We start from the raw sequence: 57671 nt of genomic DNA, 5'->3' as shown, positions 1-57671 counted from the left end.
CTGGTTCTGCGTGTAGGTGGCGCCCTGGCTCAGGTCGGTCGCGGTTCCGGCGAAGCTCAGCGAGAAGTACAGCGAGGAGGTCGCGGTGTAGACGGGCGTGGCCAGCTGGGAGAGGCCGTACCCGGCGATGGCCCCGACGATCGTGGCGATCACGACGACGTACCAGAACCGCCGGAACGCCTGTCCGTACTTCTTGGAGTTCATCGGAACCCCTCCCGCCCGTTGCCGGGCACCGGCCCCCTGCAGCCGGCACACGGTGTGGAAGACATCCTAGGCTCGATCCCTTCCACCTCTGCCAGTCCTTTCGTGCGGGCGGGCGTCACTTGAAGACCACGAGCTGCGCGCCCGCCTGATCGCTGAGGGTGAGGGTGACGTCGCCGGAATCGGCGGCGGGCACCGTGAAGACGTAGACGGCGGTCGCCGTCGCGCCGGGCTTCAGGGTGCCGGTGAACGGCTTCGACGCGCTGTCGCCGGCGACCGAGGAGGCCGGGGTGGAGGCCGAGCCGTAGTACGCATTGACCGTCGCGGTCGAGACCGGGAAGTCCGAGCCGGTGTCGTTGACGAGCTTCAGGGTGACCTTGACGGCCGGTCCGCTGACCTCCCCGGGGCGCGTCGCGGTGGCCGTGTAGGCCTCCACCGATGTCACGTTGGCCGTCAGGCCGCCGGGCGTCTTGACGTTCTGCGAGACTTGGGCGGTGCTCGCGACGACGCCGCCGTAGCGCGTGTCGAGCTTGCCGGTGCCCGGCTTGGCCGGCGCTGCGGTGGACGGCGCTTGGGTGGACGGGCCGCCCGTCGCGCCGGGCGTCGGCGACGGGTTCGCGGCGTCCGAGGGCCGCGGGAGCTGCGACGCCACCGGGTCGAGCGCGTTCGCGACACCCTTGCCGGGCTGCGGGGTCGCACCGTGGATGGCCGCGACGACGATCGCCGCGACGATGGCCGCTGCGACGACACTGCCGCCGGCGATGAGCCAGCCCCGCCGTCGCTTCGAACCGGCTGCGTTCCGGGAGGGCTCGGTGGGGCCCGACGCGTCCTCCGGCTCGTGTCCCTGCGTCATGATGGACTCCCTTCGGTGCGGAGCTCGCGGAACCACCTGACCGCTGCGGCCAGGAGGAAGAGTGCGGTGGCGATCACGATGAGCGTGTACACCACGAGGAAGCCGGGCAGCCAGCCCAGCAGGACGAACGAGACGCACAGCACCCCGTAGTCCATCGGCAGCACCAGGACGGCGCGCAGCCACGACGGCCGGCCGGGCAGGTCCTCCGCCAGCGGCACGGCCCCGGAGCGGCGCCGCAGCTGCTCGGTCAGAATCATCCCGAAGAAGAGCACGGACGCCACAACGGCGGAGATCAGGGGCACGACGAGCCAGCCGACGGCGACCGTGTCGTGGAGGTAGAAGCCGACCAGCAGCGCGAGCGGCATGCTGACCACCTTGGTGGCGTCGACCATGTGGTCGAGCCACTCGCCCGCCGGGCTGCTGCGCCCGGTGAGCCGGGAGAGCTGACCGTCGGCGCTGTCGAAGGCGTAGCCGACGAGCAGGAGGACCGCGACGGCGATGCCGAGGCCCCACGAGGCCGGCAGCACGATCAGGAGGACGATGGCCGCGAACGTCCAGACCGCGCTGATCGCGGTGACGGCGTTCGGCGTCAGGTGCGCCAGGTACGCCCAGGCCGTGATGTACCGGCCGAGGCGGCGGTTGACGAAGCGCGAGTAGGCGGGCGCGCTGCGGGCGGCGGGCTTCTGCGCCGCGGAAAGCCTCCGGAGCACAGCGCCGTAGGACTCCCGGGGCGCGGGAGCGGAGCCGTCGATCGCCGAGCCGCTCATGGCCGGGCCGTCTCTGCGGGAGCGGTGCCGGCGGTGGAGGCGGTAGAGGCGGTAGAGGCGGTAGAGGCGCCGCTCGCGGCGTCCGCCTTGCGCGTCCGCGAGCGTTCCGCGCCGACGCGCTGCGTCGTGAAGGGCCGGTGCGCGCGCACCTGCACGTGGTCGGCCAGGTCGTGGCAGAGGGACTCGTAGCGGTCGGCGACGTCGTCCCAGTCGTAGGCGAGGGAGCGTGCCCGCGTCTCATCGCGCAGCGCGGTGTCGTCGGCGAGCGCCTCCGCGTCCTCCAGTCGCCGCGCGAGCTCGTCCTCCGTGCCGAAGTAGGCGCCAGCCGGCCCCAGCACCTCGCGGTTGAACACGACGTCGTAGGCGATCGTCGGCGTGCCGGCGCCGATCGCGCGCAGCAGGGACGGGTTGGTGCCGCCCACCGAGTGGCCGTGCAGGTAGGTGCGGGCATTGGCGTAGAGCTGGTCGAGCAGCTGCTGGTCCCAGACGCCGCCGAGGAACCGCACGCGCTCGTCGGCGAGCGCGTGCACCCGCGCCGTGTACTCGTCGGCGTACGGGGCGGACCCGACCACCACGAGCGGCAGGGTCGCGTTGCTGCGCCGGTACCCGTCGACGATCGTGTGCACGTGGTTCTCCGGCTCGAAGCGGGCGACGACGAGGTGGTAGCCGTGCGGGGCGAGGTCCGTCGTGGCGAGGAGGTCGTCGCCGCCGGCGATGCGCGGCGCCCCGTAGGCGATGAGCCGGGTGTCGGCGTGGAACTCGTCCCGGTAGTAGTCGGCGATGCCCTGCGCATCCGCGATGAGGGCGTCCGACCAGCGCACGGCGGCCGACTCGGCCATGCGGTAGTACCGGCGGCCGGCGCCCTTCCACTTGTCGCGCCTCCACTCGAGGCCGTCGACGTGGGTGGCGACCGGGATGCGCGCCGCGCGGATCAGCGGGAGGTACGGGGAGTTCGCCGCGTTGAAGACGATGGCGACGTCGGTGCGATGGGTCATCAGGTGCGCGACGGAGAGACCGCTGTGGCTGAGCGTCTCGAGGGAGCGCCGGTGCACCGCTCCGCGGTGGACGAGCTCCATGCCGTGGTACTCCGCCGGACGGTCGGCCTCCTGCGAGCGGCAGTAGACGCGGACACGATGGCCGCGTTCGGCGAGCCGGGTGCCGACTTCGTCGACGCAGGTCTCGAACCCGCCGTAGCGGGCCGGCACCCCGCGCGTTCCCACTAGCGCGATGCTGAGCTCAGTTCCCCCACTGTGCATCGGACTTCTCTCGTTCTCGTCGGTCGTCTCGGGTGGCCCGACGCGACGAGCGGGACAGCCGCCCGGACGGGGGCGAGTTCCTCGTCGGAGAGGCTGTCGGGTGCATCAGGGTCGGGTCTCTGTTGCCCGACCAGTCTATGACGAGAAATCCTCAATTGTTGCTCCCCCGTTAGGGGGGCGTTCACCTTCGCCGCGAGAGGCGCAGGCCGTCGCGCACCCCGCGGAACGCGGCCCGCAGCGGCACGACCGGCCGCAGGAACTGCCGGCGGCCGCCCTGCAGCAGCACCTCGTAGGCGATCGGGAGGCTCGCCCTGCGCCACCGCCGCACACTCGAGGAGTCGAGGTTGCGCGCGGCGAACACCAGCCGGTTGCGGATGTTGAAGTAGTAGTAGGTCTCCGACTTCGCCTCGCCGCTGCGCTCGTGCCCCGCGCCCTGGGTGCCGCCCTCGGCGTGCACCGCCGTCGCCGATGGCACCACGAGGACCCGCGCGCCCGCCCTCCGTGCCCGGTACGACAGCTCCACGTCCTCCCAATAGAGGAAGTACCCGTCGCCGAAGCCGCCCACGCGCTCCCAGAGCGCGGTCGACAGCAGCAGGCACGCGCCGCTCAACCAGAGCTCGGCGTCGCGCACGCCGAGTTCTGCGCGCTTGCGGGTCGCCGAGATCCGGCCGTCGCCGAGGTGGAGGTCGGAGCCGTCGAACCAGACGCTGCCGTCGGGGCGCAGGATGCGCGGGGCGACCAGCGCCTCCGGGTCGTCGCGCACGACGGCGAGCAGCGTCGCCACCTCGTCCGGTGCGATGGTGGCGTCCGGGTTGAGCAGCAGCAGTGCGTCGGCGCCGGCCTCCAGCGCCGCGGCCGCGCCGGCGTTCATCCCCGGGCCGAAGCCGAGATTGTCGTCGGGCTCGACGAGCACCCAGCCCTCGGCCGCGGCGAGCGCCCGCATCCGGCCGCGTTCGTCGTCGGTGGTCCGGTTGTCGACCACGACCGCGACGGCTCCGGGGAGGGCGCGGGTCAGCGGTGCCAGGTTGGCGCTCAGGAGGCCGGACGAGCCGTAGCCGACGACGACGACGGCGAGCCCGGCGAAGCGCCCGCGCCCCTCCCCGTCGCCGGCCCCCGCCATCGGCACTCCTCCCGCTCGCCACGCTGGCGTGAAGCCTATACCTGTGTGAGCATAGAGACCCACCGAAGCCCGTGAGGACCCTCCATGGCCGAGCAGCGCGTCCCCGTCACCATCGCCGTGCCGACGTTCCGCCGTCCGGAGAAGCTGGCGGCGCTGCTCCCCCTGCTCGTCGAGCAGGCGCGGGAGCTCGACGCGACCGGGGAGACGCGGACCGAGGTCGTGGCGATCGACAACGACCCGCACGGCAGCGCGCGCGAGGTCGTGGAGGCCGCCGCCGCGCAGGCCGGCGCCGACGGCGCTCCCATCACGCTCCGCTACGCGCACGAGCCGCAGCCCGGCATCGCGGCCGCGCGCAACCGCGCGCTCGACGAGGCCGCCCGCTCGCGGCTGCTCGCATTCATCGACGACGACGAGCGACCGCGGCCGGGCTGGCTGCGCGAGCTGGTCCGGGTGCAGCGCGACGCCGGCGCCGCTCTCGTCCAGGGCTGGGTCGACCCCGAGTACGAGGTGCCGCCCTCGTCGTGGATCCTGGCCGGGCGGTTCTTCGTGCGCCGCACTTGGCCGACCGGCACGGCGCTCACGGTGTCGGCCTCGAACAACGTGCTGCTGGACGTCGACCAGGTGCGCGAGAGCGGTCTCCGATTCGCGCTCGACCTCGGCCTGAGCGGCGGCGAGGACACCTTCTTCACGAGTCAGCTCGCGGCGCGCGGCTACCGGCTGGTCTGGTGCGCGGAGTCGGTGGTGACCGACCTCGTGCCGGCCTCCCGGATCACCCGGCGGTGGGTGCTGCGGCGAGCGCTGAGCCACGGCAACTCGGCGGCCGTGGTGCGCATCCGGCTCGCGGGCAGCCCGGCGCGCGCCGTCGCGGCGCGGGTGGCGTCGGCGATCGGCGGCGCCGTGCGCGTCGTCGGCGGCGTGCTCCGCTGCGGGCTCGGGGTCGTGACGCGGTCGGAGGTGCACCAGGCGCGGGGCTCTCGGGCCGCCTACCGCGGCGTCGGCATGATCGTGGCCGCGGTGGGCGGCCTGGTGCAGGAGTACGCGCGGCCGGCGGGCCCGGCCGCGCTCTCCTCCACCGAGGGGCACGAAAAAGCCCCGAAAACCACGGGATAAGGGCGCATACTCGCCCCTCGAGCACTTTCGATCCTCTCTCCCGGCGCGACGTGCTTCCCAGGGGCTGTCCGCTCGCTCCGGGTGTGTACCTCGAACCGCGGGGCGACCCGGTACCGAACGTTGACCCCGCCATTCCCAGCCTGCTCCCGGAGTTGTCGTGGCCGCGGTGGGCGGCGTGGTGCAGGAGTACGCGGCCGTCGGCTGCCCCGGCCGAACAGGATGCATGCACTCCCTGAGTGGTGGAAAGGGCGCTACCGAATGAACGGAGCGTCCTGGACCAATCGCCGAACTCGTGTCGGCATCAGAAACAGATCGATCAGTAGCATCCCCCCGAGAAGACCCACACACAGGTAGCTCATCAGACCGCCCCACGTTCCCGTCCCAAAGATCAACAGCCCGATATACAGAACGCTCGCCCAGCTCCGTTTCAGATAGAAGTTGTGAAGGCCCCATAACCCTCCAATCGCCCACAACAGGTAGCCAACGGTCAGGGATTGTCCGCGCCCACGGTGGTCCACAACCGTGAGCGCCGACCGGGACGACTTACGAGCAAGCAGGACGATGGCAAGTACAGCCAGCGTCGCTGAAATGACCGCCACCCAATATCCAAAGAACAACGCTGCGAGGGCAACTGCCAAATTGAGAACGGCGAACGTGATCGAACGTCGCCGGCGGGCTCTGACATCCGTCGCAGCGGCGATCGGTACGGCAATGAAAAGACCCGCACCAAAGCCCGCGCCGAGGACGAATCCCATGGTCGTCAGGCCGCGATTGACCGGCGAGTCATGGAGAAGGGTCTCCCACGGGGTAAGAACAGTCGAGGTGACCCCGACGATCGCGTGCAGGATCACCGACCCGACAAGGACCGCTGCGGCAACGGAGAGCGACGTCGCTTCCCGCTGTCTGCTCCCTTCGATGATCACGACGAAGCCTTCAATTGTGCGGGCCCTGATGAAGCGTCCGGTTGTTGACACGTGACCAGCAGCGACATCTAGGCCCCAAACGATTTCGCAATGATTGAAAGCCCAATCGGGATCAAGAGTGCCCCGACTACAGCCATCTTCAGCGGCGTCGACTTGGCCGCGAAGCCTGGATGTGTTTGGCCGAATCGGTCTTCAATGTTTCGACGGTTGCGCCGTGCGACCGCGTCCCGAAACACCACGATGAGAACTCCCGAGAAAATCACGCCCAGACCCGCAAGGAACATCACGAGTCGTTCAGTATCCAAGTTCCTCCTACCAGAACCACCGACGAGTCCGGAGCGGCCAGATCGACGCCGTGGCGTGAACGACAGCTCTATCAGAAGCCGTCATCCAACGGTGAACCCATCGAGTGCAATGCTCCTGGCCCTCAAACGCCTAACTGACGCCGAAGCCGAATCAGCAGCGAGTCTCGGTCCTGAGTCGATGCGGCGTAGCGGAACGGCGCATTCCACCGCACCGAACGAGGCACGATCGGCACGCTCCAGTTCTCATCTCCGCCGAGTTCGACGAGGATCGCCGGAACGCGTCTGCCCCCGTAGCCATCGCGCACCACGGCGGATGTCGGCTCCAGGTCCACGATGTCGCTCGCTGCGAAGAACACGCAGTCCGAGAGTTCGGGATCGCCCAGATACCAGTACAACCCGGTCGCATCGACGGCGATCACCGACCAGTAGGCCGGGCGACCTCGGGACGCGCTCAACCCGCGAACCACCGCGTCCGCCTGAGGACAGCGGGTCGCTTCGAACACGAAGGCATCCGGCCGGAGCGCTTGGACGCGCACAAAGCGTGAACCGATGAATGCCCGGTAGACGACCAGACCGCCGAACAACGCCGCGAGTATCCCCGCAGAAGCCATGGAAAGCGGCCAGAACGACCATTCCGGCACCCGGATCGTCGTGACGGCGGCCACGACGATGGAAGCAGGAACCACCCCAGCCAGAATCGGCCACTCACGCCACCACCGCGGGCGCGAATCGCGCATCGATGCCTCCCACGGGTCGTCAGACACCGCTGTCTCAGCAGAAATCACGACTGCTCTCCTGTGTTCTTCCGCGGCTTCACGCTTCCAACGGAGGCTTCGTACGCACGGACACGCGTCATCGCCGCCTCCCATTGCGGTTTCGTGAGATTCGGCTGACCGGCCTCCCGCATCACCACGCCCGTGCGCGAGTGCAACCGCACGACCTCATTGTTGCCCTGTGCACAGGTGGTGTAGCCGGCGGCAAGTTCTACGCGCTCCTTGCGGTCCGACATCCAGCTGCAGAACCACCCGACGCCGACGCCGCCAACTGTCATTGCAACGAAGGCTAGGGTAACCGGATCCAGCGCTTGTGTCCGAGCCACGATGGTCAACGCGCAAGCTACACCGCCGACCGCCCCGAACCCGCTTACCCCAATGCTCCAGATGCCTGCGCGCGCCCATTGCTTCGCGGTGGGCCCGGAGAGAACCTCGCGCCGTTCCCAGCTCTCTTGCGCCATCAGTTATTCCAGCCTCGCGCGACGCCGAAGGCATCTCCTGATAAGCCAAGAGCCTTCGACGCTTGGACGATTGCATCAGCAATCCAATCCTCCGCATCCTTCCGGATGACTTTGCCAATGATCTGACCTCCACCAGGTACCACCGTCGTGATTATCCCGATAATGCAGCTGGCCATCCTGTCTCCTCCCTTTATGCAGTTGTAGATCGTGCTGGCCAAGCTTGCGACGATGGCAATGGGCGCCAGCCATGGAAAGAGGAGTGATCCGATACCCGCGACCGCACCGATGAAGCCAAGGAAATCGAAAAGCCGGTCCATCATCTGAGCCTCGTTCGCCAGGGCGGCATTGCTTGAACACTGGACACTGATGAAGGCACTCGCGTGGATGCCCTGTCCGGCAGGGCAGTCGTGCCGTCCCGAGCTCTGGTCCTGCGAAGTCGGCCCGGTCGGTTTCGGTTTCGCCGGTTTCGTCGGGACGTACGGCGGCGCCGGGGGCGGCATATTGACGTCTTCGTACGCATGGTGAGGCGGGGCGCCGCAGCCCAGCGGGAGTGCGTCGCCGGGGCCGCGCTTGGCACAGACGTGTCCGTCGGGGTCCAGGTAGGTGGCCGGGTTGTTCCACACGTAGCCGTACCGGGCCAGGCTCCGTGGCTGCACAAGCAGACCCGCCCACGAGTCCGCCGCGGTCCACGACCCCGTCCCAGTGTCGTAGCTACGCGCCTGGTTGTGGACCATCCCCTGCGTGAGATCCTGCTGCTGCCCGGTGAACCCGGCAGGGGAGCTCCACCCGTCCGTCTCCGGGTTCAGATCACCCCAGTCCTCATACCAACCCAACTGCGTGATCGAAGCACCAGCGGCACCCGCGACGGCGGAACCGAGACCGTCCAGCAGATCCCAGGTCGCCTCACCCGACGCTGCCACATGCGCAGACAAGTTCCCCGCCGCATCCCGAAGCAGATTCGTCGAACCGTGCAACTCGTCCGATTGCTGCACCACAGCAGGTCCGTCGAACGTCGCCGCCGTCGTCTGCGTCCCGAAGCGGGTCTGATCCGTCACCGACGCCTGCCTGCCAAGTCCGTCGTAGGTGTACGACGTTGAGCGACCCTCGCGGGAGACCTGCGCTGTGCGACCGGTCGGGTCGTATTCGTAGGACGTACCAACGCCTTCCACGGACTGCGAGGTCCGCATCCCCGCGCCGTCGTACGAGTAGTTCGCGACCCCTCCGCCGACTCCACGGCCGGACCCTGTCGTCTCCGAACGCAGCAGCTGATTCGCATCCGAGAACGACGCCGCCTGCGAGAAGTTCCCGTCCTTCGCACCCGACCGCGTCCAGCCGGTACGGTTACCGGCCGGGTCGTACACGTATGCGTTCTTCTCGCCGGCCGACGTCGTGGAGGTCACCAACCGGTCCAACCCGTCATAGGTGTAACCGACCGAGCCATCACGAGCGCCCGGCTTCGAACCCTCACCACCGCTGATCGTCCTGGTCGCCTTCGTCACGTTGCCGTCCGCGTCGTACGCGTATGAGAACGCCAGTGACCCACCGTCCGCGACCGGGTTCGCCGGCACCGGAAGCGCACGATCCTTCAGGTACGTGTTCGCGTGCTTACACACGTCGCTCTCACCCGCGGAGGGAGCCGTTCGCGCGGTGAGGTACCCGGCCACCGTCGTGCACGCCTGCGCGACATCCGCGGCCCCGAACGGCACCGGCGTCGGGGTCGGCGACGCCACCGCAGGCTGAGTCGGCTCCGGAGTCCGATGAACGATCCCGGTAACCCGGTTGGCCGCATCATACGAATATGACGTCGTCACCCCCGTCGACCGGGACAGCCCGGTCAGGTTCCCCGCCGCATCCCACCGGTAACCCAGATCGCCCCAGGGCGAGCTCTGCGACGTCATACGGCCGCCCTTGTCGTACGTATAGCCGAGCTGCTCGCCGGTCGGGAGCGTGAGCGAATTCCGCTGACCCGCCGCGTCGAACTCGGCCACGAGACGGCCGCCACGCTGGTCGATCTGTGTCGTCGCCCGGCCGTTCTCGTCGTAGATCCAGCCCGAGACACCGGTCGGATCCGTCATCGCGATCAGCCTTTGCTCGGCGTCATACTCGTAGCGGGCGACAGCTCCCGCCTGATTCTGACGCACGAGGTCACCACGCTTGTCGTAGCTGTACCGGGTCGTCGCGCCGACGCCGTTGACGACGGCAGCGACACGGCCTGCCGCTGTGTACTCGGTGTGTGTCGTGTTCCCGACCGCGTTGACCTCCGCGGTCGTCCGGCCGACGGCGTTGACGGTATACCGGGTGGTGTGCCCGTTTGGGTCGCTGACCGACGCGAGGTTGCCGTCCACGTCGTAGGCGTACGCGGAGGTCGTGTTCGCATCGGCTGTCGCTTTGCCCGTCTTCGTGACGTTCTCGGCGACACTGGTCAGCTGCCCAGCGGGGTCGTACCCGTACCGGGTGAGGTGGCCTTCAGGGTCGGTCAACGACGTCTGGTTGCCGGCCAGATCCCAGCCGTACCGCGTCACACCGCCCGTGGGATCCGTCGACGTCGTCTGCGCGCCGCCCGTGTCATACGTGTAGGCGGTCGTGTGGCCGTTCGCGTCGGTCACCGTCAATGGGCGCCCATTGCCGTCATGCGTGAAGTAGGTCGCGGCCCCGGCCGCGTCCGTCACCGCCGACACGTGGCCGAGCGACGTGTACTCGTAGGTGGTCGCGCGGCCGAGCGGGTCGGTCACACTGGTCACCTGCCCAGCCGGGTCGTACCCGTAGCTGGTCCGCTCACCGAGCGGGGTCATCACAGCGATCACTCGGCCCGCCGCATCGTACTGATACGCGGTCACGGCACCTGCGCGGTCTGTCATCGAGGTGAGGTTGCCGTCGACGTCGTACCCGAGTGTGGTCCGCTTTCCGAGACCGTCGGTGACGCGGGTGATCCGATCGAGGAGGTCGTAACCGTACTTCGTCACCACGCCGTCGGGGTCGGTGCGTGCGACCAGACGGTTCACCGAGTCGTACGTGTACTTGGTCGACGCTCCGGTCGCATCGGTCTCCTTCACGAGGTTGCCCCGACTGTCATATCGATAGGTGGTCTTGGCGCCGGAGGGTGACGTCGTGCTGCGGAGGTTGCCGACGGCATCGTAGGTCGACCTCCACACGCCGCCGTTCGGGTCGGTGGTGGCGACCATACGGTCGCGATCGTCGGTCCGGTACGCGGTGCTGTTGCCGAGAGGATCCGTCATAGACGCAAGTGCGTCCTCAGCCGTATACGAGTACACCGTGACACCGCCCATGGGGCCTGTGCTGCTGGTGAGGTGGAACATCGCGTCCCACGAGAAGTTCGACACAGCCCCGGTCGGGTCGGTGATCGACGAGACGTGGTCGTTCGGCTCCCACCCGTAGGAGGTCTCACCTCCCGCCGGATCGGTCACCGTCACGAGGCGGTCGCCGGCATCCCACACGTAGGAGGTGGTGCGACCGTTCGGGTCGGTCTGCGAGACCATCCGTCCGGCCGCGTCGTACGCGAAGATCGTCACACCCCCGAGCGGATCGGTGCGGGAGGTCAGGTTGCCCACCGCGTCGTACGCGTACGTCGTCGTCGCGCCCGAGGGCTGCTCCGAGGCGACGAGGTTCCCGGCGTCGTCGTACCGCTGCGCGATCGTCGTGCCATCGGGCTGGTGGATTGCCACGAGATGGCCCGCCACGTCGTAGTCGTACGACCAGGTGCGCTCGGCCCCCTTCGCCCCGCCCTGATCCGTCTTGGTGGCGACATCACCGGCAGCGGTATACGTGTACCGGGTGATCTGGCCGCCCGGCGCCTCCTCTGTTACGAGGTTGCCGGCGGCGTCGTACTCGTACCGCGTCGTCTCGCCGTTCTCGTCGGTCGCCGACGTGACGTTGCTCTGGTCGTCGAAGGCGAACGATGCGGTCGTGCCGTCCGGATGAGTCACCTTCGTGATCCGGTTGCGGTCGTCGAAAGCGAACACACTCTCCCGGCCCAGGTTGTCGGTGTAGGTCGTCTGACCGGCTGTCGAGTAGTCGAAGGTGCGTTGGCTGCCCTCCACATCCCATTGCTTGGCGACGCGTCCCGCGCTGTCGTATTCGTTCGTCAGGTACACCGCTCCGGTCGGGTCCGTGGCAGTGAGCAGCCGGTGTTCACCGTCGTAGGTGAACGACTTCGTGCGGCCGTCCGGCAGCGTGATCGTGGTCAGGTTTCCGGCGTCGTCGTAGGCGAGCGTCCAGCGGTCCCCGCCGGGACGGGTGAACCCGGTGACACGCCCGAGCGCATCCGAGGATACGTCGACGGTCTGCCCGGAGGAGTCGGTGATCGACGTGAGCGGGACGAACTGGTTCACGTCCGGGTCGGCCGGCCCATAGCCGAGCGTGCTGGCGTTGCCGAAGGCGTCCCGGTGTTCGATGAGTTCACCGATACCCTCGATGTCCCCTGCTGCGAACATCCACGACTCGCCGGAGGCGGCCGTGAGAGTCAGGTTGCCGCCGCCCGACTCGGCGAGCGCCTGATGAAGCCCCGCCTCGCCGATATAGCCTCCGTGGCCGTCGGACGCGAACACGTAGCTCGCCCCATCGCCGCGGACGACCAGCACGCTCCCGTCGCTGAACCGCTGCGCCCGCGAACCGAGTCCGAAGGACCAGCCGGCGCCGACCCGGGAGAGCCGCCCGTCCTGCGAGTTGTACGTCAGGGTGAGGTCGGTGGACTGGCCACCGCGGCCCGGGAGGGCGAACAGCTTCTCGTCCTCCACCAGGTTGCCTGTCGAGAACGAGACGGGGTCACCGCCGTAGGTCAGGTAGTTCTGGTGGCCCAGATCCCGCCAGCGCTGAAGCTCGGCCTGGGTGGGCGGGCTCGGCCAGCCGCCCGTCACCGGATCGGAGCAGTCGAAACCCTGGGATTCCAGGTAGAGGCCGAGACCCGTCAGCACGCCGTCGGCGATGTGGGCCATGCCGCCGTCGATGACCGGCCGGTCGTAGTTGTGGTCCATGAACAACGCTTCGAGGTGCGTGAATGCGTTCGGGAGGCCGGCGAACTCGTCACCCGGGAAGTTGCCGTTGTTCCCCATGTTCCTGGCCGGTCGCCCCGTGTACGACGGCAGGACGCCTACCAGCGACCCGGACACGGCATTGTCGAGGGCACTTCCTCGGGAGTAGACCTGGGAGCCGCCGTTGGTCGGGTCGCCCCATGCTGTGCCCTGGTTCGTGTTGAAACCTATTCCGAGAGTCAGATCGGGGTTGCGAGCTGCCGCAATCCCGGCGCGCAGTTCGCGGGAGACCATCGGGTTCGAAGCGTCGCGGGTGATGACGACGTCGGCCCGACAGTCGTTCTGAAGCAGAGTCTGCAGCCGCGTCGCCAGGTCGAGATTGTATCCGAGTTCGGTCACCGGCGGCGCCGGCGTCGAGACGCGCCCTTCGTCGTTGTCCGGATCGAGCACGACGACCGGACCCGGCGGAACCGGGAACGGGATGCCGATGACCACGAACTGCGACAGATGCGACGATTCCGCTCGTACGACGCCGGCTCGTGCGTCGAAGTACGACGGGAGCGCGGTCCACTGCTCGCCGGCGCTTTCACGCGTGAACACCCGGAGGGTCGCAGGATCCAACCCGTTGGCCTCGACGAGCGCCATGTCGGGCTCGAGCGCCAGCGTCACGCCCGGGACGACATCCGAGACGATCGGGCCTTCGTCCCCACCGCCTCGCGTATTGACAGCTTTCGCCGGGAACTTCGTGACTGCCTTCCCGTCGCCATCGGTCGCGGTGATCTCCACCGGGTCGGACACGACGGTCCCGCGCCCCGACACCTCGCTGCGGGCCGCACGGAGAGCCGTCGAAGCGGCTGCGCCAACCGTGACGCGGAGTTCCGACATCACGTCGTTGCCGGAGAAGGTGGCAGCGGCGCCGAGCTCCTCCGACGAGACCGAGGAAGACTTCCCGGGCTGGATTCTTCCTTCGGCGTTCGGGCGGGGCGACTCGGTCTCGGTGCGCACCCGCGCATCCTGAGCGGATGCCGCTGCCCGCACCTCTGCGAGCGTCGCCGCGGCGATCCGGCGCGCCTTCTGCGCCGGCGACGCCTCCGCCGGAGTCACCGTGCCCGTCAGCGACAGGCCGACGATCGCCGCAGACGCGACGACACCCTGCGCCACCCGTCGGCGGCGCGCGATCCAGCCCCGCATCAGGCGGCCGCGCCCGACTGGAGCGCCGCCTGGAACAGGCTGCGCTTGCGCGCCAGAACCGTGCCTGCTGCGACCAGGCCGATGCTCAGTGCGACGAGGAGGCCGATTGCCAGCTGCTGGCCAGTGGCTGCGAGATCGGCGCGTGGCTTCACGCACGCTGCCAGTTGGACGGCGTCGGACACGCCATCCGCGTCGTAGTCTTCGTGGCCGGTGGCGCACGCCGTAGTCCCGCAGATGACGACGCTCGCCCATCGCGGAACGCCGTTGGCGTTAGTGTCGGAATTATCCGTGTAGCACGTCGTCGATCCGCACGTCAGGATGCGCGCATAGTCCGGGATGCCGTCGCCGGCGGTGTCGGTCGTGGGCGACGCGCAGCGAATCGTGCCGCAGGTCATCACCTCGGTCCAGTCGGGGATGCCGTCGCCGTCGCTGTCCTCCCGACCTGTTGCGCCCGTCGCCGTGCCGGACACGATGCGTTCGACGGTGTCCGGGATCGTGTCGCCGTCAGCGTCGCAGGAGGTGACGTCCTGTCGAGCGGGGCACGGTGCAGAACCCTGCCCGTCGTTGGAGGTCGCGGTAAGCGCGGACGCCGCCGTGGCCGGGAGGACGACCATCGTGAGCGTCACCGCCAACGCTGTCAGACAAAGAGAGATGGACGCGAGGCGAGAAGGAGCGGGAAGCACAGCAGACAAACGTAGCGTAAAACATTCTCGCTGTGAAATTTATACTTCGCATGTAACTATCGGCCGTTGCGCAAGACTCCGATCGCCCGAACGTACGCATCCCGGTGCCGGCGCCCCGCGTCGGCCCAGCTGCGCGCGCTGAGGTCGGGGCGGCCGTCGGCCGGGATCTCCCCGGCCCGCGCGATCGCGGCAGCCAGCACCTGCGGCGTCAGCTCGTCGTAGCGCAGCACCCACTGCTCGCCGACCTCCCGGGCCAGCGCCTCGGTGGTCGCGTTGCCCGGGACCAGCACCGGCCGATCGAGTGAGAGCGCGGCGAGCACGCCGCCCGAGTTGTGCATGTCGCGATACGGCAGCACGATCAGCTGCGATCGGCCGACGAGGTCGGCGATGTCGGCGTCCTCCAGGTAGGCGAGTCGCACAGCGATGCGGGGGTCGCGCGCGGCCAGCGCGCGCACGGATTCGGCCAGCTCCTCGGTGGAGGGCCGGCCGCCGACGGTCAGGCGCAGGCCGCCGCCCGGGAGGCCGGCGAACACCTCCAGCAGCTCCTCCACCCCTTTGTAGCGGCGGATCAGCCCGAAGTAGCCCACGCGTCCCTGCTCGCGATCGGGGTGCGGGTAGTCGGCGAACCACACGCGGTAGTCGCCGTGCAGGATCGTCTCGTGCGCCGACCCCGCCGGGAACGGCGTCGTCGGGTTGAGCCCGATACGTAGGGCGGTGCGCCGGTCGAACCAGCGCAGCAGGGCGCGCTCCCTCCGCGAGATGCCCTGCGGCAGGTGGAGGTTGTGCATCGTCCGCACGATCGGGGTGCGCGTGATCGCCAGCCGGATCAACAGAAGCGCGGTGAGCCCCTGCCGCACCAGCGCCTTGAGCGGGCTGTGCCCGGCGACCAGGATCTCGGGCCAGTGCGCGTGGAAGACGTCGTACCGGCCGAGCAGCGCCGACCTCCAGCTGAAGGTCCTCACCTCGAGCCCCGGCGTCGAGCGCAGACTGTCGAGGAGCATGACGATGTACGGGTTGGTCGTCGGTCGTGGCGCAGGGAACGATTGCTGCACCACGATGCGTTCGCGTCCGCTCATCGTGCGACCACCCTAGCGCTACCCCCATTGTCGGGTGATTTTTGAGAATCCCTCGTTATTCGTGTCGCGAATCCCTAGAATCGCAGACCAGAGGCCGCGCCCGACCCCGCGCGGCGACCCTTCGAGAGGTGGAGCGAGGACCGTGGCCGGCGAAGCACCCATCCTGCACCACCAGCACGTGCGACTCTACGAGCAGGTGCGCAGCGCCCACCTCGAACGCGCCCACGAACTCGCCCCCGCCGCCATCGTCTACCGAGTCCAGCGCTACGACTTCGACCCCGCTCTCACCGACGGCGTCGAGCTCGCCCAGGCCGGAACGCTGGCCGCCGCGCGGCTCGCGATGCGCAGCCGCATCACCCGGGTGGAGGTCGACGAGCCGCTGTACCTCGCCTCGCTTCCGCGCACCGCCGCCGTGCTCGCGGTGCTCGGCATGAAGCGCCTCGGCGGCGCCCCGCGCGCCGAGATCGCCACCTACGCCATCGAAGACCTCGACCCCTTCGCGGCGCGACCGCCCCGGGTGCGCAGCCGGGTCCGTCGCTCGATCGAGCGCGTGCTCGCCGGCTACATCTGGCACCGGCTGGACACCGTCGTCTACGGCACCACGGAGGCCGACGCGCTGTACAGCTCGACGTTCCGGCACATCCCCCGCCGCCAGCTCACCGTGGAGGCCCTGCCCAGCCCGTGCGCGTGCCTCGACCCGGAGGCGGACGTCGAGACGGCAGGCGCGGCCGGCACGGACGACACCGCCGGCGCCGGATCCCCCGTCGAGCGCGACCCGGACGGCGTGCTGTTCCTCGGCTCGTTCTCACCGCGCAAGGGCTTCGCCGACGTGCTCGAGGCGTGGCCGGCCATCCAGTCGCGGCACCCCGGTGCCCGGCTCACGCTCGTCGGTTCAGGCGAGCTGCTCCCGCAGGCCGAGGCGGCGGCCGCCGCCGACCCGAGCATCCGGCTGATCGTCGATCCTCCCCGCTCGGTGGTGCACGACGAACTGCGCAGGGCGCATGTGCTCGTGCTGCCCTCGCGCCGGGTCGGCACCTGGCGGGAGCAGGTCGGCCTCCCCATCGTCGAGGGACTCGCGCACGGCTGCGAGATCGTCACGACGAGCGAGACCGGGATCGCCGAATGGCTGATCGACGCTGGGCACGTCGTGCTGCCCGCCCAGGTGCTGTCCGCCGGGCTCGCCGACGGCGTCGTCGACGCGCTCGTGAACCCGCGCACCTCCGACGACATCCTCGCCGACCTCCCCGGGGTGGACGGCCGTATCGCGGCCGGCCGCGCGCTCTTCCGCGAGCCCGGGGCTCGCCCATGACGCACGTCCGCGTGCCATCGGAGCGGGGACGGCGCGCCGGCGCCGGGTCCGACCCGAACGGACCCGGCGCCGGCGGCACTGGACGCGGCGCCACCGGACGCGGCGGCCCCGGACGCGGCGGCACCGGACGCGGCGGCATGGTGCGCTCGGTCGGTTCGACGGCCATCGCCAAGATCATCGTGATGGGCCTGTCCGGCATCATCGGCATCGTCAACAGCCGCCTCATCATCCAGCACTTCGGCACGGATGCCTACGCCCAGTACGGTCTGCTGGCTGCCCTCCCCGCACTGCTGCCGTTCGCAGACCTCGGCATCGCCGCCGTCGTCATCAACGCCGTCGCCGGCTCGTCGTCCCCGGCCTCCGACCGGACCGTGCGCCGCACGATCGTGACGGCCTTCCGCATCCTGCTGCTGTCAGCCGCCGTCATCATCGCCGTAGGCGTCGTCATCAGCGTGCTCGGCTGGTGGCCGGCGATCCTCGGTGGAGGGCTGATGCCCGACGGCGGCAGCCTCGCCGCCTTCCTCTGCCTCTTCACGTTCGCGATCGTCCTGCCGCTCACCGTGGGCTCGCGCATCCTGGTCGGCCTCGGCCGCACCAGCACCCAGGTGGCCAGCCAGGCGGTGGTCGCTCCCGCCATGTTCCTGGGCCTCGCCACCCTCGTGGCGGTGTCGGCTCCCGCGGGCAGCTTCCTGGCCGTGCTCTCCTACATCGCGAACGCCCTGGCCTCCCTGATCTGCCTGATCATGGCCGCGCGCCTCATCAAGCCGGCGGTCGGCAAGGCGATCCGGGAGGTGCCGTTCCCGCGGCGCTACCCGGGCGTCCCTGCGATCGGGGTCGCCTGGCCGATGCTGGTGCAGATGGTCGCCCTCCCGATCGCGATGCAGACCGACCGGCTACTGCTGAGCCACCTCACGCACGGCGACGAGCTCGCTCAGTACAACCTGGCCTCCCAGCTGTTCGGGCTGGTGCTGCAGACGATCGCGGCCGCGGGCGTGGCGCTGTGGCCGATCTACGCGAAGGCGCGGTCGGAGGCGCGGATCGAGTCGCCGATGAAGCCGACGCTCTGGTTCCTGGCGGGCGGCCTGGGCATCGGGCTCGTGCTCGCCGCGCTCTCGCCGCTGCTGACGCACTTCATCGCCGGCGGGAGGTTCACGCTCGACCCGTGGCTGGTCGGCGGTTTCGTCGTGTTCGTCGCCCTCCAGGCCGCCAAGTACCCGGCCGGCATGTACATGACCGACAAGCGAGGCCTGACCTTCCAGGTCTGGCCCATCCTCGTCAGCGTCCCGCTCAACCTGGGGCTGTCGTGGTGGCTGATCGGCGTCATCGGCGCGGGCGGCCCGATCGTGGGATCGGCCATCAGCGTCCTGCTCTGCCAGGTCATCCCGAACCTCTGGTGGGTGACCCGCGACCTCGGACGCCGCCGGGCCGAGAAGCCCGACGGCGCCGAGGTGGGGTGAGCGCGGATGCGCTCGTGTCCGGTCGCCGGCCCGGGGTCACCAGGCCCCGAGATGCACCGTGCCGGTCGTGCGGCCGACGACCGAGGCGATGGAGGCCGGCAGCGCAGCCGCGGCGCCGGGCGCCGCGGAGTTCAGCTGCGCCGTGGTCTGCGCGGGCGCGCTCTCGACGAGAGTGCTGTGAGCGTCCCTGCCCGTCGCCGCGGTGAACGCCGCGAGGGTGTTGTAGACCGCAGGGTCGCCCACGCCGCGCGACCAGACCCCGAACCAGGTCGGAGCGCTGGCCGACGGCCGCCGGTACAGGTTGTAGTCGGCGTCGATCCCCAGTTGCGCGGCCGAGTAGACGTGGTTGTAGTCCTCGACGCAGATCAGGCAGTTGCCCGAGCCTCCCGAGATGATGTTGTTGCGGATGGTGTCTGGACCGGTGATCCACGTCATCGTCGGGTCGGGGAACGCCTGGCGCGGGTCGTGCCCGGCGTCGGACGCGTTGTTCCCGCGCCGCGCGTCCTGGGTGATGTCCAGGTTGCGATTGGTGTTGTCGGTGAGGGTGTTGTTCCAGACCTGCGCGTTGCTGACGTCGTTGAGCTTGAGCCCGTCGGAGGCGTTGCGCGACACCACGTTGTCCGCGATGGTCGCGGTCGACGAGATCTCGATGACGATGCCGTTGCCGGCGTTGCGGAGCGAGTCGTTGTGCGCGATCGTCATCCCGTAGACCGACTCGTCGAACCAGAGGCCGTGCGACAGGTTGCTCACGAACGCGCTGTTCTCGACCGTGATCCCGCGGGAGCGGGTGATCTTCACGCCGCCGGAGACCGGCGAGGTGTTGAAGTGCTCCGCGTTGTTCGCGAAGGCCAGCACCCCGTCGAGCGTGAGGTTGTCGGAGTTGTTCGTCTGCACACCGAGGAGGCCGTTTCGGGCGACCGTCACGCCGTGGAGGGTGTGACCGGAGCCGCCCAGCGCGATGCCGGTCGTGGCGTTGTCGGTGAAGGACACGTTCTCGAACGTGCCGGTGCCGGCGTAGTCCGTCACGGCGCCCATGTCGGGCACCGAGGGGGCGTACCGCCGCACTCCCACGCCCTTCAGGGCGAAGCCTGCCCCGGCGACGGTGATCGCCTTCTGCAGATCGCTCGCGCGCACCTCCTTGCCCGAGGGGTTCGTGCCGAGCACCAGGGTCTGCGCCGCGGTGTCGTAGAAGAACGTCCCTGCTGTGACCTGGGCCGCACTCGCCACCTGGCTCATGGCCGTGCCGCCGACCCAGAGCTGGTCGGGGTGGGAGGCCATCGGATAGGCCGGGTTGATCCACTGCCAGCCTGAGCTGGTGCCGTCGGGCGCCCCGCGGGTGAAGGTGGGACTCGCGTCGAACACGTGGTTCCAGCCGGTCGCCTTCCACACCGAGCCGGACGGAACCCAGTTGGACACGACCGAGCTGCCGTCGAGGTAGACGGCCTCGTCCGGGTAGGACTGGATGGTCAGCTTCTTGCCGGACGGGATCGTGAGCGACTCGTGGTAGCTGCCCTGGCGGAGCACGATCGTCGCGCCGCTCGCAGCGGCGTTGATGGCCTTCTGCACGGTGGCGAAGGGCGCCGTCGCGCTGCCTGCCGCGGAGTCCGAACCGGTCGGCGAGACCACGATCGCCCCGGAGGGGACGTCGTAGGCGGTGCTTCCGATCGCGGCGGCGCCGGTCGTGAAGCGCGCGCCTGCGGTGTCGATCGAGGGATCGGCCGACGGCGCCGGACCGGGTGCGGGGGCGCCCGGAGGCGTCGTCACGGGCGGCCGCACGACGATCGGTCCGGGAGACGCCGTGATGGTCGGCGGCGGGGTCGGGAGGCCGCTCGGCGTCGGGGTGGGAGACGCAGTGACAGCGGGCGCCGAGGTCGGAGCGGGCGCCGGCGTGACGGTCGGGGTCGGCGTGACGGTCGGGGTCGGCGTGACGGTCGGCGTCGGCGACGGTTTCGGTGTCGCCGTCGTGGTCGGCGTCGGTTTCGGCGTCGCCGTCGCCGTCGCGGTCGCCGTGGCCGAGGCGGTCGGCACAGGAGTCGACGTAATGGCCTTCAGCGCGGAGGCCGTGAGCGAGTCGAACTGGACGGCCTGCACGGCCGATGCCGCCGAGAGGTACGACCACGCGGCGACCGCGCCCGGACTGCTCAGCCGGGTGGAGGCCGAGTCGTCGGCGGTGAGCTGCCAGCCGGGCTGCGCGGCGCCGGCGACCCAGGCGCGGGCCTGGAGGTGCACCGGATTCGAACCGGTGGCCTGGAACTGCAGCTGGACCGTCGAGCCGGCCTTCAGTCCGCTTGCGATGCCGCGCTCGGCCGCGACGGTCGTCTGGTTCGCGGTCGAGCCGTTGACGCGCACGATGGTGAGCGTCACGATCCCGCCCATGCCGACGCGGATGTCGGCCCGGTAGTACGAGCCTCCCGCCGCCCGCAGCTCGACGCCGGCGAAGACGCCGTTGCCGCTGGTGGGGATCGCCGGGACGTCGATCGTCGCGGCCGCGGTCACATCGGCCGCCGAGACCGACGAGAGCGACGCGGTCAGCGAGGTGCCGGGGGCGGGGAGCTTCATCGTGCCCGCACCGTTGCCGGTCGAGAACGACGACGCGCTGTTGACCGAGTACGCGCCTCCCACCGGTGCCGCGCCCCAGCCTCCGGTGGTCGTGCGCGAGAACGCGTCCGACACCAGCTGCGGGCCGGTCGTGTAGGTCGTCGTGGCGGTCGAGGAGGCGAGGGCCGGCAGGCTGCCGGCGGCGAGCGCGGCGAGCGCCGCACCGGCGACGCAGGTGACGATCGCTTTGCGCGATGCGAGGACTTTTCGGAAGGGGAGGGGTTTCGGTTGGGTCCGAGAGACGCGGGTAGTGCCGTGTGTCATCGAAATGATTCCAATGCTGCTCGTCGCGATCGATGGAGCTGGAAGGTGAGACCGGCCCTTCAGCGCGGAGTCCGGGGACCGTATCAGCGCGAGACGCGCGGATCGGGCCGGCGATGTGACAGGGGGGCGGAACCGGGACGGGAAACCAACCCGCCGATTCACCCGGAGCGGAGGCTGCTCAGCCGAGCTGGGTCATCCCGCTCCTCCCCGAGCCGATCGGCGACAGTCGGGTGGAACGGCAGGCACGCGTGGGGCCGCAAGCCCACGAGCACGGTGCCTGATCGTCATCTGTCGCTCCTTGGAGAGGTCGAATGCGATGAAACCTATCCAGGAACGTGTCCGCGGCTCTGCCTCCAGTACGAGGCACCCCAGTACGAGGCACTCCAGTACGAGGCACACGCCGTCCTCCGCGCACGACAGAGCGACGCCGCCGGGTGGAAGGCCCGGCGGCGTCGCGTGCTCGAAGAGCGGGTCAGGCGGTGGGGATCACCACGCGCCCATGTGGGCGGTGCCGGCGGCCTTGCCCACCAGCGCCGCGATGGCCGAGGTCAGACCCGCCGCCGTGCCCGTGGAGGTGGACGGCGCGGCCGACTGCGCCGCCGCGTTCTCGACGAGCGTGTTGTGGCCGCCCTTGCCGGTCGCGGAGGTGAACGCCGACAGCGTGCTGTAGATCGCGGGGTTGCCCGCACCCGTCGACCACACCGCGAACCAGCTCGGGGCGCTGGCCGACGGGCGGCGGTACAGGTTGTAGTCCGCGTCGATGCCCATCTGAGCGGCGGAGTACGTGTGCGAGTAGTCCTCGACGCACAGCAGGCAGTTGCCCGAGCCTCCCGAGATGATGTTGTTGCGGATCGTGTCCGGACCGGTGATCCACGTCATCGTCGGGTCGGGGAACGCCTGACGCGGGTCGTGCCCGGCGTCGCTCTTGTTGTTCCCGCGCCGCGCGTCCTGGGTGATCTCCAGGTTGCGGTTGGTGTTGTCGGTGAACGTGTTGTTCCAGACCTGCACGCCGCCGCCGATGTCGTCGAGCTTCAGCCCGTCCTTGGCGTTGTTCGACGACACGTTGTCGACGATGCTCGCCTTGGCGGAGATCTCGATGACGATGCCGTTGCCGGCGTTGCGCAGCGAGTCGTTGTGGACGACGGTCATGTTGTAGACCGACTCGTCGAACCACAGACCGTGCGACAGGTTGTCGACGAACGCGCTGTTCTCGACCGTGATGTTACGCGAGCGGGTGATCTTCACGCCGCCGGAGACCGGCGAGGTGTTGAAGTGCTCCGCGTCGTTGCCGGACGCGAGCACCCCGTCGAGGGTCAGGTTGTCCGAGTTGTTCGTCTGCACACCGAGGAGGCCGTTGCGGGCCACCGTGACGTTGCGCAGCGTGTGGCCGGAGCCGCCCAGCGCGATGCCGGTCGTGGCGTTGTCCGTGAACGAGACGTTCTCGAACGTGCCGGTGCCCTGGTAGTCGGTCACCGCGCCCATGTCGGGCACCGAAGGCGCGTAGCGGCGGACGCCGACGCCCTTCAGCGTGAAGCCGGCCGAGCCGACGGTGATCGCCTTCTGGAGGTCGCTGGCGCGCACATCCTTGCCGGACGGGTCGGTGCCGAGCACGAGGGCCTTGGCGCCGGTGTCGTAGAAGAACGTTCCCGCGGTGACCTGGGACGCGCTGGCGACCTGCTTCATGGCGGTGCCGTTCACCCAGAGCTGGTCGGGGTGGGAGGCCATCGGGTAGCTCGGGTTGACGAACTGCCAGCCGGAGGCCGTGCCGTCAGGAGCACCGCGCGTGAACGTCGGGCTCGAGTCGAAGACGTGGTTCCAGCCGGTGGCCCTCCACACGGAGCCGCTCTTGGCCCAGCCGCCGACGACGGAGCTGCCGTCGAGGTAGACGGCCTCCTTCGGGTACGACTGCACCGTGAGCTTCTTGCCGCCGGGCACCGTCAGGGACTCGTGGTACGTGCCGCCGCGCAGCACGATGGTCGCGCCGTTCGGAGCCGCGTTGAGCGCCTTCTGCACGGTCGCGAACGGGGCCGCGAGGGTGCCCGCCGCGCTGTCCGAGCCGGACGGGGAGACCACGACCGCGCCGGACGGCACCGCGTAGGAGGTGCTGCCGATGGCCGCGGCGCCGGTCGCGAAACGCGTGCCGGCGGTGTTGACCGTCGGGTCGCCGGGCGACGTCGGGCCCGTCGGAGTGGTCGGCGGCGTCGTGGTCGGCGGCGTCGGGGTCTGCGTCGGCGTGGAGGTCGGCGTCGGAGTCGGCGTCGGCGTCGTGGTCGGCGGCGCGGACGGGGTCGACGTCGGAGTGGGGGTGGTGGTCGGATTGCCCGTGGAGGCCTTCAGGCTCGAGGCGGTGAGGCTGTCGAACGCGACGCGCTGCACGGCGGTCGCACCGGACAGGTACGACCAGGCCGCGACGCTGCCTGCGCCGCCCAGCCGGACGGAGGCCGTGTCATCGGCGGTGAGCTGCCAGCCGGGCTGGGTGGTGCCGGCGACCCAGGCGCGAGCCTGGAGGTGCACCGGGTTCGAACCCGTGGCCTGGAACTGAAGCTGCACGGCGGAGCCGGCCTTCAGACCGGTCGCGACGCGGATCTCCTTGCCGACAGTGGTCTGCTTGGCGGTGGAACCGTTGACGCGCACGATGGTGAGCGTCACGGCGCCGGCCTTGGCCACGCGGATGTTGGCCTGGTAGTACGAGCCTCCCGCCGAGCGCAGCTGCACTCCGGCGTAGACGCCGTTGCCGCTGGCGGGGATGGTCGGGACGTCGATCGTCGCGGCCGTCGTCACATCGGCGGCCGAGACCGTCGAGAGGTTCGCGGTCAGCGAGGAGCCGGACTTCGGGAGGGCCATCGTGCCGACGCCGCCTGCGGTCGAGAACGACGCCGCGCTGTTGACCTTGTAGGCGCCGCCGACAGGGGCGGAGCCCCAGCCGCCTGCGGCGGTGCGGGAGAAGTCGTCGGAGACCAGTTGCGAGGCCACCGTGTAGGTGGTCGCCGCGTTGGCGGTGAGAGCCGGGAGGCCGACCGCGGCGAGTGCCGCGATTGCGGTTCCCGCGACCGCGGTGATCACGGTCTTGCGGGTGCGGGGGGTAGGGGTGTTTCGTGTTTTCTTGGGGGCGGGGGTGCCTGTAAGGCGGTGTCTGGCAGCTGCCATGAAGCGTCTTCCAATGCTCGTCGCGATCAGGAAAGCATGAAGGTGAGACCAGGCCTTCTGCGCGTGAGATTTGTTGGAAAACCTATCAGACCGTGGCTGAGAGCGCACACAGGTCAGTTAATTTTACGTCCGCTATGCAATCTCAGCTAGGTGGTTCTTTCCCCCCAATTCGGGTGGTAGCCGTCGTCCGCGAGAATGGCAGCATGCGGGCATCGACTCCTTTCGCCATCGTGACGATCTGCACGGGGAACATCTGCCGCTCCCCGGCCATGGACCTCCTGCTGGCACACGAGCTCGCGACGGCCGCCGGTGGCGACGGGCCGCGGTTCACGGTGTCGTCGGCCGGTACCCACGCGATGACGGGCTGGCCGGTCAACCCGCCGATGGACGGCCTCCTCGAGGCTCACGGCGTGGACGCCGCGGATGTGCGGGGTTTCGTCGCCCGCCAGGCCACGCGGTCTCTCCTCGCCGACGCCGGCCTGATCCTCACAGCGACCCGCGAGCATCGTGAGTGGGTCGTCGACCACGCCCCGTCGACCGTGCGGCGCGCGTTCACACTGACCGAGTTCGCGGACGCCGTCACCCGCGCCAGCGCCTCCGAGCTCTCGCCCGCGGAGCTCGTCGCCTGGGCGGCGGCGCACCGCCCTTCGTCCGGCGTCGTCAGCCGCGACCGCGCCACCCGGCGCGGCTACGCGGAGGGCGACGTCCTCGATCCGTACGGCGAGGGCGACGCGGCGTACGAGGCGGCCTTCGCGCAGATCGCCACGGCGACGGAGGTGATCGCCTCCGCGTTGCGCGCCACGGTCGACTGACGAAAGCTCCTTCGAATTTATAGGTGACAAATCCTCACTCATTCGCCAGAATAGGTGAGGATACCTCACCCGAAGGAGGCCACCCTGTGACCGTACGCGTCGGCTACGCAGCAGGAGCGTTCGACCTGTTCCACATCGGACACCTCAACATCCTCAAGCACGCCAAGAACGAGTGCGATTACCTGATCGCGGGTGTCGTCTCCGACGAAATGCTCCGCCTCACCAAAGGCGTCGACCCGGTGATCCCGCTCGCGGAGCGCATCGAGATCGTGCGCAACATCGGTTACGTCGACGAAGCGGTCGCCGAGACCGTGCCCGACAAGCTCGAGATGTGGCAGAAGCTGCAGTTCGACGTCTTCTTCAAGGGCGACGACTGGCGCGGCACCGAGAAGGGCATGCGCCTGGAGCGCGAGTTCGCCGCGGTCGGCGTCGAGGTGGTCTACTTCCCGTACACGATGACGACGAGCTCGACGCAGCTCCGCCGCGCACTCGCCGCCCTCGCCGGCTGACGCAACCGGACCCTCGTCATCGATCGGCGAAGCGGTCGGTCGCCTCGATGAGGGCGTCGAGGATGCCGGGCTCGTCGTAGGCGTGACCCGCGTCGGCGATGATCTGCAGGTCGGCCTGCGGCCACGCCTTGTGCAGGTCCCACGCGGTCATCGCCGGCGTGCAGACGTCGTAGCGGCCCTGCACGATGACGCCGGGGATGTCCTCCAGCCGGTGGGCGTCGCGGATCAGCTGGTCCTCCTCGAACCACCCGCCGTTCATGAAGTAGTGGTTCTCGATGCGCGCGAAGGCGACCGCGTACTTCTCTTCGGTGAAGCTCTCGACGACCTCCGGGCGCGGCAGCAGCGTGATCGTGGAGGACTCCCAGCGCGACCAGGCGACCGCAGCGGGGCCGTGCACGGCCGGGTCCTCGTCGGAGAGCAGGCGGCTGTACGCCCGAATGAGGTGGCCGCGCTCCTCCGCGGGAACCGGCTCCACGAAGCCCTCCCACAGGTCGGGGAACAATGCCGCGGCGCCGCCCTCGTAGAACCAGTCGAGCTCGGCGGGACGCAGCGTGAAGATGCCGCGCACGATCAGCTCCGACACCCGCTCGGGATGCGTCTCGGCGTACGCGAGCGCGAGGGCGCTCCCCCACGACCCGCCGAACACCTGCCAGCGCTCGACGTCGAGGTGCTCGCGCAGCTTCTCCATGTCGCCGACGAGGTTCCAGGTGGTGTTCGCCGAGAGGTCGGCGTCGGGATCGCTGGCGTGCGGCAGGCTCTTGCCGCAGTTGCGCTGGTCGAAGAGGACGATCCGGTACCGCTCCGGGTCGAACAGCCGGCGGTGGGAGGGCGTGGTGCCGCCGCCGGGGCCGCCGTGCAGGAACACGACCGGCTTGCCGTCGGGGTTGCCGCTCGTCTCCCAATACACCTGCTGGCCGTCGCCGACGTCCAGCATCCCGCTGTCGTACGGCTCGATCTCGGGGTAGAGGCTGCGCATGGTGCGACTGTAGCGGTGGGGTGAGGCGCGCAGCGCTAGGCTCGCAGCATGACCACCCCCGTGACCGTCGCCGTCACCGGCGCCGGTGGACAGATCGGCTACGCCCTCCTCTTCCGCATCGCCTCCGGCCAGCTCTTCGGGCCGGAGGTCCCGGTGCGGCTCCGGCTGCTGGAGATCCCGGCGGGACGTGCCGCGGCCGAGGGCACCGCCCTCGAGCTGCTCGACGGCGCCTTCCCGCTGCTGCACTCCCTCGAGGTCACGGAGGACGCAGGCACCGCCTTCGACGGGGTGAACGCAGCGCTCCTCGTGGGTGCCCGCCCGCGTACCGCCGGGATGGAGCGGGCCGACCTCCTGGAGGCGAACGGCGGCATCTTCGGGCCGCAGGGCGCCGCGCTCAACGCGGGAGCGGCGGACGACGTCCGCGTGCTCGTCGTCGGCAATCCCGCCAACACCAATGCGCTGATCGCCAGCGCGCACGCGCCCGACATCCCGGCCGAGCGGTTCACCGCGATGACGCGGCTCGACCACAACCGGGCCGTGGCTCAGCTCGCCGCGAAGCTCGGCGTCCCGGTCTCGGCGATCGACGGCGTCATCGTCTGGGGCAACCACTCGGCGAGCCAGTACCCCGACCTCAGCCACGCGACGGTCGGCGGCCGCCCGGCGACCGAGCTCGTCGAGGAGGACTGGCTGGCCGACGAGTACATCCCGCGCGTGGCGAACCGCGGCGCCGAGATCATCGCGGTGCGCGGCTCGTCGTCGGCGGCCTCCGCCGCGAGCGCCGCCATCGACCACATGCACGACTGGGTGCACGGCACGGGCGCGCGCTGGACCTCCGCCGCCGTGGTCTCCGACGGCTCCTACGGCGTTCCCGACGGCCTCATCTCGTCGTTCCCCGTGCGCGCCGTCGACGGCCGGTGGGAGGTCGTGCAGGGTCTCGAGATCGACGCCTTCTCGCGTGAGCGCATCGACGCCTCCGTCGCCGAGCTGGTGGCCGAGCGCGAGGCCGTCCACGCCCTCGGCCTCCTGTAGCGCTGCGCCCGCGCGCCGACATCCGTCACGAATCGCGACATTCGTGGCACGAATCGCGACATTCGTGACGAATGTCGGTGCGGGTCAGCGGTGCTTGGCGGGCGCCTTCTCGGGCGTCGGCAGCGTGCCGGCGGCCCGGCGCTCGGCGTAGTAGGCGCGGGCCTCCGCCTGGCGCTCGGCCTCCGCGCCGCTCGCGATCTTCGCGCGCACGAGCTCGGGGCCGTAGCCGAACGCGTCGACGAGGTCGACAGCGTGCGGGCGCAGCCGCGTGAGGAGCCGGTCGATGTACGCCGACACGGCCTGCGCGCGCTGCGGCGACAGCCGGCCGTGGATGAGGTACCACGACAGGTGCTTCTCGATCAGGCCGAACCCGAACAGGTCGCGCAGCCAGGTGAGCACCTGCTTGGTGCCGGCGTCGGGGGCCTGCTCCAGGGCCTCGGTGAACGCCTCCCACTGCAGCAGCTCGCCGTGCGCCCTAGCCGCTTCGATGAGCTCGTTCTGCTGGGAGTTGAACAGGTCGGCCGCGGCCTTCTTGCCGAGCTTGGAGGCCGGGCGGAGCCGTCCGCCGATCTCCGCGATCATCGTCGCCACCCGGTCGGTCAGCAGCTCGCGCTGCGTCGCCGACTCCTGCAGCCAGTTGACCGACCGCGCCGTCGACCCGAAGTCGCGCACGGTCTGGCCGACGCTGCGCAGCCCGGTGCCGTGGTAGGCCTTGCCCGCCGCCTGCACGACGACGTAGCGGGCCATCGCACCCGCGTCGGCCTTGGCGAACTTGCGGCTGAAATCGGTGAGCAGCCGCTTGGCGACGAGCTGCAGGAGGACGTTGTTGTCGCCCTCGAAGGTGACCCAGATATCGAGGTCCTGCCGCAGGGAGGTGATGCGGTTCTCCGTCAGGAAGCCGGAGCCTCCGCAGGCTTCGCGAGCCTCCTGGAGCGTCTCGAGCGCGTGCCAGGTGCTCAACGGCTTGAGCGCGGCCGCGATGGTCTCCAGGTCCTGCCGGTCGGCGTCGCTGTCGGCCTTGCCGCTGAACACGTCGTCGAACTTGTGCAGGAACACCTCGTGGGCGAAGCCGGCCGCGTAGGTCGTGGCGAGCAGCGGCAGCAGGCGGCGCTGGTGGCGCTGGTAGTCGAGGATGACCTCCTCGTCGGTGTCGCTGCCGGCGGTGAACTGGCGGCGCTGGTCGGCGTAGGTGATCGCGATCTTCAGGCCGATCTTCGACGCGATGGTGGCCGAGCCGTCGAGCGAGACGCGGCCCTGCACCAGGGTGCCGAGCATGGTGAAGAAGCGCCGCCCGGGACTCGCGATCGGGGAGGTGTAGGTGCCGTCCTCCGCGACGTCGCCGTAGCGGTTCAGCAGGTCGGTACGCGGGATGCGCACACCCGTGAAGTGCAGCCTCCCGTTGTCGATGCCGTTGAGGCCGCCCTTCTGGCCGTCGTCCTCGCCCCCGATGCCCGGGAGGAAGTCGCCGTTCGCGTCGCGGATCGGCACGTAGAACGCGTGCACGCCGTGGTTGACGCCCTGCGTGACGAGCTGCGCGAACACGACGGCGGCGGTCGCGTCGACGGCGGCATTGCCGAGGTAGTCCTTCCACGCCCCGCGGAACGGGGTGTCGATGACGAACTCCTTCGTCTCGGGGTCGTAGGTGGCGGTGGTCGCGACCGCGGCGACGTCGGAGCCGTGGCCGGTCTCCGTCATGGCGAACGCGCCGGGCACCTCCAGCGACATGATCGCCGGCAGGTAGGTCTGGTGGTGGTGCTCGGTGCCGAGGTGCAACACGGCGGCGCCGAAGAGGCCCCACTGCACGCCCGACTTGATCTGGAGGGACGGGTCGGCCGCGACGAGCTCCTCGAACGCCGCGATGTTGCCGCCGTGGTCGTCTTCGCCCCCCACCGACTTCGGGAACGCCCGGTGCACCTGCCCGTTCTCGACCAGCAGCTTGAGCTGCTCGAAGACGCGCGACCGGTGGTCGGCGACGGACAGTCCCTCCACCTTCTGCAGTTCGGGGCGCGACGACAGCTCGCGGGAGGCGAGCCGCGCCTCCGCCCACTGGCCCAGCAGCTGGCGGCCCAGCGCCTCCACGTCGACGCGCGGTGCCGCGCCGGCGGGCGCGGTGGCCGCAGCGGCGGCGGCCGCTTCGGACGCGGCGGAGTCCGCGACGGAGGTGGTGCTCGGCTCGGTGGTGTTGGGCTTCGGGGTGGCGCGCTCGGCAGTGTCAACCATGAGTTTCCTCTTCGATCTCTCTACGGTGCTCGCCACGCTACGACGGCCGGCCCGCGGGCGGAAACCGTCGGTGCGGCGGCTACAAAAACGGCCCGCGGGGTACGCGGGCCGTTTGTGGGAAGCTCCAAATCGAGATCCGCCTCCTCAGCGGATGTCGACAACGATCAGGCAGCTCGACGCGTGAGCCGGGCACCGCGCGGCGGTGCCGAGAGCGCGGCGCGCGCCGCCGCAGCGCCGCGCAGCTCGATCACGGTGCCGGCCGGCACCTGCTCGTCGCGCTCGACACGCGCGCCGTTGCCGATCATCGCGTTCTCACCGATCTTGACGTTGCTGCCGATGCGCACGCCGCTGCCGACGATGCAGCCCTTGCCGACGTGGACGTTGGCGCCCACGAACGTGCGGTCGCCGATCGTCACGCCACTGTCGATCCAGCTGCCTGCGCCGATGTAGACGTCGAGCCCGATGCGGGCGTCGGCCTCCACGTAGGCGCTCGGCTCGATGTGGGCCGACTCGGCGACGCGCGCCGACGGCGACACCAAGCCCCTGCCGTTCGCGTGCCTTCTGTACTTGATGACTGCGCCGGTCTCGTCCTCGAGCTCTTCGATCCTCCGTGCCATTTCATCCCCTCCTTCGAGATCGTCGCGAAATTATGCCACCTGACATAACCGTGGACGGGAGGGAAAGATTCCCTGATCGCCCCACGGAACGGGCACTGTACGCCCGGGACCGCGGGACGACCAGGGGGAACGCTCGGAACCTGCTGAACGCCGGCCCTTCGCGAACGGAGCGGGCTAGTAGCTCAGCCCGTGGCCGAAGCGGAACAGCGGGTCGGCGGTGTCGAACGGCACGTCCGGACGGTTCGCCTCCACGGCCGCCATCGACGACGGGAGGTCCATCGGCAGCCGGCCCTGCGGCGCGGCCTCGCCGAACAGCACGTCGAGCAGGGCGACGGGGCTCGCGCCGTAGTCGACCGAGATCGCCGCCGCCTCCCCCGCGATCGGGGTCAGGATGGCCGGACGATCCAGGAACACGTGCAGGACCGTTGGAACGGCCCGCGCGATGGCGAGCACCTCGTCCACGGTCTCCTGCTCGAAGTCGAGCGAGCCGGCGTGGAAGAAGTTCTCGAACATCGTCGAGCGCTGCTCGTACGGGGCATGCAGCCGGACCAGCGCGGCATCGGCCTCCTCGACGGTGTCGACGACCGTCGCGTAGCCTGCGACGAGCTCGGGGTCGAAGCCGCGCACGAGCACCTTCGCCCCGCGGGCGAGCGGAAGGACGCTCTCGTTCTTCAGCAGCGTGACGGAGGCGCGCTGCGCAGCCTCCCCCGCCGCCACGAACTCGGCGTTGCCGACGACCGCGGTCGCGCGGGCCGGGTCGACCGTCGGCGCATCGAACAGGCCGAGGCGGAACTTCTCGCGCAGGAGGCGTCGCGCCGACACGTCGAGCCGCTCCTCCGGCAGCTCGCCGCTGCGCACGAGGTCGATCAGGAGTTCCGGGATGGACTCTCCGCCGAACTGGTCGGCCCCCGCGTCGAGGACCTTGCGCATCCGCTCCCGCGGCGACAGGTGCTCGACGCCCCAGGCGCGCGCCGGGAAGGGCTCCCCGCCGATCTCGCCGTCGCTGATCAGTCCCCAGTCGGTGCAGACGATGCCGTCGAAGCCGTAGCGCTCGCGCAGCAGGCCGGTGATGACCGACTTGTTGAAGCCGAAGCCGACCTCCTCGTACTCGGTTCCGACCGGCATGCCGTAGTACGGCATGATCTGGCTGGTGCCCGCCTCGAAGGCCGCCTCGAACGGCTTGAGGTGCGTCTCGAACTGTCCGCCCGGGTAGACCTGCTCCCGGCCGTACGGGAAGTGCGGGTCCTCGCCGTCCTTCTGCGGGCCGCCTCCCGGGAAGTGCTTGGTCATGGTGGCGACGGAGTCCGGTCCGAGCTCTGAGCCCTGGAAGCCGCGGATGTACGCTGCGCCGAGCCGGGAGGTCAGCTCCGGGTCCTCGCCGAAGGTGGCCGACTGGCGCGCCCAGCGCGGTTCGGTGGCGAGGTCGATCTGCGGGTGCAGGGCCACGCGGATGCCGACCGCCGTGTACTCCTGGCGTGCGATGTCGGCGAAGCGCTCCACGAGCGCCTCGTCGCCGATCGCGGCGAGCCCCATGGTCTCCGGCCACTGCGAGAACGGGCCGGCCATCATCGCGGCGAGCGGGTTGTCGCTGAACGAGTGCCGCGGGTCGGTCGAGAAGGTGACCGGGATGCCGAGGCGCGTGCTCGCGGCGACCTCCTGCACGCGGTTGTGCCATTCAGCCATCTCGGCGGCCGAGCTCGCGGCGCCGAACACGTTGAAGTGCGTCAGGTGGCGGTCGCGGATCATCTCGGTGCTGTCGGCGATGCCGAACGCCGGGTTCGGGCCGGCGACCGTTCCGCCCTCGCCGATCGTCATCATCGTCTGGAAGAACAGGCCCGCCTTCTCGTCGAGCGTCATCTGCGCCAGCAGGTTCTCGACGCGCTCGTCGATCGGGAGGCTCGCGTCGCGGAAGCGGGGGTCGGCCTCCGGCGCCCGGGTCTCAGCTGCGGGCGTCGTGGTCTGGTCGGTGTCGGTCATTCGCACTCCTCTGGGCGTGACGGGTAGACCCTCATCATAAACCGACCGTTACTTGGTTTTCTCCGTGAATTCCCTCCGCGCGATCGCCGAAGGGCACGTTGTTGTCGCTTTCGCGCGCCGAAAGCGACAACAACGTGCCCTTCGAGGGTGTCAGGGGATCGGGAGGAGGAGCTCGTCGCGGGTGGCCTGGGCGGCCGTGCCGCCGCGGCCGCGCACCGAGAGCGAGCCGGCGGTCGCGGCCCAGCGCAGGCGCTCCTCCTCGTCGGCGACGCCGGCCGCCAGCGCGGCGAGGTACCCGGCGTCGAAGCTGTCGCCGGCGCCGGTGGTGTCGACGACCTCCACGCGCAGCCCGGGCGACGCGGCGACGCGCGCGCCGCCCTCGAAGGCGATGCCGCCCTCCGCGCCGGCCTTGACGACGACGCGGCAGCCGAGCTCCGAGAGCGCGCTCGAGGCCTCCTCGAGCCCGGCCGGAACCGAACCCGTGACGGCGGCGGCGATGGCCAGCGCCTCCTCGCGGTTGGGGAGGAAGACGTCTACGCGCCGCAACACCTCCTGCAGCCCGCTCCAGCGCTCCGACGGATCCCAGTTCGTGTCGAGGCTCACGGTGATGCCGTGCTCGGCGAGCCAGCTCAGCAGCTCGGGCAGCGAAGCCGCAAGCCCCGGCTGCAAGAAGTACGACGCGACGTGGACGTGTCGCGGCCGCAACCGCTCCACGGCCTCCCGCACCGCCTCGGCGGCCAGGCTCGGGATGGTGCCGGGCAGGGTCAGGATGGCGCGGTCGTGCGGCTCCGACAGCACGACGGAGAGCCCGGTGGGGACGGCGTCGTCGACGGACACCGCGGAGACGTCGACCCCGGCCGCGCGCAGCTCGTCGAGCACGAACGAGCCGAAGCGGTCGCTGCCGACCACCGCGGCGAGCGCCGTCGTCACGCCGAGCCTGGCGAGCCCGCAGGCGACGATCGACGCGCTGCCGCCGAGCAGCAGGTCGGCGGTGTCGAGCAGCTGCTCGGCCTGGCCGAACCGCGGCACCGTGTCGCCGGTGAGCAGGAGGTCGGGGTTGGCGTCCCCGACCACGAGTACGTCGACAGCGCCGACACCGTCCGCGCTCATCCCTTCAGCCCGGAGAACGTCATCGTCGCGATGAAGTGCCGCTGCGCGAAAAGGAAGAACAGGATGAGCGGCAGGGTCGCGATGACGTTGCCGGCCATGATCAGGCTCCAGTCGGTCTGGTGCATGCCCTGGAAGTTCGCGATTCCCAGCTGCAGCGTGAACGCCGACTGGTTGTTGATCGCGATGAGGGGCCAGACCAGGTCGTTCCAGGCGCCCAGCAGCGTGAAGATCGCGAGCGTCGCGAGCGCCGGCCGGGCCAGCGGAAGCACGATGCGGAAGAAGATCTGCCAGCGGTTGCAGCCGTCGATCGCGCCGGCCTCCTCCAGCTCCGCCGGGAGCGAGAGGAAGAACTGCCGCATCAGGAAGATCCCGAACGCCGTCGCCAGCCACGGCACGATCGCGGCGCCCAGTCCGTTCAGGAGGCCGAGGTTCGCGAACAGGATGTACGTGGGGATCATCAGCAGCTGGGTCGGGATCATGATGGTCGCGAGGATCATCAGGAAGCCGAAGTTGCGCCCGGCGAACTTGAGCCGCGCGAAGCCGTAGCCGGCCAGCGAGCAGAGCACCAGGTTCGAGACGATCGCCGTGCCCGACACGATGACGGTGTTGCCGAGCCACAGCATGATGTCCGTGGTGCCGAACAGCTTGGTGTAGCCGTCGAGCGTGAAGTGCGACGGGAAGAACGGCGGCGGGAAGGCCACCAGCTCCTTCGCGGGCGAGAACGACGCGAGCGTCATCTGGAGGAACGGCACCAGGAAGAGGACCGCGATCGGGAACAGCACGAAGTGCCACCCGCTGAACCTCATCCTGCGCTTGCTCCGGCCGCTGCCGCTCTGCGCGGCGACCCGTTCGGTCGCCGACGAGACCTGGTCGAGGACGCTGACCATCAGATCGCCTCCGATCCCCGGCGCCGGGAGTACAGCACGACGCCGATCGTGATGAGCAGCGTGACCGCGAACAGCACGTAGGCGGCCGCGGAGCCGTAGCCGAACTGCAGCGCGTGGAACGCCTTGTCGTAGAGGAAGTACACGATCGTCTCCGTGGAGCCCAGCGGGCCTCCCTTGGTCGTCGTGTAGACGAGGTCGAAGAGCTGGATGGCCTCGATCGTCTGCCAGATCGTGACGAACACCGTCACCGGAGCCAGCTGCGGCCAGACGATCCGCCAGAACGTCTGCCAGCGGTTCGCGCCGTCGATGCGGGCAGCCTCGATCAGGTCGGCCGGCACGTCCTGGAGGGCCGCCAGGTAGATCACGGTGGTGAACGCCGCGGCGCCCCACAGCGACATGATCGCGATGACGAGCATGGCCTGGTGCGGGTCGTCGAGCCAGCCCTGCTGCGGGAGGCCGAGCACCCGGAGCACGTTGTTGACCAGACCGAACTGCGGGCTGAACAGGTACGTCGACAGGATGCCGGTCGACGCCGCGGAGGCCACGAACGGGACGAAGATCGCCGTGCGGTAGAAGCCCATCCAGCGGATGCGCCGGTTCAGCGCGACCGCGAGGAACAGCCCGAGCAGCACCGAGGCCGGAACGAACAGCAGCGTGAAGCCCACCGTGTTGAGCACCGCGTTGCCGAAATCGGCGTCGCTCAGCAGGTCGGCGTAGTTCTGACCTCCCACCCAGGTCGCCTGACTGAAGCCGTCCCAGCTCTGGAACGACAGCACGAAGGCCCAGAGCGCCGGGAAGATCGACAGTCCCAGGATGATGATGGTCGCCGGGGCGACGAACCCCCACCCGGTGAGGGCCGAGGTCAGCCCCTGCTTGCGGCGGGCGCGGCTGCGCTGGGCATCCACCGGCGCCCGCTTCGCGGGCGACCCGGGTCGCGGCACGGTCATGTCTGCCATGGGGAGGTGCTCCGCGTTCCTACTTCTTCGCCTGGGCATCGGCCGTCTTGGCGGCCTGATCGAGCGCGGGGCCCGGCTCGCCCTGGCCCTGCAGCACCTGCGAGATCGACTTGCCGATCGCGACCGACAGCGATGCGTAGCTCTCGGTCGTCGGGCGCGTCTCCTTGACGTTCTTGGAGTTGGCCACGAAGACGTCGTAGCCGGGGTACTCGGCGGTCTGCTTCGCGACGGCCTCCGATGACGCCTCGGAGCTACGAAGCGGGAGGTTGCCGAGAGCCACGTTGAAGCGCTCGTCCTGCTGCGCCGAGGTCAGCCACTGGGCGAACTGGGTCGCCCAGTAGGCGCGGTTCTTGTCGTGGTGGTCGAACAGCGCCCAGATGTCGGGGCCCGACACCGTCTGGTGGTCGCCCTTCGTGCCCGGGAGCTGCACGACGCCGTACTTCGTGCCGCCGGTCTTCAGGTCCGAGAGCTCCCACGGGCCGGAGGTGATCATCCCGATGCGGTTGCTAACGAACAGCTGCCCGAACTTCTCGTCGGTCTGGTCGAGGTACACGCTCTTGTCGTCGACCGCCATCGAGCGCAGGAAGGTGAGCGCGTCGTCGCCGGCGGTGGAGTTGAACGCGGCCTTGCCGTCGCTGTTCAGGATCGACCCGCCGTTCTGCCACAGGTGCGGCCAGAACTGCCAGGTCGTCTCTTCGCTGCCCGAGACGGAGTAGCCGTAGCCGTAGACGTGGTTCGCCGGGTCGGTCAGCTTCTTCGCCGCCGCGCGGAAGTCGTCCCAGGTCCAGTCGGCGGTCGGGTACGCCATGCCGGCCTTGTCGAACAGCGTCTTGTTGTAGAGGAGGCCGATGTTGTCGACGACGGCCGGGAAGCCGATGATCTTCGAGCCGGAGGGCTGCGCGGTGCCGCGGGCGGCCGCGGTGAACTCGTCCCAGTTGACGCCCGGCTTCTTGACGTCGGCGGAGATGTCGAGCGTGCGGCCGGAGGCCTCCAGCTGGCCGGCCCAGGAGCCGAACGCGTACGACATGTCGGGGTACTGGTTGCCGGCGAACCCGGCGGACAGCTTCTGCAGCAGCCCGTCGGTCGAGGAGGCGCCCGGCGACAGATCGATGGTGACGTTCGGGTGGTCCTTCTCGAACTCCTTCGCGAGCGCCTCGATCGACTTCTCTGCAGCGTCGGCCTGCCCCGACCACACCTGGATCGTGACCTTGGCGGACTTGTCGAGGGTGGTCGCGCCCTGTGTGCCGCTACAGCCGGCGAGCGCCACGAGGGCGGCGGTCGCGGTGAGGGCGGCGGCGGTGCGGAGGGCGTGGCGGCGGACCGTGCTGCGGGCTGGTCCGGTGTGCTTCGGGGGGCGAGGTAGCATCTTCGGTTCCTCTCGGGTGGTCTGCGTCGGCTGGGGCGGGGGCTGGGCGGTGGGCGGGTCGGTCAGCCGAGCACGATCGAGCGGGTCAGGTGGCGGGGGTTGTCGGGGTCGAGGCCGCGGTGGGCGGCGATGGCCACCGCGAGTCGCTGCGCATTCGCGAGCTCGACGAGCGGGTCGTGGCTGCTGGTGCGCACGGTAGCGCCGACGCGCTCGATGTCCTCCACGAGGCTGGGCTCGCTGCGGCCGATGATCCAGACCAGGGACTTCTCGCCGGCGACCGCGAGCGGGCCGTGCCGGTAGTCGAGCAGCGGGTACGACTCCGCCCAGGCCTGAGCGGCCTCCCGGATCTTGAGCGCTGCCTCCTGGGCCAGCCCGTAAGTCCAGCCGCTGCCGAGGTAGACGAAGTGCTCGAGCGACGCGGTGTCGAGACCGAGCGGCTGGGCGAGCGCGGCCTCGGCCTCTGCGGGGAGGCCGCTGACGTCCTCGCCGAAGGCGGAGCGGGCGAGCACCAGGAAGGTGGTGGGGAAGCGCGTCTGCACGACCGACTCCTCGTCGGCGAAGTCGAGAAGCAGCACGTCGTCCGCGCGCTCGGCGACGGGCGAGTCGGCGACACCGGTGACGGCGATCACGCGGACGCCCTCGGGCAGGCCGTCGATGGCCTCGATCGCCTCGGTCGTGGTGCCCGAGCGGCTGAGCACGACGACCGCGTCGTAATCGCGCCACGGCCACGGCTCCGACGCGTAGGCAGCGTCGGTCATCCCGAAGCCGGCGCCCTCGCGCAGTGCCGCGAACGACTCGGCGACGAACGCCGACGTGCCGCAGCCGAGGACGAGCACGCGCGCACCCGGCAGGGTGAGCAGGTCGCGCGCGCGGTCGGCGTGGCGGTCGAGTGCTTCGCGCCAGACGGCGGGCTGGCTGTCGATCTCGCGGGAGGTCAGTGTCACGGGGTGCTCCTTCGTGCGGTGCTGCGCGATGCGCGGGTGTCGCGGCGTCGCGCCTTCTTCATCATTGGCTGGTGGTTGAGCGTTTGACAACGAAACCGTTCAGTTCGCTCACTCTGAGTGATCGTTTGTAACAAACGTGTTTCGAACGGCTATCAGTTCGCTGCCTGCAGGCTCGATGACTCGAGCGTGCCGCCGAGCGCGACGGGGAGTCGTGCGGCGTGGCGGAGGGTCAACTCGTCGCACAGCGCCCAGAGCTGCTCGGGCGTCAGCGACGAGCTCGCGTTCGGGTCGGTGAGCACCGCGCGGCGCACGAGGGCCGGGTCGCCGGCGCGGGCGGCCTCCACCGCGAGCTCGGCCACCGACAGGTAGGTGCGGTTGAGCGCTGCGCCCTGCGGCGGGATGTCGCCGAACGGCAGCGGGTGCACGCCGTCCGCGTCGACGCGGCTCGGCACCTCCACTACCGCACCCTCGGGCAGGTTGCCGATCAGGCCGCGGTTGACGACGTTCGCGTGGATGATGCGCTCGGTTCCGGTGAGGATCGAGTGGATGACCTGCGGCGCGTACTCGGCGGCGCCCTCCTCCAGCTCCAGCGGCTCGCCCGCGGCGAGCGCGGCCTTGGCGTGCTCGAACTCGGCGACGTTCTCCTCCGAGATGCCGACGTACTCCAAGGGACGCAGGCGGAAGCGCTCGATCTGCTCGGGGTCGCGCAGGAACCAGGAGAGGTACTCCGACGAGTGCTCGCTGGTCTCGGTCGGGTAGAAGCCGATGCGCTCGAAGATCTCGACGCGCACGCGACGGCGCAGCTCGGGGTCGCGCTCGATGGCCTCCCGGAGCAGCGGATAGAGGTCTTCGCCGTCGCGCGACCACTCGACCAGCCAGGCCTGGTGGTTGACGCCGGCGGCGCGATAGTGGGTGCCCTCCATCGGCACCCCGATGAGCTCGCAGAGGTCGTGCACCGTCCAGTAGACGCTGTGGCAGAGCCCGACGGTCTTGATCGACGGCGCGACGACCGACATCCACCAGACGTTCATCGCCATCGGGTTCGTGTAGTTGAGGAACCAGGCGTCCGGGCACAGGTCGAGCATGTCGGCGGCGATGCCCGACAGCACGGGGAACGTGCGCAGCCCGCGGAACACACCGCCGACGCCGGTGGTGTCGCCGATGGTCTGCAGGAGGCCGGCGGCCGCGGGGACCTCCAGGTCGATGCGCGTGGCGTCGATGCCGCCGACCTGGATCATGTTGATCACGAAGTCCGCGCCGGCGAGAGCCTCGCGGCGGTCGAGGGTGGCGACGAGCTCGGCCGTCCTCCCGAACCGCTCGACCAGCTGCTCGGCGGTCGCCGCGGCGACGGCGAGGCGCTCGGCGTCGATGTCGTGGAGGACGATCCGCAGCGTCGGGAGGTCGTCGAAACGGAACAGATCGGCGAGCAGCTGACGGGTGAAGACGACACTGCCGGCACCGAGGAAAACAATCTGAGGCATGGGGCGATCCTGCGGTATGGTGTTCACTCCGCGCAACATTATGATCGAATAGCGCCTAAAGTGATCACATCAGTTGATCGGTTGATCGCTTCGCTGACGAGTCGCTCGAAAGGGACACTGCAATGGTCGCTCCGTCCGCCGAATCGGCGATCGCCCGCGTCAGCTCGGGTCGCCGCGCCCGCCGCATGCTCGAGATCCTCGAGCTGGTGTCGGAGCGCGGCTCGATCAGCCTCGCCGAGCTCTCGGAGACGCTCGACATCTCGGCGCCGACCGCGCGGCGCGACCTTTCGGACCTCGCCGACCAGCAGCTGCTCCTGCGCACTCACGGCGGCGCGGCGGCGCTCGAGCGCGGCCAGGAGCTCCCGGTCGCCCTGCGCGACACCCGCTTCCAGGAGGCCAAGCGCGCCATCGCCAAAGCGATGGTCGCACGCCTCCCCGCCGAGCGTCACGTCGTCGCGCTCAGCGGAGGGACCACCACCGCGAGCGTGGCCCGTGCGCTGGCGAACCACCGCGAGATCACGGTGGTCACCAACTCGCTGACGATCGCCAACCTCCTCTCGGGGTTCGCGGGCGTCCGGGTCGTGATGACGGGCGGCTTCCTGCGCCCGCAATCGCTCGAGCTGGTCGGGGCCATCGCCGAGAACACGTTCAACGCCGTCAACGTCGGCACGGCGATCCTCGGCGCGGACGGCATCAGCGTCGGCTCGGGGGTCACCACCCACGACGAGACCGAGGCGCGCACCAACCGGGCCATGGTGGCCAAGGCGCAGCGCACCGTCGTCGTCGCCGACGGCTCCAAGATCGGCAATGTGGCGCTGGCTCCCATCGCCGACCTCCACCAGGTCGCGCTCATCATCACCGACAGGTCGGCCGACCCCGACGAGCTCGACCGGCTGCGCGCAGCCGGCGTGGAGGTCGTGGTCGCGGACGCGTAGGGGCGCGGTCGACTGCATCGGAGGAGATCCGCCCATTCGCGCTCTTGATCTCCTCCGCTGGCCGCCACTGCACGGCGCGTCGCCATACGGTTCCTCCGTTGCCGAGGCCGAAGACGCCGGTTTCGGCCGGCGGGAGTGCGATCCGCGGGCTGTGGGAAGCGGAGGAGATTCGGCGCGTGGTGCGGCGCGGCGACGGCTGTCGGAGGAAATGCGGCGCGGACCGGGGTGGATGTCCTCCGTTGGCTGCGGGCCGGCGCGCGCGCCGGCGACGGAGGCCGGGAGCCATGGTCGGAGGCCGGAGGCCGGCAGCCGGAGGCCGGCAGCCGCCCCTATGCCCCCTGGGCGCCTTCGGCGACCACCTGCAGGAGCGCCTCGCCGTAGGCGTCGCGCTTCTTGGCGCCGATGCCGCTGATGCCGTCGAGCTCGTCGAGACTGGAGGGGCGCGCGGCCGCGACCGCGCGCAGCGTGGCGTCGCCGAACACGATGTAGGCGGGGACGCCCTGCGTCTTCGCCTCCCCCGCCCGCCAGGCACGCAGCGCCTCGAAGAGGCCGGCGTCGGCCGGAGCCAGGTCGGACGCCGCGACCGACCGCGCGCTGCGCGACGAGCGGGCCGCTCGCTCCGGCTCACGGCGCAGCACCACCTCGCGCGCACCGGACAGCACCTCGCCGCCGGCCGGGGTGAGCGCGAGCACGCCGTACTCCCCCTCGGGCTTCAGCAGCTCTTGCGCGATCAGCTGACGGACCACTCCGCGCCACTGGCTCTCGCCGAGGTCGTCGCCGATGCCCCAGGTGGCGAGCCCGTCATGGCCGTACTGGTCGACGCGCGGGGTGCGCTTGGCGCGCAGGATGTCGATGAGGTGGCCGGCGCCGAACCGCTGCCCGCGCTCGCGCTGCAGCCGCACGACGGTCGACAGCAGCTTCTGCGCGGGAACCGTGCCGTCCCAGGTCTCCGGCGGGTTGAGGCAGGTGTCGCAGTTGCCGCACGGCGTCGAGCGCTGGCCGAAGTAGTTCAACAGGTTCACCCGTCGGCAGTGCACCGTCTCGCAGAGCGCCAGCATGGCGTCGAGGTGCTGCGTGAGCCGGCGCCGGTGCGCCAGATCGCCCGGGGATTCGTCGATCATGCGCCGCTGCTGCACGACGTCTTGCAGGCCGTAGGCGAGCCACGCGGTCGACGGGAGGCCGTCGCGGCCCGCGCGGCCGGTCTCCTGGTAGTAGCCCTCGACCGACTTGGGGAGGTCGATGTGGGCCACGAACCGGACGTCGGGCTTGTCGATGCCCATGCCGAACGCGATCGTCGCCACGACGATGACGCCGTCCTCCCGCAGGAAGCGCGCCTGCGTGCGCGCACGCGTGTGGGCGTCGAGACCGGCGTGGTACGGCAGCGCCGTGAGGCCGCGGCCGGCGAGGAACTCCGCCGTGCGCTCCACCGAGTTGCGGGAGAGCGCGTAGACGATGCCGGCGTCGCCCTGGTGCTCGACCGTGATGAAGTCGAGCAGCTGCTTGCGCACCTCCGCCTTGGGCACGATGCGGTACTGGATGTTGGGGCGGTCGAAGTCGGAGACGAAGTGCTCGGCGCGGTCGAGACGCAGACGCTCCGTCAACTCGCGATGGGTCGCTTCGGTGGCGGTCGCCGTCAGTGCGATGCGCGGCACATCCGGCCAGCGCTCCGCCAGCTCGGACAGCGCGAGGTAGTCGGGCCGGAAGTCGTGGCCCCACTGCGACACGCAGTGCGCCTCGTCGATGGCGAACAACGCGACACGGCCGCGTTCGAGGAAGCGCTTGGTGGCCTCGCTCGACAGCCGCTCCGGCGCCACGTACAGGATGTCGAGCTCGCCCTCGAGGTAGTCGCGCTCGACCGCTGCGCGCTGCCCCGCGTCTTGCGTGGAGTTGAGGAAGGCGGCACGCACGCCGACGGCGGTGAGCGCGTCCACCTGGTCTTGCATGAGCGCGATGAGCGGTGAGACCACGATGCCCGTGCCTTCGCGGACCAGCGACGGGATCTGGTAGCAGAGCGACTTGCCGCCGCCGGTGGGCATCAGCACGACGGCGTCGCCGCCGGAGATCACCCGATCGATGATCTCGGCCTGCTGGCCGCGGAAGGCGTCGTAGCCGAACACCGTGCGCAGGGCTTCGGCCGCGCTCGCGAACTTCGGCGGAGCCGGACGGATTGCCGCCGGGGCGGCAATGCGAGCCTCATCGACAGCAGGCTCGTCGGCGAACGGAACATCGGCGTACGGGTCCTCCCCGAAGTCGGGCAGCGGCGGCTCGACGTCGAACGGCGCCTCGTCGAAGGGGGGCGCCTCCCGGCCGTCGGGCTCCCAGGTGTTCCAGTTCATTCCTCGATCGTAACGAGCGCCGCTGACCGCAGGGCCCGGGCGCCGGATCTGTGGAGAGTCCGCGGCCTCCCACGACTGTTGAGGAACCGCCGCTGTGGAGGAACACCGACTGCAGCGGGTTCGGCCGCTCCGCTACGATCGGGCGCATGCGGCAGCTCATCGTGTCCGAGTTCCTCACGCTCGACGGCGTCGTCGAAGCGCCGGGCGGCGAGACGAGCCATCGGCACGCGGGCTGGACCATGCCGTACGCCGCCGACGACCTGTTCGCCTTCAAGCTGCAGGAGACCCGTGACGCCGACTCGCTCCTCCTCGGGCGGCGCACCTTCGAGCAGTTCGCGGAGGCCTGGCCTCCCCGCGAGGGCGACTTCGCCGAGAAGATGAACGCGATGCCCAAGACCGTGGTCACGACGCGCACCGACGACCTCGGCTGGAACGCGACCCGGCTCGACACGACGCACGGCGTCCGTGACGGCATCGCCGCGCTCAGGGAGGGCGACGGCGGCCCGATCCTGGTCGCCGGCAGTGCTACGCTCGCCCGCGCCCTCCTGGTGTGGGGTCTCGTCGACGAGCTGCGCCTCCTCGTCTACCCGGTGCTGGTCGGCGGAGGCGCACGGATCTTCCCGGACGACCGCAGCAAATGGGCCTACGAGCTCGCCGGGCTGCAACGCTTCTCCAGCGACGCGGTGCTGCACGTCTACCGGCTGGCCCGGAGCTGATGCCGAGCGCGATCCTCGGCCTGATCAGCGCTCTCGTCTACGGCTCGGCCGACTTCGTCGGCGGCGTCGCGTCCCGCGTGATCGGCCCGCTGCGAACCACAGCCGTCGGCGCGGTCAGCGGCTTGGCGCTGCTGCTCGTCGCGCTGCCGCTCGTCGGAGGCACCTGGTCGGCCGCCGCGCTCGGCTGGGGCGCGGCCTCCGGAGCGATCGGCGCCGCCGCCGTCGCGCTGCTCTACGCCTGCCTCGCGATCGGCCCGATGAGCATCCTGTCGCCGCTCACCGCCCTGGTCTCGGCGCTCCTCCCGTTGACGTGGGGGCTGCTGGGAGGCGACCGCTTCGCGCCGATCGGCTACGTGGCGATCGCGCTCGCGCTCGTCGCGGTCGTGCTCGTGGGCTTCGTGCCGGAGCGCGGCGCCGTGCGGCCCAGCGCCCGCGCGCTCGGGCTGGCGGTCGCTGCCGGCGCGCTCATCGGCGTCTTCCTCATCGTGCTCGACCAGACTCCGGCCGACTCGGGCCTGGTGCCGCTGGTCGCCAACCGCACGGTGAACGCCCTCATCATGTGGACGGTCGTCGGCCTCCTCGCGCTCCGCGGCGCGACCAGGAGGTTCACCCGGCAGGGCGTGCTGCTCGCGATCGGCTCCGGCCTCCTGGACGCCTCGGCGAACACCCTCATCCTGATCGGGCTGCGAGCCGGCGACCTGGCCACGATCTCCGTACTGGTCGCGCTCTATCCCGCGGGCACCATCGTGCTCGCGGCGGTGGTGCTGCGCGAGCGCATCGCGCCCGTGCAATGGGTCGGGCTGGTGCTGGCGATCGCGGCCGCAGGGATGCTCGCGATCGCCTGACGGCCGTGCGCCTCCACTCGGCGGGGTCTTGCGGAGGACGGGTCGCGCACGGGTACTGTAGGCGTCCGGACCATGGGAAGGCCGCGATGAGCACACCACACGACCCGGCGGACGAGCTGGAGAACCGACGCGAGCACTTGGGCGACGTCTCCCAGGCCGTGCAGGACTTCGCCAGCGAGCAGGAGGGCTACCACAAGTCGCTGTCGTCGCGGCAGCTGCAGATGATCGCGATCGGCGGCGCCATCGGCACCGGCCTCTTCCTCGGCGCCGGCGGGAGGCTCGAGCAGGGCGGACCGCTGCTGGTGCTGGTCTACGCGGTCTGCGGCTTCTTCGCGTTCCTGGTGCTCCGTGCGCTCGGCGAGCTGGTGCTGCACCGGCCGTCGTCGGGATCGTTCGTGTCGTACGCACGCGAGTTCTACGGCGAGAAGATGGCGTACGTCGCCGGGTGGATGTACTTCCTCAACTGGGCCATGACCGCGATCGTCGACTCCACGGCGGTCGCGCTCTATGTGAAGTACTGGGAGCTGTTCACCTCGGTGCCGCAGTGGCTGCTCGCACTCATCGCGCTGGTCGTCGTCGTCAGTCTCAACCTGATCTCGGTGAAGGTGTTCGGCGAGATGGAGTTCTGGTTCGCGATCATCAAGGTGAGTGCGCTGGTCGCGTTCCTGGTCGTGGGCATCGTCGTGCTCGCGGCCGGCTGGCCGACCGATGTAGGACCGACCGGCCTCCCGATGCTCGCCGCCAACGGCTGGCTGCTGCCGCACGGGGTCGCGACCATCGGGATGGCGATCGTGCTCGTGCAGGGCGTCGTCTTCGCCTACGCGGGCGTGGAGCTGGTCGGCATCGCCGCGGGCGAGACCGAGAACCCGGAGAAGATCATGCCGCGGGCGATCAACAGCGTCGTCTTCCGCATCGCGGTGTTCTACTGCGGCTCGATCCTGCTGCTCGCCCTGCTGCTGCCCGCGAGCGTCTACAGCGGCAGCGAGAGCCCGTTCGTCACGTTCTTCAGCCACCTCGGCGGCCCGCAGCTCAGCGCGATCGTCGGGTCGGCCATGAACTTCGTCGTGCTGACCGCGGCGCTGTCGAGCTTGAACGCCGGCATGTACTCGACCGGCCGTATCCTCCACTCGATGGCGCAGACCGGTGCGGCGCCGGCCTTCACCGCGCGGATGAACTCCCGCGGCGTGCCGTACGGCGGCATCCTGCTGACCGCGAGCATCGGTGTGCTGGGCGTGTTCCTCAACCTGATCGTGCCGGCGGAGGCCTTCAACATCGTGCTGAACGTCGCCTCCCTGGGCATCATCACGAGCTGGGCGATGATCATCCTCTGCCAGATGCAGCTGCGCCGCTGGTCGTTGCAGGGCAAGCTCGCGCGGCCGTCGTTCCGGCTCTTCGGCGCGCCGTTCACGGCGTATCTGACGCTCGCGTTCCTGGTGTCGGTGCTCGTGCTGATGGCGTTCGACTACCCGACGGGGACGTTCACGGTCGCCTCGCTGGTCGTCATCATCCCGCTGCTCATCGTCGGCTGGTACGCGCAGCGCTCGCGCATCCTGGCGATCGCACAGGCCCGAGAGGGCTACACCGGCGCGCACCCTGTCGTCGCCGCCCGCCCGCCCCGCCGCTCACGTCGCCCGCGTCCCTGACACCCGCCCTTCAGACACCGAAGGGCACGTCGTTGTCGCTTTCGAGGCGCGAAGGTGACAACAACGTGCCCTTCGGCGGTAGGGGCGTGGAGGTCAGGGAGCCGGGCGGGCGATGTGGGCGGCCTGCTCGAGTGCGGGGAGGGCGCGGCCGAGTGCCTCGACCTCCTCGGGGGTGAGCTCGGCGAGGATCGCCGCCACCGCGCGGGCTCGGTCGGAGCGCGCCGCGAGGAGGAGGTCGATGCCGGCCTGGGTGCCCGACACGAAGAACGAGCGCCCGTCGTCGGGGTCGGGGGTGCGCTCGACCAGCCCGCGCGCCTCCAGATCGGAGACGACCCGGGTGATCGTCGGCGCCGCGACGACCTCGATCGCGGCGATCTCGCTCGGCCGCAGCGGGCCGTTGCGGACGATCGTCGACAGGGCCGACAGCTGACCGTGGCTGAGTCCTCCCGTGGCCGAACGGATGCGGCGGTTCAGCCGGCCGACGGCCAGGGCCAGGCGGCCGGGGACATCGTCGTCACCGGTCGCCGGCCGCTCAGGATGCTCACGCTCGACCCGCACCGACTTCCTCGCCTTCCACCGTGGCCGGCCGCGCAGCTGCGACGGCCTCCTCATGAACATACTTGGATCCGCCCAGGAAGGAGGCGATCGCACCGATGAGGCTCATGACGGCGGCGGCGATGAAGACCACGACGAGGCCGTCGTGGAACGGGCCCGAGATCAGCTGCGGGAAGAACTCCTTGCCCGTGAGCGTGGCCGCGTCGACGTGGGGGGACTGCAGGAGGCCGGTGGGGCCGAGCAGGCTCGCGATCGGGTTGTAGCCGAGGAACGCCGCGAACAGGCTCCCGACGGGAGGTGTCGCGCCGATCTGCGCCGCGACGTTCTGCGGCACGCCGTGGGAGGTCAGTCCGGTGGTGAGCGCGGTCGGCAGCGCCACCGAGAGACCGGCGATCATCAGCGAGAAGAAGATGCCGATCGAGAGCGAGCTTCCGGCGTTGAGGGCGACGCCGGCCATGCCGGAGGCCGCGCCGCGTTCGTTCGGCGGCACGCTGTTCATGATGGCCGTGCGGTTGGGCGACGAGAACAGACCGGAGCCGATGCCGTTCAGGCCGGTGAGCAGCGCGAACTGCCAGTACTCGAAGTTCACGGGGATCAGCAGGAGGCCGATGAACGTGAGCGCCACGAGCAGGAGCCCCACGGTCGCGAACGCCCGCGAGCCGAAACGGTCGGAGAGCGCGCCCGAGATCGGGCCCGCGATGAGGAAGCCGATCGTGATCGGCAGCATGTAGATGCCGGCCCAGAGCGGCGTGGACTCGTAGCTGTAGCCGTGCAGCGGCAGCCAGATCCCCTGCAGCCAGATGATGAGCATGAACTGGAGGCCGCCTCGGCCGATCGCCGCGAGGAACCCCGCGAAGATGCCCGACGAGAACGCGCGGATCTTGAACAGCCGCATGTCGAACATCGGCGACGGCACCTTGAGCTCGATCACCACGAACGCGATCAGCAGCAGGATGCCGCCGATGATCGAGCCGAGCACCCACGGGTTGCCCCAGCCCTGCGAGCTGCCGCCGTAGGGCTGGATGCCGTAGGTGATGCCGGTGAGGAGGGCGATCAGGCCGATCGCGAAGGTGACGTTTCCGAGCCAGTCGATCCTGCCCGGGTTCTTCTGGCCGACCTCGTGCAGCGACTTGAACGACCAGATGGTCCCGATCACGCCGAACGGCACCGAGACGAAGAACACCGCGCGCCAGTCGATCTCGGCGAGCACGCCGCCGAGGATGAGGCCGATGAACGATCCGGCGATCGCGGCGACCTGGTTGAGGCCGAGCGCGAAGCCGCGCTTGTTGGCGGGGAACGCGTCGGTGAGGATGGCCGTCGAGTTGGCGAACAGCATTGCGCCGCCGATGCCCTGCACGAACCTCCACGCGATCAGCCACATTGCGCCGGGGCCGCCCGTGAACGGGTCGAGGCAGAGCGCGATCGCGGCGACGGTGAAGATCACGAAGCCGAAGTTGTAGATGCGCACGCGCCCGTACTGATCGCCCATGCGGCCGAACATCACGACGAGCACGGCGGTGACGAGCATGTAGCCCATCAGCATCCAGAGCAGGTAGGAGACGTTGCCGGGCTCGAGCGGGTTCAGCTTGACGCCGGTGAAGATCGCAGGGAGGGAGATGATGACGATCGACGAGTTGATCGTCGCCATCAGCATGCCGAGGGTGGTGTTGGAGAGGGCCACCCAGCGGTAGTGGGGGTGGTCTTTGGTGAAGATGCCGGTGCGGGGCAAGAGAGTCCTTCGTGCGTTTCGTGTCGTGTGTCGTGGGTCGCCGGCCCCAGGCGCCGGTGCGCGCCGAAGCGGGCGCGCTGCGGTGCGCGGATGATTTATATGCGTTAACTATATAACCCGGTGGGGAGTGGGGGAAGTGGCGTGCGCGGGTGACCGTTCGCACATGCCACCCTTCCTCCCTAGCGATCGGCATCGGCTCGACCGGTGAGGTCGACGCAGGGGACGGTCACCTTCCAGCCGATCGTCTCCTTCAGGTTGACGAATCGCAGTTCGTCGTCGCTGCGGCATTCCGCGAAGGCAGCGGCGAGTTGGGGTTGCCAGGCGGGACCGTCCGACCGCCGGGTCCATTGCGGCCCGAGCTGGGCGGCGATGAGCGCTACCGACACCGCCGCGACGGCGACGACCGACCAGCTCAGCGCGGGGAGCCGATGCCGGCGACCGAACGCGATCGCCGCCGCGAGAGGCAGCACGAGCGCGAGCAGCATCGAGGGGACGACTCCGTACCGCGTGAGCCAGACCGTCGACAACTGCGCAGAGCTGAGGCGTGCGTAGTCGTAGAACGTGTTCGGGTTGGTCGCGACGCTCGCGACGTAGATCAGCACGGATCCGCTCAGTGCCGCGACGGCGAGGAGGCGTTGCCCGTGCGTACCGCGGACCATGACATAGACCACGCCCGCAGCGATGACGGCGAGGACGGCGATCCCGACCGCCGGTCCGGTGGAGGCGAGGACGGCCCCGAGCCGCGACTGCGGGACCGCGAGGGGCATGACCGCGTTGATCAGATAGCCGTAGGCGATCGACAGCGGGTCGACGCCCGGGTTCGTGTTCGCGGCCCTCGGCCAGCCCACGGTGACGACGAGCTGCACCACCAGCCCCGCGATCACTCCCGCGCGGACGACCCACACCAGACGGTCTCGCGAGCGGACCAGCAGCAACGGGGCGAGGAAGAGGGCCTGGATCTCGGTCATCGCACCGAGGAACGCCACGATCGAGAGGACGATCGCAGACCGCAGTCGGCGCGGACGCGCCAGGACGATCCAGAACAGCGTCCACAGGAACACCGAGTGCAGGTTGGCGAGGTTTCCCAGCACCTCCCGTGGCGCCAGCGGTGCGATGACGGTCAGCCCGGCGATGAAGCACCGCGCGGGAAGCCAGGGCACCAGGTCGCGGGCGCAGACGAACACGACGACGGCGAGGGCGCCTGCGATCGCGCAGGCGGTAGCGGTGGTGGCGAGCGCCCACCAGGAGACGGGGAGGAGCACCACGGCGGCCGCGACCAGGCGCGGCACCGTGTGCAAGTAGCCCCCATAGGGCTGGAAGAGAACGCTCGGGCCGCCCCAGGCCGCCGAGGAGATGAAGGTCCGGCCATCCTCCGCCCAGAACGTGTCGCGGGCGATCACCGGTATCCGCAGCCACGCGATCACCCCGCAGCTCACCGCGAGGGCCACGAGCAGGAGCATCGGCCGACGACCGACAGCGACTCGGACTCTGCGAATCCGGGATCGAGGAACGATCAGCGGGGCGGTCATGCCCGTCAGACGGTCACACGACTTCGACGGCGGTCGCGCTTCGGGCGGCCGAGGGCGAATGGAACCGTAACGCGACGAGTTGCCGCAGGTAGGCCGCACCGTTGGCGAGGGTGGCTTTGGAGTGACCGGCGCCACGAGCGCCGAACGAGAACGGGATCTCGGTCATGGTCAGCCGGTGCCGCAGGAGCACCTCCAGCAGGATCTTGAAGCCCTGCGGCCGCATCGCCTCCAGATCGAGCGCGTCCCGGCGGACCGCGAAGAACCCGGTCATCGGGTCGGTGCACTGGCGCAACCGGCGCGGAAAGAGCGCACGTGCGGCGAGAGTGCTCACCCGGGAGACCAGGTGGCGCACCGACCCCTCGAGACCGCCCGCGCTACCGCCGTCGAGATAACGGGACGCGACGACGATGTCCGCGCCGCGCTGCTCCCCCGCGGCGATCAGCCCCGGGAGGTCTTCCGGCGGATGCTGCAGGTCGCCGTCCATGACGACCACCCACCGGTGGACAGCGAGCGCCATCCCGGTCAGCACAGCACCGGAGAGGCCACCCGCCGGTTCGTCCCGGTGCACGACCTCGACCTTGTTCAGCACACGCTCGGCCGCTCCGGCCGCTTCCGACGCGGTGCCATCGCTCGAGTCGTCGATGATCAGGATCTCGCTCACATCCGGGTCGAGCACCGTGGCGAGCCGGCGCACCAGCTCGCCGACGTTGCCGGCCTCATTGAAAGTGGGAACCACGACGGAGACACCCCCGAATCGCTCCCCCTCCGAACCCGCGTTCTGTCTCATCCCGGCTCCTCACCCTCACCTCCCATCACACGCCTCGCGCTCCAATATTCGGCACAGAATTCGGGGTGCCTCCTGAGAGAACGCTATGGGTCGATGATCGATTCGCCTGGGTCAGGTCGCCCCCCGCGAGAGACCGTACAGAGTCGGAGTCGAGCCGGCTGCGAGGTCGAGTCGGTTGGTCGCCGTGCCCGCGCCGAGGGGGAGGCACCGGCCGGCGACCGCGAGCTCGGCCGTCACTCCGTGCGGGACCTCGGTCGTGATCGAGACCCGCTCGCCGATGCGCTCCCACCGCACGCCCAACCGGCCGTACGGGGTCGTGACATGGGCAGCGACTTCGGCGGGACCGGCCTCCAGGTCCGGCTCGATGACCGCGCACCGGTAGCCGGGTGCCGTCGCGCGCAGGCCCGCGACGCGGCGGTACAGCCAGTCGTCGACGCAGCCGAACGCATAATGGTTGAAGGAGGTCGGCCGCGGCGTGCCGTCCGGCGCGACGGCGTCCCAGGACTCCCAGATGGTCGTCGCCCCGTGGTCCACCTCGTACAGCCACGATGGCTGCTCGCGCTGCCACAGCACGCGGCGGGCGAGCTGCGGGTAGCCGTGGTCCCACAGCACGTCGAGCAGGTACGGCACGGACAGGAACCCGGTGTCGAGGCGGTCCGCGCGCTCTTCGACCAGCCGGGCGAGGCGGCCGGCCGTCGCCGCGACGCGGTCATCCGGGACCATCCCGAACGCGAGCGCGAGCGTGTACACGCCCTGCAGCTCGACGGGGAGGCTGCCGTCGGCCGAGACGTGCGCGGCGGCGAAGGAGGCCCGCACACCGTCAGCCTGCTCGGCCAGCGTCGCGGCCTCCCGCGGGCGCCCGAGCACCTCGGCGATTCCGGCCGCGATCGTCAACGTCTGCGCCCGGAACATCGGCGCCACCAGGCCGCCGGTGAGAGCGGGGGCGACGCCGATCGCCTCGTGGAACGGCTTGCCCTCCAGCGTGCTCGGCGCCAGCCAGTCGCCGAAGTGGTCGCCCTCGGCGTAGGCGGCGGTGGCCTGGTAGTCGATCCAGCGCAGGATCGCCGGATACGCATCGGCGAGCACTCGCACGTCCCCGTAGCGCTGGTAGAGCGTCCAGGGCACGAACGCGATGGCGTCGCCCCACCCCGCGGCGGCGACGATCGCGCCGATCCCCTGCGCCGCAGCCGCGGCTTCGTCGTCGAACGGCGAGCGCGGAGAGACGATCGGAACCCGGCCGTCCTCCAGCTGGTCGGCGCGCAGGTTCTCCAGCCAGCGGCTGAGGAACGGCGCGACCATCGCGTTGTTCGTCGCGGCGGGCGCGAACACCTGGATGTCGCCTGTCCAGCCGGCGCGCTCGCGCTGCGGGCAGTCTGTGGGGATGGAGAGGAAGTTGCCGCGTTGGCTCCACACCACGTTCTGATGCAGCCGGTTCAGGCGGGCGTCGGAGGTCGTGAACGAGCCGGTCTGCTCCAGGTCGCTGGCGATCACCACCGCGGTCACGTCGCCGGCGTCGGGCGCGGAGCGGAGGCCGCGCAGCCGCGCGTAACGGAACCCGTGGAACGTGAACGACGGCTCCCAGGTGTCCTCGTCGGGACCGGCCGCCACGTAGACGTCGGTCTGCTCGGTGTTGATGCCGAGGATGTTGACGAACCAGGAGCCGTCGGCGGCGAGCGCCTCCGTGTGCTCGATCACGACCTCGTCGCCGGCCTCCAGCCCGCGCACCGTCATCCGCACCCGCCCGGCGATGACCTGACCGAAGTCGACGATCCAGCCGGCGCCGCCGTCGCGGTCATCGCCGCCGTGGGGCGGCCGGGGTTCGGCGACGATGGAGGCCGCTGCAAGCTCGGCGACGCGGCGCACCGGCTCGCCGGCGAAGGGCACGAGTTGTGCGGTATCGGCGCGTGACGCCGCCACCGGCCGCCAATCCCCGTCGGCGAACCCGATCTCGGCCCAGTCCTCCGCGAGCAGCCGGCGGTCGTAGCGTTCGCCGACGAAGAGGTCGGCGTACACCCACGGTCCGGTGGAGCTCACGACGTCATCGCCCGATGCGACGACGGTGCGGCTGCCGTCGGCGTGGTCGAGGTGCAGTTGCCAGAGCGCGGAGGTCGTATCGCCGTACTGCGCGCTCGAACCGGTGATGCCGATCCGGCCCGCCCACCAGCCGTCGGCGAGGGCTATCGCGAGCACGTTCTCTCCGGGCCGCACGAGGTCGGTCACGTCGTAGGCCTGCACGGAGATGCGGTGCCGGTACGAGTCGGAGCCCGGTGCGAGCACCTCGTCGCCGACAGCGGCGCCGTTGAGGTGCGGCTGGTAGATCCCCCGGGCCGTGGCGTGCAGGCGCGCCCGCACGATGTCCGGGGACGCGGTGAACCGCTGGCGGAGGAGCTGCACGGGCCGGAGTCGCTCGGCCGGGCCGCCTTCGGGTTGCGCACCGCGGATCCAGTCGAAGAGGGTCCACCGCTCGATCGCGGTCGGCTGCTGGTCGGGCGTGACCCAGGCGGCCTCCCAGGTGGCGCGATCGAGCAGGGCCGTCTCGAAGCGGGAGGCGCCCACGGCATCGGTGCCGACGGCATCGGTGCCGACGGCATCGGTGCCGTCGGCTCCCCAGCTGTGCACCGTCCAGCGATAGGCGGCGTCGGAGGCCAGCGGCTCCCCCGCGTATTCGACCGACGCCGTCTGAGCTCCGTCGACGCGACCGGTGTCCCAGACCACGCGACCGCCGGCGGTCGCGACCTCGAGGCGGTAGCCGGTCTGTTCGTGGTCGACGTTCCAAGAGAACCGCGGACGCGTGGTGGCGACCCCGCTCGGCTCATGGAGGTATTCGACGCGGAGGTCGGCGCATCGTCGCTCGTTCACACCGGTTCGACTCCGTTCGTGCGCGCGACCTCGCCGAGCCAGTGCGCGCTCGGTTTCGGCGTGCGCTCCTGCGTCGCACGATCCACGGCGATCAGGCCGAACTTCGGGCCGTAGCCGAAGATCCACTCGTAGTTGTCGAACGCCGTCCACGCGATGTACCCGCGCACGTCGATCCCGTCGGAGAGACAGGCTCGCACGCCCGCGAGCGCGACCCGGAGGTAGTCGATGCGCTGGCCGTCGTCCTCCGTGGCGAGCCCGTTCTCGGTGACGATCACGGGAACGCGCGCGATCGTGGCGGCCTCCCGGATCGTCACCTCCAGCGCCTGCGGGTAGACCTCCTCGCCCATCTGGTTCACGGACACTCCGTCGGGCGCTGCGGCGAGGCCTTCGGCGTCGTACACCGTGCGACCGTAGGTCTGGATGCCGACGAAGTCGTCGTCGCGGGAAGCCTCCAGGAACCGCTCGTTGACCTCGTTGCGGACGCGGTCTGCGCGCTCCTCGCCGCCCGGAGCGGCCTGGATATCGGAGTTCGCGAGCGTCCAGCCGACCGGGATGCCGGGCTTGGCCGCGCGGATCGCGTCCCTGCCCAGCCGGTGGGCCGCGAGCTTCACGTCGAATCCGGCCTGCGAGACGGTGAACTGGAACGGCGCGATCCGGGACGGCGCGATGCCGAGCCGCTCGGCCGCCGCAGACCAGAGCGGAACGGACGCACGTGCCTCCGGAGGCTCGCCGCCGATCCCGAACGACCGCAGCAGCCACGCGAGGTTCGGTTCGTTGAGCGTGCAGGCGACGTCGATGAGGTCGCCGAGGTGCTCCATGACCGTCGCGCAGTACCGCGCGAAGAGGGCGGGCGTCCGCTCGTCCTCCCAGCCGCCGGAGGCCAGCAGCCAGCGCGGGCTCACGAAGTGGTGGAAAGTCACGACCGTCGTGAGACCGTGCTCCCGGCACGCCTCGAGCACGCGGCGGTAGTGGTCGAGCTCCGCGGTCGAGAACAGCCCCTCCTCCGGCTCGATCCGCGCCCATTCCAGCGAGAACCGGTAGGCAGTGAACCCGAGTTCGGCGATCAGCGCGATGTCGTCGCGGTACCGGTGGTAGTGGTCGATCGCGTCTCCCGACGGCTCGGCGAAGATGGTGCCGGGGAGGTGCTCCAGGAACCACACGTCGCTGTTGACGTTGTTGCCCTCCACCTGATGCCCTGCGGTGGCGACTCCCCACAGGAAGCCGGCGGGGTAGTCGTTGCCGATGCTCATGCGTCTGTCCGTTCCGTGAATCGTGTGCGGATGGTGCCGATGCCCTCGATGGTGGACACCAGGGTCTCCCCCGCACGCAGGAAGCGCTTGGGAGTGCGGGCGTTGCCGATCCCCGACGGGGTCCCGGTGAAGATCACGTCACCGGGGAGCAGGGTCACGACGGCGGAGAGCCGGGCGATGAGCTCCGGGATGTCGTAGATCATCCGGGAGGTCCGGGAATCCTGCAGCGTCTCACCGTCGAGGGCGCACCCGATCGCGAGGTCGCCCGGATCCGCGAGCTCGTCGGGCGTGACCAGCCACGGCCCGGTCGGCGAGAATCCGGGATGCGACTTCGCCAGCGAGAACTGCGGACGGGCGCCCTCGAGTTGGGCGACGCGCTCCGAGAGATCCTGGCCGACCGTCATGCCGGCGACGTGCGCCCACGCCTCGTCGTGCGGGATGCGGTGACCGCCGACACCGATGGCCACGACGAGCTCGACCTCCCAGTCGACGTTCCCGTCCGGCAGTTCGACGGTCGCGTCCGCGCCGGTGAGGCTGCTCGGGAACTTGGTGAAGGTCACCGGCAGGCTGTCCGGCGGATAGCCGGCCTCGTCGGCGTGCTCGCGGTAGTTGACGCCGATCGCGAAGACTTGGGGTGGCCGCGGCACGGGTGGTCCGAGCCGTGCCGGCTCGATCGCCAGCTCGCCGGGCGCGGCGACCGCCGCGGCCCACGAGCCGAAGGCCTCCCAATCCGCGAACGCCGCCATCGGGTCGGGCCCGAACCGGCCCTCCGAGGCCGAAGCGACATCCGTCGCCGTACCGTCGGGGTGGACGATCGCGGCGCGCCCGTCGAGGTTGGCCAGCTTCACCAGTCGACCTTCGCCGGCGCGGGCACGCCGTAGGCGTCCTGCCAGCTGACGACCGGGTTGCGGAGGGTGCCTACGCCGTCGATCTCGGCCTCAACGACGTCGCCCGGCCGCAGGTAGAAGTCGAACGGGTTGTCCTGGATGGCCGCCACGCCGGAGATCGTGCCGGTGGTGATGATGTCGCCCGCGCTGAAGATCTGCGGCGAGTGGTAGGCGACGAGGTGCGGGAGGGTGACCAGCATCTGGTCGGTGTTGCCGCGCTGGCGCACCTCCCCGTTGACGCGCAGCTCCATCGCGAGCTTCTGCGGGTCGTCGATCTCGTCTTTGGTGACGATCCACGGCCCGATCGGGCAGAACGTGTCGATGCCCTTGCTGAAGGAGAAGACGCCCGACTTCATCTCGCGGCGCTGGATGTCGCGCGCGGTGATGTCGTTGAACACCGTGAAGCCGGCGATGTGGTCCCAGGCCTCCTCCGGGCTGAAGAACTTGCCCGGCTTGCCCAGGATCACGGCGAGCTCCAGCTCGTAGTCGAGCTCGGAGGTGAGGTGCTCCGGGTACACGATCGGATCCTCCGGCCCGATGATCGCGTCGACGTTCTGGAAGAACACGATGCCCTTGTGCACCGGGTGCGACCAGTTGACCTTCTGCAGCTCCTCGTGGTGCGCGGCGAAGTTGCCCGCGGTGTGGAAGAACTTCTTCGGCACGATCGGAGCGCGCAGCCGCACGCTGTCGAGCGGGACGACCTCCCCGGTCTCGCCGACGCGGCCCTCGGCCTCGAAGTACGCCTTGGTGGAGGGGATGTCGAGCTCGACGACGTCGTCGCCGTCGATCCGCCCGACGCGTCCCTCGTCGAAGGTGATGAGCTTCATGTGTCGTTCCTTATCTCTTGGTGTGCGAGGGCCCGGCTCACGCGCCGACCATGTTGAAGCCGCCGTCGGCGAGCATGTACGCGCCGGTGATGTGCGAGGCGTCGTCGCTGGCGAGGAAGAGCGCGGTGCCGGCCACGACCTCCGGAGCCGGGATGGTGCCGAGCGGGGTCTGCGCGATGAGCTTCTCGCGGCGGCCGCCCTGCCAGTCGGGGCGGGCCAGCGTCGCCTCGGTCTCCATGAAGCCCGGCGCGAAGATGTTCACCCGCACGGCCGGCGCGAGCGCGGCGGCGTACGACTTGGTGATGCCGAGGAGTGCGTACTTGCCGGCCGCGTACACCGGGGCCCGGGCGCTGCCGCGAACGATGACGGTCGAACCGATGTTGACGATGGCCCCGTGGCCCTGCTCGACCATCCGCCCGCCGAACTCGTGCACCATCGTGAGCGTGCCCTTCACATCCACGTCGACGACGCGGTCGAGCGTCTCGGGAGTGAGGTCGCGCCACGACATCAGGTCGGTCGCGACGTCGCCGACATTGTTCACGAGCACGTCGAGCACCCCTGCGGTCGCGAACACCTCGTCGCGCAGCCGCTTGACCTCCTCCCAGTCGGAGATGTCGGCCTGGACGACGAACGCCTCGCCGCCGAGCGCCGCGATGCGCTCCGCCGTGCGACGGGCGCCGGCCTCCGACCGGTTGTAGTGCACGCCGACGCGGGCGCCCTCCTGGGCGGCGCGCACGGCGATCTCGGCGCCGAAGCCGGTTCCGGCGCCGGTGACGAGCACCGTCTGCCCGGCGAAGCGGGGGAAGATCTGCGGTGCGTTCATTCGTTGTCCTTTCGTTCGAGCGGGTGGCACGGAGGTCCGACCGGGGTCAGACGAGCGTGCGGCCGCCGTCGATGTACAGCACGTGCCCGGTGATGAAGCCGGCCTGACGTGAGGCGAGGAAGAGCACGGGCCCGGCGATCTCGTCCGGGGTGCCGAGGCGCCCGGCGGGCACCTGGCCCTCGAGCTTCTCGCGGTTGCCGTGCTCGGCGAGGTGGCCGCTGGTCAGCGGCGTCTCGACGTAGCCGGGCGCGACGGCGTTGACGGTCACGCCGTCTTTCGCCCACTCCCGGGCCATCACCCGGATGAGCTGGTTGATGCCGCCCTTGGAGGCCGCGTAGGGCCCGTGGTTCTCGTGCGCGAGCAGGCCGGAGACGCTGGAGAGCGCCACGATGCGGCCGTGCCCCTGCTCGGTCATCCGGCGGCCGGCGGCCTGGCCCAGCGCGAACAGTGTGGTGAGGTTCACGTCGATGATGCGCTGCCACTCGTCCTCGGTGAAGTCGAGCAGGGGTCGGCGGTCGTTGATGCCGACGCTGTGGAGGACGACGTCGAGACCGCCGAGGGTGTCGATCGCGTGATCCACCACC

General features: G+C 70.1%; 45 protein-coding genes (2 of these 45 cut by a window edge). 10 read left to right on the top strand and 35 right to left on the bottom strand.

All coding sequences use genetic code 11. From position 1 onward, the window contains the following. The 5 genes from ASF88_RS01315 to ASF88_RS01295 all read right to left on the bottom strand — a co-directional run. Positions 1 to 204, bottom strand: the start of a protein-coding gene (locus tag ASF88_RS01315) for a polysaccharide biosynthesis tyrosine autokinase (protein WP_082518673.1). Its footprint begins 1386 nt before the window's first position; the window shows 204 of its 1590 coding nt (coding positions 1-204); the start codon lies at positions 202 to 204; the stop codon falls past the left edge of the window. Between the two features lie 115 nt (positions 205 to 319). After that, the gene (locus ASF88_RS01310) at positions 320 to 1054 is read right to left on the bottom strand and encodes a hypothetical protein (protein ID WP_055913184.1); all 735 of its coding nucleotides are present in this window, start codon (positions 1052 to 1054) and stop codon (positions 320 to 322) included. Beyond that, on the bottom strand, positions 1051 to 1821 hold the full coding sequence (locus ASF88_RS01305; RefSeq protein WP_055913181.1) for a CDP-alcohol phosphatidyltransferase family protein: 771 nt from the start codon (positions 1819 to 1821) through the stop codon (positions 1051 to 1053). Before ASF88_RS01305 ends, ASF88_RS01310 begins: the two co-directional genes overlap by 4 nt. Then, positions 1818 to 3077, bottom strand: a complete 1260-nt coding sequence (locus ASF88_RS01300) for a DUF1972 domain-containing protein (protein WP_082518672.1) — start codon at positions 3075 to 3077, stop codon at positions 1818 to 1820. The genes ASF88_RS01305 and ASF88_RS01300 overlap by 4 nt, the downstream gene beginning before the upstream one ends. A gap of 181 nt (positions 3078 to 3258) precedes the next feature. Continuing rightward, complete coding sequence (locus ASF88_RS01295; RefSeq protein ID WP_055913178.1) at positions 3259 to 4197, bottom strand: glycosyltransferase; 939 nt, start codon at positions 4195 to 4197, stop codon at positions 3259 to 3261. 84 nt (positions 4198 to 4281) lie between these two features. Here ASF88_RS01295 and ASF88_RS01290 point away from each other — a divergent pair, with 84 nt between their 5' ends. Beyond that, the gene (locus ASF88_RS01290) at positions 4282 to 5307 is read left to right on the top strand and encodes a glycosyltransferase family 2 protein (RefSeq protein WP_082518671.1); all 1026 of its coding nucleotides are present in this window, start codon (positions 4282 to 4284) and stop codon (positions 5305 to 5307) included. A 251-nt stretch (positions 5308 to 5558) separates the two neighbouring features. On the opposite strand, the gene ASF88_RS01285 is transcribed toward ASF88_RS01290, so the two are convergent. The 7 genes from ASF88_RS01285 to ASF88_RS01260 form a co-directional block, all read right to left on the bottom strand. Continuing rightward, positions 5559 to 6230 (bottom strand): hypothetical protein, encoded by a 672-nt coding sequence (locus tag ASF88_RS01285; protein ID WP_055913175.1) that lies wholly within the window; start codon positions 6228 to 6230, stop codon positions 5559 to 5561. Between the two features lie 68 nt (positions 6231 to 6298). Next, positions 6299 to 6535: a hypothetical protein gene (locus ASF88_RS20230; RefSeq protein WP_157498141.1), complete on the bottom strand. Its 237-nt coding sequence runs from the start codon at positions 6533 to 6535 to the stop codon at positions 6299 to 6301. 122 nt (positions 6536 to 6657) lie between these two features. After that, complete coding sequence (locus tag ASF88_RS01280; protein ID WP_157498139.1) at positions 6658 to 7272, bottom strand: hypothetical protein; 615 nt, start codon at positions 7270 to 7272, stop codon at positions 6658 to 6660. Between the two features lie 44 nt (positions 7273 to 7316). Continuing rightward, complete coding sequence (locus tag ASF88_RS01275) at positions 7317 to 7769, bottom strand: hypothetical protein (RefSeq protein ID WP_055913169.1); 453 nt, start codon at positions 7767 to 7769, stop codon at positions 7317 to 7319. Next, the gene (locus tag ASF88_RS01270; RefSeq protein ID WP_082518670.1) at positions 7769 to 13948 is read right to left on the bottom strand and encodes an RHS repeat-associated core domain-containing protein; all 6180 of its coding nucleotides are present in this window, start codon (positions 13946 to 13948) and stop codon (positions 7769 to 7771) included. The genes ASF88_RS01275 and ASF88_RS01270 overlap by 1 nt, the downstream gene beginning before the upstream one ends. After that, entirely contained in the window at positions 13948 to 14574 is a 627-nt protein-coding gene (locus ASF88_RS20860) for a hypothetical protein (RefSeq protein ID WP_235493226.1), read from the bottom strand. Before ASF88_RS20860 ends, ASF88_RS01270 begins: the two co-directional genes overlap by 1 nt. 113 nt (positions 14575 to 14687) lie before the next feature. Then, positions 14688 to 15707 carry a glycosyl transferase gene (locus ASF88_RS01260; RefSeq protein WP_055913163.1) on the bottom strand — a complete coding sequence of 340 codons (1020 nt, stop codon included), beginning with the start codon at positions 15705 to 15707 and terminating at the stop codon, positions 14688 to 14690. Between the two features lie 142 nt (positions 15708 to 15849). Here ASF88_RS01260 and ASF88_RS01255 point away from each other — a divergent pair, with 142 nt between their 5' ends. Together ASF88_RS01255 and ASF88_RS01250 are read left to right on the top strand one after the other, a co-directional pair. Beyond that, positions 15850 to 17016, top strand: coding sequence for a glycosyltransferase family 4 protein (locus tag ASF88_RS01255; protein ID WP_235493225.1), 1167 nt, complete (start codon positions 15850 to 15852; stop codon positions 17014 to 17016). Continuing rightward, entirely contained in the window at positions 17013 to 18473 is a 1461-nt protein-coding gene (locus tag ASF88_RS01250) for a lipopolysaccharide biosynthesis protein (protein WP_235493224.1), read from the top strand. Before ASF88_RS01255 ends, ASF88_RS01250 begins: the two co-directional genes overlap by 4 nt. Before the next feature lie 36 nt (positions 18474 to 18509). Here the strand turns inward: ASF88_RS01250 and ASF88_RS01245 are convergent, their stop codons facing one another. Then, the gene (locus ASF88_RS01245; RefSeq protein WP_055913161.1) at positions 18510 to 21335 is read right to left on the bottom strand and encodes a right-handed parallel beta-helix repeat-containing protein; all 2826 of its coding nucleotides are present in this window, start codon (positions 21333 to 21335) and stop codon (positions 18510 to 18512) included. 486 nt (positions 21336 to 21821) lie between these two features. Next, positions 21822 to 24398: a right-handed parallel beta-helix repeat-containing protein gene (locus ASF88_RS01240; protein ID WP_235493222.1), complete on the bottom strand. Its 2577-nt coding sequence runs from the start codon at positions 24396 to 24398 to the stop codon at positions 21822 to 21824. Between the two features lie 287 nt (positions 24399 to 24685). Between ASF88_RS01240 and ASF88_RS01235 the strand changes: the two genes are divergently transcribed. Continuing rightward, positions 24686 to 25294, top strand: coding sequence for an arsenate reductase/protein-tyrosine-phosphatase family protein (locus tag ASF88_RS01235; RefSeq protein WP_055913155.1), 609 nt, complete (start codon positions 24686 to 24688; stop codon positions 25292 to 25294). Positions 25295 to 25380: 86 nt separating this feature from the next. Next, positions 25381 to 25803, top strand: coding sequence for an adenylyltransferase/cytidyltransferase family protein (locus tag ASF88_RS01230; protein WP_055913152.1), 423 nt, complete (start codon positions 25381 to 25383; stop codon positions 25801 to 25803). 16 nt (positions 25804 to 25819) lie between these two features. Here the strand turns inward: ASF88_RS01230 and pip are convergent, their stop codons facing one another. Continuing rightward, positions 25820 to 26779, bottom strand: a complete 960-nt coding sequence (gene pip / locus ASF88_RS01225) for a prolyl aminopeptidase (protein ID WP_055913149.1) — start codon at positions 26777 to 26779, stop codon at positions 25820 to 25822. Positions 26780 to 26827: 48 nt separating this feature from the next. Between pip and ASF88_RS01220 the strand changes: the two genes are divergently transcribed. Beyond that, positions 26828 to 27808: a malate dehydrogenase gene (locus tag ASF88_RS01220; RefSeq protein WP_055913146.1), complete on the top strand. Its 981-nt coding sequence runs from the start codon at positions 26828 to 26830 to the stop codon at positions 27806 to 27808. An 84-nt stretch (positions 27809 to 27892) separates the two neighbouring features. Here ASF88_RS01220 and ASF88_RS01215 read toward each other — a convergent pair whose 3' ends face one another. The 9 genes from ASF88_RS01215 to melA all read right to left on the bottom strand — a co-directional run bounded on the left by ASF88_RS01215 (position 27893) and on the right by melA (position 39366). After that, the gene (locus tag ASF88_RS01215) at positions 27893 to 30028 is read right to left on the bottom strand and encodes an acyl-CoA dehydrogenase family protein (RefSeq protein WP_055913143.1); all 2136 of its coding nucleotides are present in this window, start codon (positions 30026 to 30028) and stop codon (positions 27893 to 27895) included. Positions 30029 to 30192: 164 nt separating this feature from the next. Next, positions 30193 to 30645 carry a DapH/DapD/GlmU-related protein gene (locus ASF88_RS01210; RefSeq protein WP_055913141.1) on the bottom strand — a complete coding sequence of 151 codons (453 nt, stop codon included), beginning with the start codon at positions 30643 to 30645 and terminating at the stop codon, positions 30193 to 30195. 174 nt (positions 30646 to 30819) lie between these two features. Beyond that, positions 30820 to 32622 carry a glycoside hydrolase family 3 protein gene (locus ASF88_RS01205; protein WP_055913137.1) on the bottom strand — a complete coding sequence of 601 codons (1803 nt, stop codon included), beginning with the start codon at positions 32620 to 32622 and terminating at the stop codon, positions 30820 to 30822. Between the two features lie 150 nt (positions 32623 to 32772). Then, the gene (locus ASF88_RS01200; RefSeq protein ID WP_055913134.1) at positions 32773 to 33732 is read right to left on the bottom strand and encodes a carbohydrate kinase family protein; all 960 of its coding nucleotides are present in this window, start codon (positions 33730 to 33732) and stop codon (positions 32773 to 32775) included. Then, the gene (locus tag ASF88_RS01195; protein ID WP_082518669.1) at positions 33729 to 34619 is read right to left on the bottom strand and encodes a carbohydrate ABC transporter permease; all 891 of its coding nucleotides are present in this window, start codon (positions 34617 to 34619) and stop codon (positions 33729 to 33731) included. Before ASF88_RS01195 ends, ASF88_RS01200 begins: the two co-directional genes overlap by 4 nt. Continuing rightward, positions 34619 to 35575: a carbohydrate ABC transporter permease gene (locus ASF88_RS01190; protein WP_235493220.1), complete on the bottom strand. Its 957-nt coding sequence runs from the start codon at positions 35573 to 35575 to the stop codon at positions 34619 to 34621. Before ASF88_RS01190 ends, ASF88_RS01195 begins: the two co-directional genes overlap by 1 nt. A 19-nt stretch (positions 35576 to 35594) precedes the next feature. Continuing rightward, complete coding sequence (locus ASF88_RS01185) at positions 35595 to 36941, bottom strand: ABC transporter substrate-binding protein (protein WP_055913131.1); 1347 nt, start codon at positions 36939 to 36941, stop codon at positions 35595 to 35597. Positions 36942 to 37003: 62 nt separating this feature from the next. After that, positions 37004 to 37885, bottom strand: coding sequence for an SIS domain-containing protein (locus ASF88_RS01180; protein WP_055913128.1), 882 nt, complete (start codon positions 37883 to 37885; stop codon positions 37004 to 37006). A 152-nt stretch (positions 37886 to 38037) separates the two neighbouring features. Continuing rightward, on the bottom strand, positions 38038 to 39366 hold the full coding sequence (gene melA, locus ASF88_RS01175; protein WP_055913125.1) for an alpha-galactosidase: 1329 nt from the start codon (positions 39364 to 39366) through the stop codon (positions 38038 to 38040). Positions 39367 to 39488: 122 nt separating this feature from the next. Here melA and ASF88_RS01170 point away from each other — a divergent pair, with 122 nt between their 5' ends. After that, complete coding sequence (locus ASF88_RS01170) at positions 39489 to 40301, top strand: DeoR/GlpR family DNA-binding transcription regulator (RefSeq protein WP_055913122.1); 813 nt, start codon at positions 39489 to 39491, stop codon at positions 40299 to 40301. 329 nt (positions 40302 to 40630) lie between these two features. Here the strand turns inward: ASF88_RS01170 and recQ are convergent, their stop codons facing one another. Further along, a complete protein-coding gene (recQ, locus tag ASF88_RS01165) occupies positions 40631 to 42637 on the bottom strand; it encodes a DNA helicase RecQ (protein WP_055913119.1) in 2007 nt (668 codons plus the stop codon). A gap of 146 nt (positions 42638 to 42783) precedes the next feature. On the opposite strand from recQ, the gene ASF88_RS01160 reads away from it, so the two are divergent. The 3 genes from ASF88_RS01160 to ASF88_RS01150 all read left to right on the top strand — a co-directional run bounded on the left by ASF88_RS01160 (position 42784) and on the right by ASF88_RS01150 (position 45841). After that, positions 42784 to 43353: a dihydrofolate reductase family protein gene (locus ASF88_RS01160; RefSeq protein ID WP_055913116.1), complete on the top strand. Its 570-nt coding sequence runs from the start codon at positions 42784 to 42786 to the stop codon at positions 43351 to 43353. Next, positions 43353 to 44198: an EamA family transporter gene (locus ASF88_RS01155; RefSeq protein ID WP_055913113.1), complete on the top strand. Its 846-nt coding sequence runs from the start codon at positions 43353 to 43355 to the stop codon at positions 44196 to 44198. Before ASF88_RS01160 ends, ASF88_RS01155 begins: the two co-directional genes overlap by 1 nt. Before the next feature lie 86 nt (positions 44199 to 44284). Further along, on the top strand, positions 44285 to 45841 hold the full coding sequence (locus ASF88_RS01150; protein WP_082518668.1) for an amino acid permease: 1557 nt from the start codon (positions 44285 to 44287) through the stop codon (positions 45839 to 45841). Between the two features lie 93 nt (positions 45842 to 45934). Here ASF88_RS01150 and ASF88_RS01145 read toward each other — a convergent pair whose 3' ends face one another. The 10 genes from ASF88_RS01145 to ASF88_RS01100 form a co-directional block, all read right to left on the bottom strand. Beyond that, positions 45935 to 46399: a MarR family winged helix-turn-helix transcriptional regulator gene (locus ASF88_RS01145; protein ID WP_055913110.1), complete on the bottom strand. Its 465-nt coding sequence runs from the start codon at positions 46397 to 46399 to the stop codon at positions 45935 to 45937. Continuing rightward, positions 46383 to 48125, bottom strand: coding sequence for an MFS transporter (locus ASF88_RS01140; RefSeq protein ID WP_055913107.1), 1743 nt, complete (start codon positions 48123 to 48125; stop codon positions 46383 to 46385). The genes ASF88_RS01145 and ASF88_RS01140 overlap by 17 nt, the downstream gene beginning before the upstream one ends. Positions 48126 to 48304: 179 nt before the next feature. Then, positions 48305 to 49585 (bottom strand): hypothetical protein, encoded by a 1281-nt coding sequence (locus tag ASF88_RS01135; protein WP_055913104.1) that lies wholly within the window; start codon positions 49583 to 49585, stop codon positions 48305 to 48307. 82 nt (positions 49586 to 49667) lie between these two features. Then, positions 49668 to 50441 carry a polyprenol monophosphomannose synthase gene (locus tag ASF88_RS01130; RefSeq protein WP_055913101.1) on the bottom strand — a complete coding sequence of 258 codons (774 nt, stop codon included), beginning with the start codon at positions 50439 to 50441 and terminating at the stop codon, positions 49668 to 49670. Between the two features lie 111 nt (positions 50442 to 50552). Continuing rightward, positions 50553 to 53300: an alpha-L-rhamnosidase gene (locus ASF88_RS01125; protein WP_055913098.1), complete on the bottom strand. Its 2748-nt coding sequence runs from the start codon at positions 53298 to 53300 to the stop codon at positions 50553 to 50555. Next, on the bottom strand, positions 53297 to 54550 hold the full coding sequence (locus tag ASF88_RS01120; protein ID WP_442915012.1) for a glycoside hydrolase family 1 protein: 1254 nt from the start codon (positions 54548 to 54550) through the stop codon (positions 53297 to 53299). Before ASF88_RS01120 ends, ASF88_RS01125 begins: the two co-directional genes overlap by 4 nt. Next, positions 54547 to 55398 (bottom strand): fumarylacetoacetate hydrolase family protein, encoded by an 852-nt coding sequence (locus ASF88_RS01115; RefSeq protein ID WP_055913095.1) that lies wholly within the window; start codon positions 55396 to 55398, stop codon positions 54547 to 54549. The genes ASF88_RS01120 and ASF88_RS01115 overlap by 4 nt, the downstream gene beginning before the upstream one ends. Beyond that, entirely contained in the window at positions 55395 to 56264 is an 870-nt protein-coding gene (locus ASF88_RS01110) for a fumarylacetoacetate hydrolase family protein (RefSeq protein WP_055913092.1), read from the bottom strand. Before ASF88_RS01110 ends, ASF88_RS01115 begins: the two co-directional genes overlap by 4 nt. A 37-nt stretch (positions 56265 to 56301) precedes the next feature. Beyond that, positions 56302 to 57087 carry an SDR family NAD(P)-dependent oxidoreductase gene (locus ASF88_RS01105; RefSeq protein ID WP_055913089.1) on the bottom strand — a complete coding sequence of 262 codons (786 nt, stop codon included), beginning with the start codon at positions 57085 to 57087 and terminating at the stop codon, positions 56302 to 56304. A gap of 46 nt (positions 57088 to 57133) precedes the next feature. After that, a protein-coding gene (locus tag ASF88_RS01100) for an SDR family NAD(P)-dependent oxidoreductase (RefSeq protein ID WP_235493218.1) crosses the window boundary here: on the bottom strand, positions 57134 to 57671 show its 3' portion. Its footprint extends 260 nt past the window's final position; only the last 538 of its 798 coding nucleotides appear in the window; its start codon lies off the right edge, out of view — the gene reads right to left on this strand; it ends in the stop codon at positions 57134 to 57136.

The organism is Leifsonia sp. Leaf336 (assembly GCF_001423695.1).
Lineage (GTDB): Bacteria > Actinomycetota > Actinomycetes > Actinomycetales > Microbacteriaceae > Leifsonia.
Note: the sequence above shows the minus strand (reverse complement) of the source record. Positions and strands in the feature narration are given on the sequence as shown.

What these genes read in the sequence shown, in the direction of transcription:
- ASF88_RS01220 (WP_055913146.1), top strand. Translation starts at nt 26,828, where the DNA reads ATGACCACCCCCGTGACCGTCGCCGTCACCGGCGCCGGTGGACAGATC.
- ASF88_RS01275 (WP_055913169.1), bottom strand. Translation starts at nt 7,769, where the DNA reads ATGGCGCAAGAGAGCTGGGAACGGCGCGAGGTTCTCTCCGGGCCCACC.
- ASF88_RS01305 (WP_055913181.1), bottom strand. Translation starts at nt 1,821, where the DNA reads ATGAGCGGCTCGGCGATCGACGGCTCCGCTCCCGCGCCCCGGGAGTCC.
- ASF88_RS01250 (WP_235493224.1), top strand. Translation starts at nt 17,013, where the DNA reads ATGACGCACGTCCGCGTGCCATCGGAGCGGGGACGGCGCGCCGGCGCC.
- ASF88_RS01310 (WP_055913184.1), bottom strand. Translation starts at nt 1,054, where the DNA reads ATGACGCAGGGACACGAGCCGGAGGACGCGTCGGGCCCCACCGAGCCC.
- ASF88_RS01185 (WP_055913131.1), bottom strand. Translation starts at nt 36,941, where the DNA reads ATGCTACCTCGCCCCCCGAAGCACACCGGACCAGCCCGCAGCACGGTC.
- ASF88_RS01170 (WP_055913122.1), top strand. Translation starts at nt 39,489, where the DNA reads ATGGTCGCTCCGTCCGCCGAATCGGCGATCGCCCGCGTCAGCTCGGGT.
- ASF88_RS01295 (WP_055913178.1), bottom strand. Translation starts at nt 4,197, where the DNA reads ATGGCGGGGGCCGGCGACGGGGAGGGGCGCGGGCGCTTCGCCGGGCTC.
- ASF88_RS01215 (WP_055913143.1), bottom strand. Translation starts at nt 30,028, where the DNA reads ATGGTTGACACTGCCGAGCGCGCCACCCCGAAGCCCAACACCACCGAG.
- ASF88_RS01300 (WP_082518672.1), bottom strand. Translation starts at nt 3,077, where the DNA reads ATGCACAGTGGGGGAACTGAGCTCAGCATCGCGCTAGTGGGAACGCGC.
- ASF88_RS01235 (WP_055913155.1), top strand. Translation starts at nt 24,686, where the DNA reads ATGCGGGCATCGACTCCTTTCGCCATCGTGACGATCTGCACGGGGAAC.
- ASF88_RS01280 (WP_157498139.1), bottom strand. Translation starts at nt 7,272, where the DNA reads ATGCGCGATTCGCGCCCGCGGTGGTGGCGTGAGTGGCCGATTCTGGCT.
- ASF88_RS01200 (WP_055913134.1), bottom strand. Translation starts at nt 33,732, where the DNA reads ATGAGCGCGGACGGTGTCGGCGCTGTCGACGTACTCGTGGTCGGGGAC.
- ASF88_RS01160 (WP_055913116.1), top strand. Translation starts at nt 42,784, where the DNA reads ATGCGGCAGCTCATCGTGTCCGAGTTCCTCACGCTCGACGGCGTCGTC.
- ASF88_RS01135 (WP_055913104.1), bottom strand. Translation starts at nt 49,585, where the DNA reads ATGCTCCTGCTCGTGGCCCTCGCGGTGAGCTGCGGGGTGATCGCGTGG.
- ASF88_RS01260 (WP_055913163.1), bottom strand. Translation starts at nt 15,707, where the DNA reads ATGAGCGGACGCGAACGCATCGTGGTGCAGCAATCGTTCCCTGCGCCA.
- ASF88_RS01150 (WP_082518668.1), top strand. Translation starts at nt 44,285, where the DNA reads ATGAGCACACCACACGACCCGGCGGACGAGCTGGAGAACCGACGCGAG.
- ASF88_RS01245 (WP_055913161.1), bottom strand. Translation starts at nt 21,335, where the DNA reads ATGACACACGGCACTACCCGCGTCTCTCGGACCCAACCGAAACCCCTC.
- pip (WP_055913149.1), bottom strand. Translation starts at nt 26,779, where the DNA reads ATGCGCAGCCTCTACCCCGAGATCGAGCCGTACGACAGCGGGATGCTG.
- ASF88_RS01205 (WP_055913137.1), bottom strand. Translation starts at nt 32,622, where the DNA reads ATGACCGACACCGACCAGACCACGACGCCCGCAGCTGAGACCCGGGCG.
- ASF88_RS01290 (WP_082518671.1), top strand. Translation starts at nt 4,282, where the DNA reads ATGGCCGAGCAGCGCGTCCCCGTCACCATCGCCGTGCCGACGTTCCGC.
- ASF88_RS01105 (WP_055913089.1), bottom strand. Translation starts at nt 57,087, where the DNA reads ATGAACGCACCGCAGATCTTCCCCCGCTTCGCCGGGCAGACGGTGCTC.
- ASF88_RS01210 (WP_055913141.1), bottom strand. Translation starts at nt 30,645, where the DNA reads ATGGCACGGAGGATCGAAGAGCTCGAGGACGAGACCGGCGCAGTCATC.
- recQ (WP_055913119.1), bottom strand. Translation starts at nt 42,637, where the DNA reads ATGAACTGGAACACCTGGGAGCCCGACGGCCGGGAGGCGCCCCCCTTC.
- ASF88_RS01270 (WP_082518670.1), bottom strand. Translation starts at nt 13,948, where the DNA reads ATGCGGGGCTGGATCGCGCGCCGCCGACGGGTGGCGCAGGGTGTCGTC.
- melA (WP_055913125.1), bottom strand. Translation starts at nt 39,366, where the DNA reads ATGCCTCAGATTGTTTTCCTCGGTGCCGGCAGTGTCGTCTTCACCCGT.
- ASF88_RS01120 (WP_442915012.1), bottom strand. Translation starts at nt 54,550, where the DNA reads ATGAGCATCGGCAACGACTACCCCGCCGGCTTCCTGTGGGGAGTCGCC.
- ASF88_RS01130 (WP_055913101.1), bottom strand. Translation starts at nt 50,441, where the DNA reads ATGAGACAGAACGCGGGTTCGGAGGGGGAGCGATTCGGGGGTGTCTCC.
- ASF88_RS01195 (WP_082518669.1), bottom strand. Translation starts at nt 34,619, where the DNA reads ATGGTCAGCGTCCTCGACCAGGTCTCGTCGGCGACCGAACGGGTCGCC.
- ASF88_RS01110 (WP_055913092.1), bottom strand. Translation starts at nt 56,264, where the DNA reads ATGAAGCTCATCACCTTCGACGAGGGACGCGTCGGGCGGATCGACGGC.
- ASF88_RS01190 (WP_235493220.1), bottom strand. Translation starts at nt 35,575, where the DNA reads ATGGCAGACATGACCGTGCCGCGACCCGGGTCGCCCGCGAAGCGGGCG.
- ASF88_RS01155 (WP_055913113.1), top strand. Translation starts at nt 43,353, where the DNA reads ATGCCGAGCGCGATCCTCGGCCTGATCAGCGCTCTCGTCTACGGCTCG.